The organism is Acinetobacter sp. G18, assembly GCF_052660225.1.
This window is the reverse complement of record NZ_CP109658.1, coordinates 2,306,863-2,364,533: the sequence shown is the minus strand read 5'-3', so window position 1 is coordinate 2,364,533 and position 57,671 is coordinate 2,306,863. Positions and strand designations below refer to the sequence as shown.

48 protein-coding genes and 2 pseudogenes (2 of these 50 only partly in view) are annotated in these 57,671 nt (G+C 39.0%); 29 read left to right on the top strand and 21 right to left on the bottom strand.

The window, feature by feature from the left end; translation table 11 throughout:
* Positions 1–665: the end of an ethanolamine permease gene (gene eat, locus NE363_RS11280; RefSeq protein ID WP_445535072.1), read on the top strand. Its footprint begins 751 nt before the window's first position; 665 of the gene's 1,416 nt are visible here — the last part of the coding sequence; the start codon falls outside the window, past its left edge; the stop codon is at positions 663–665.
* A gap of 75 nt (positions 666–740) precedes the next feature.
* Here the strand turns inward: eat and NE363_RS11275 are convergent.
* Positions 741–818, bottom strand: a pseudogene (locus NE363_RS11275) (winged helix-turn-helix transcriptional regulator); the annotation flags it as partial.
* 234 nt (positions 819–1,052) lie between these two features.
* Between NE363_RS11275 and NE363_RS11270 the strand changes: the two are divergent.
* Both NE363_RS11270 and NE363_RS11265 read left to right on the top strand, forming a co-directional pair.
* On the top strand, positions 1,053–2,117 hold the full coding sequence (locus NE363_RS11270) for a catalase family peroxidase (RefSeq protein WP_445535071.1): 1,065 nt from the start codon (positions 1,053–1,055) through the stop codon (positions 2,115–2,117).
* A gap of 12 nt (positions 2,118–2,129) precedes the next feature.
* Complete coding sequence (locus NE363_RS11265) at positions 2,130–2,702, top strand: cytochrome b (RefSeq protein WP_445535070.1); 573 nt, start codon at positions 2,130–2,132, stop codon at positions 2,700–2,702.
* A gap of 147 nt (positions 2,703–2,849) precedes the next feature.
* Here the strand turns inward: NE363_RS11265 and NE363_RS11260 are convergent, their stop codons facing one another.
* Complete coding sequence (locus NE363_RS11260) at positions 2,850–3,761, bottom strand: LysR family transcriptional regulator (RefSeq protein WP_445535069.1); 912 nt, start codon at positions 3,759–3,761, stop codon at positions 2,850–2,852.
* Positions 3,762–3,859: 98 nt separating this feature from the next.
* On the opposite strand from NE363_RS11260, the gene NE363_RS11255 reads away from it, so the two are divergent.
* Positions 3,860–4,456, top strand: coding sequence for an NAD(P)H-dependent oxidoreductase (locus NE363_RS11255; protein ID WP_343569449.1), 597 nt, complete (start codon positions 3,860–3,862; stop codon positions 4,454–4,456).
* Positions 4,457–4,512: 56 nt separating this feature from the next.
* Here NE363_RS11255 and pobR read toward each other — a convergent pair whose 3' ends face one another.
* Positions 4,513–5,328: an IclR family transcriptional regulator PobR gene (gene pobR / locus NE363_RS11250; protein ID WP_445535068.1), complete on the bottom strand. Its 816-nt coding sequence runs from the start codon at positions 5,326–5,328 to the stop codon at positions 4,513–4,515.
* A gap of 141 nt (positions 5,329–5,469) precedes the next feature.
* Here pobR and pobA point away from each other — a divergent pair, with 141 nt between their 5' ends.
* Complete coding sequence (gene pobA, locus NE363_RS11245; protein ID WP_445535067.1) at positions 5,470–6,684, top strand: 4-hydroxybenzoate 3-monooxygenase; 1,215 nt, start codon at positions 5,470–5,472, stop codon at positions 6,682–6,684.
* A gap of 148 nt (positions 6,685–6,832) precedes the next feature.
* Here the strand turns inward: pobA and alr are convergent, their stop codons facing one another.
* Complete coding sequence (gene alr / locus NE363_RS11240; protein WP_445535066.1) at positions 6,833–8,125, bottom strand: alanine racemase; 1,293 nt, start codon at positions 8,123–8,125, stop codon at positions 6,833–6,835.
* Positions 8,126–9,368: 1,243 nt separating this feature from the next.
* Between alr and NE363_RS11235 the strand changes: the two genes are divergently transcribed.
* The 7 genes from NE363_RS11235 to phnX all read left to right on the top strand — a co-directional run bounded on the left by NE363_RS11235 (position 9,369) and on the right by phnX (position 17,470).
* Positions 9,369–10,091 carry a UTRA domain-containing protein gene (locus NE363_RS11235; protein WP_272198050.1) on the top strand — a complete coding sequence of 241 codons (723 nt, stop codon included), beginning with the start codon at positions 9,369–9,371 and terminating at the stop codon, positions 10,089–10,091.
* Positions 10,092–10,182: 91 nt separating this feature from the next.
* Positions 10,183–11,220 carry a putative 2-aminoethylphosphonate ABC transporter substrate-binding protein gene (locus tag NE363_RS11230; RefSeq protein ID WP_445535065.1) on the top strand — a complete coding sequence of 346 codons (1,038 nt, stop codon included), beginning with the start codon at positions 10,183–10,185 and terminating at the stop codon, positions 11,218–11,220.
* Positions 11,221–11,242: 22 nt separating this feature from the next.
* The gene (locus tag NE363_RS11225) at positions 11,243–12,445 is read left to right on the top strand and encodes an ABC transporter ATP-binding protein (protein ID WP_445535064.1); all 1,203 of its coding nucleotides are present in this window, start codon (positions 11,243–11,245) and stop codon (positions 12,443–12,445) included.
* Positions 12,439–14,148: a putative 2-aminoethylphosphonate ABC transporter permease subunit gene (locus tag NE363_RS11220; protein WP_445535063.1), complete on the top strand. Its 1,710-nt coding sequence runs from the start codon at positions 12,439–12,441 to the stop codon at positions 14,146–14,148. Before NE363_RS11225 ends, NE363_RS11220 begins: the two co-directional genes overlap by 7 nt.
* A gap of 101 nt (positions 14,149–14,249) precedes the next feature.
* Positions 14,250–15,404 carry a TIGR03364 family FAD-dependent oxidoreductase gene (locus tag NE363_RS11215; RefSeq protein WP_445535062.1) on the top strand — a complete coding sequence of 385 codons (1,155 nt, stop codon included), beginning with the start codon at positions 14,250–14,252 and terminating at the stop codon, positions 15,402–15,404.
* A gap of 26 nt (positions 15,405–15,430) precedes the next feature.
* A complete protein-coding gene (phnW, locus tag NE363_RS11210) occupies positions 15,431–16,618 on the top strand; it encodes a 2-aminoethylphosphonate--pyruvate transaminase (protein WP_445536386.1) in 1,188 nt (395 codons plus the stop codon).
* Between the two features lie 36 nt (positions 16,619–16,654).
* Positions 16,655–17,470, top strand: coding sequence for a phosphonoacetaldehyde hydrolase (gene phnX / locus NE363_RS11205; protein WP_343569464.1), 816 nt, complete (start codon positions 16,655–16,657; stop codon positions 17,468–17,470).
* 228 nt (positions 17,471–17,698) lie between these two features.
* Here the strand turns inward: phnX and NE363_RS11200 are convergent, their stop codons facing one another.
* Positions 17,699–18,325 carry a LysE family translocator gene (locus NE363_RS11200; RefSeq protein WP_445535061.1) on the bottom strand — a complete coding sequence of 209 codons (627 nt, stop codon included), beginning with the start codon at positions 18,323–18,325 and terminating at the stop codon, positions 17,699–17,701.
* A gap of 534 nt (positions 18,326–18,859) precedes the next feature.
* Here NE363_RS11200 and NE363_RS11195 point away from each other — a divergent pair.
* A complete protein-coding gene (locus tag NE363_RS11195) occupies positions 18,860–19,663 on the top strand; it encodes a thioesterase family protein (protein WP_445535060.1) in 804 nt (267 codons plus the stop codon).
* A 60-nt stretch (positions 19,664–19,723) separates the two neighbouring features.
* Here the strand turns inward: NE363_RS11195 and NE363_RS11190 are convergent, their stop codons facing one another.
* On the bottom strand, positions 19,724–23,206 hold the full coding sequence (locus tag NE363_RS11190) for an indolepyruvate ferredoxin oxidoreductase family protein (RefSeq protein ID WP_445535059.1): 3,483 nt from the start codon (positions 23,204–23,206) through the stop codon (positions 19,724–19,726).
* Between the two features lie 204 nt (positions 23,207–23,410).
* Here NE363_RS11190 and NE363_RS11185 point away from each other — a divergent pair, with 204 nt between their 5' ends.
* A complete protein-coding gene (locus NE363_RS11185) occupies positions 23,411–24,352 on the top strand; it encodes a LysR family transcriptional regulator (protein WP_005304208.1) in 942 nt (313 codons plus the stop codon).
* A gap of 251 nt (positions 24,353–24,603) precedes the next feature.
* Here NE363_RS11185 and NE363_RS11180 read toward each other — a convergent pair whose 3' ends face one another.
* Genes NE363_RS11180 through NE363_RS11160 form a run of 5 tightly spaced genes read right to left on the bottom strand, consistent with a single transcriptional unit; the run spans position 24,604 to position 31,117 of the window.
* The gene (locus NE363_RS11180; protein WP_445535058.1) at positions 24,604–25,506 is read right to left on the bottom strand and encodes a hydroxymethylglutaryl-CoA lyase; all 903 of its coding nucleotides are present in this window, start codon (positions 25,504–25,506) and stop codon (positions 24,604–24,606) included.
* On the bottom strand, positions 25,503–27,494 hold the full coding sequence (locus tag NE363_RS11175; protein ID WP_445535057.1) for an acetyl/propionyl/methylcrotonyl-CoA carboxylase subunit alpha: 1,992 nt from the start codon (positions 27,492–27,494) through the stop codon (positions 25,503–25,505). The genes NE363_RS11180 and NE363_RS11175 overlap by 4 nt, the downstream gene beginning before the upstream one ends.
* An 11-nt stretch (positions 27,495–27,505) precedes the next feature.
* Positions 27,506–28,309, bottom strand: a complete 804-nt coding sequence (locus NE363_RS11170) for an enoyl-CoA hydratase/isomerase family protein (RefSeq protein ID WP_445535056.1) — start codon at positions 28,307–28,309, stop codon at positions 27,506–27,508.
* Between the two features lie 9 nt (positions 28,310–28,318).
* Entirely contained in the window at positions 28,319–29,920 is a 1,602-nt protein-coding gene (locus tag NE363_RS11165; protein ID WP_009390945.1) for a carboxyl transferase domain-containing protein, read from the bottom strand.
* Between the two features lie 24 nt (positions 29,921–29,944).
* Positions 29,945–31,117 (bottom strand): isovaleryl-CoA dehydrogenase, encoded by a 1,173-nt coding sequence (locus NE363_RS11160; protein ID WP_445535055.1) that lies wholly within the window; start codon positions 31,115–31,117, stop codon positions 29,945–29,947.
* A gap of 144 nt (positions 31,118–31,261) precedes the next feature.
* On the opposite strand from NE363_RS11160, the gene NE363_RS11155 reads away from it, so the two are divergent.
* From NE363_RS11155 to NE363_RS11135, 5 genes are all read left to right on the top strand, one after another.
* On the top strand, positions 31,262–31,879 hold the full coding sequence (locus NE363_RS11155; protein ID WP_000120687.1) for a TetR/AcrR family transcriptional regulator: 618 nt from the start codon (positions 31,262–31,264) through the stop codon (positions 31,877–31,879).
* A 110-nt stretch (positions 31,880–31,989) separates the two neighbouring features.
* On the top strand, positions 31,990–33,684 hold the full coding sequence (locus NE363_RS11150; RefSeq protein ID WP_445535054.1) for an AMP-binding protein: 1,695 nt from the start codon (positions 31,990–31,992) through the stop codon (positions 33,682–33,684).
* A gap of 71 nt (positions 33,685–33,755) precedes the next feature.
* Entirely contained in the window at positions 33,756–34,427 is a 672-nt protein-coding gene (locus NE363_RS11145; protein ID WP_445535053.1) for a class I SAM-dependent methyltransferase, read from the top strand.
* Positions 34,428–34,704: 277 nt separating this feature from the next.
* A complete protein-coding gene (locus tag NE363_RS11140) occupies positions 34,705–35,988 on the top strand; it encodes a DcaP family trimeric outer membrane transporter (protein ID WP_445536385.1) in 1,284 nt (427 codons plus the stop codon).
* A gap of 100 nt (positions 35,989–36,088) precedes the next feature.
* The gene (locus NE363_RS11135; protein WP_445535052.1) at positions 36,089–37,444 is read left to right on the top strand and encodes an MFS transporter; all 1,356 of its coding nucleotides are present in this window, start codon (positions 36,089–36,091) and stop codon (positions 37,442–37,444) included.
* A 49-nt stretch (positions 37,445–37,493) separates the two neighbouring features.
* On the opposite strand, the gene NE363_RS11130 is transcribed toward NE363_RS11135, so the two are convergent.
* The gene (locus tag NE363_RS11130) at positions 37,494–38,732 is read right to left on the bottom strand and encodes an SGNH/GDSL hydrolase family protein (protein ID WP_445535051.1); all 1,239 of its coding nucleotides are present in this window, start codon (positions 38,730–38,732) and stop codon (positions 37,494–37,496) included.
* A 111-nt stretch (positions 38,733–38,843) separates the two neighbouring features.
* Here NE363_RS11130 and NE363_RS11125 point away from each other — a divergent pair, with 111 nt between their 5' ends.
* Positions 38,844–39,749: a LysR family transcriptional regulator gene (locus tag NE363_RS11125; protein WP_445535050.1), complete on the top strand. Its 906-nt coding sequence runs from the start codon at positions 38,844–38,846 to the stop codon at positions 39,747–39,749.
* 3 nt (positions 39,750–39,752) lie between these two features.
* Here NE363_RS11125 and NE363_RS11120 read toward each other — a convergent pair whose 3' ends face one another.
* The gene (locus tag NE363_RS11120) at positions 39,753–40,040 is read right to left on the bottom strand and encodes a hypothetical protein (protein WP_445535049.1); all 288 of its coding nucleotides are present in this window, start codon (positions 40,038–40,040) and stop codon (positions 39,753–39,755) included.
* Between the two features lie 967 nt (positions 40,041–41,007).
* Here NE363_RS11120 and NE363_RS11115 point away from each other — a divergent pair.
* From NE363_RS11115 to NE363_RS11105, 3 genes and pseudogenes are all read left to right on the top strand, one after another.
* Positions 41,008–41,154, top strand: a complete 147-nt coding sequence (locus tag NE363_RS11115) for a hypothetical protein (RefSeq protein ID WP_049064917.1) — start codon at positions 41,008–41,010, stop codon at positions 41,152–41,154.
* A 266-nt stretch (positions 41,155–41,420) separates the two neighbouring features.
* Entirely contained in the window at positions 41,421–41,849 is a 429-nt protein-coding gene (locus tag NE363_RS11110) for a hypothetical protein (RefSeq protein ID WP_445535048.1), read from the top strand.
* Positions 41,850–41,933: 84 nt separating this feature from the next.
* Positions 41,934–42,014: pseudogene (locus tag NE363_RS11105) on the top strand (hypothetical protein); the annotation flags it as partial.
* Between the two features lie 67 nt (positions 42,015–42,081).
* Here the strand turns inward: NE363_RS11105 and surA1 are convergent.
* The 3 genes from surA1 to NE363_RS11090 form a co-directional block, all read right to left on the bottom strand.
* Positions 42,082–42,399 (bottom strand): surface antigen protein 1, encoded by a 318-nt coding sequence (gene surA1, locus NE363_RS11100; protein ID WP_000132044.1) that lies wholly within the window; start codon positions 42,397–42,399, stop codon positions 42,082–42,084.
* 104 nt (positions 42,400–42,503) lie between these two features.
* Positions 42,504–42,719: a hypothetical protein gene (locus NE363_RS11095; protein ID WP_004702330.1), complete on the bottom strand. Its 216-nt coding sequence runs from the start codon at positions 42,717–42,719 to the stop codon at positions 42,504–42,506.
* 285 nt (positions 42,720–43,004) lie between these two features.
* Positions 43,005–43,484, bottom strand: a complete 480-nt coding sequence (locus NE363_RS11090; RefSeq protein ID WP_445535047.1) for a CinA family protein — start codon at positions 43,482–43,484, stop codon at positions 43,005–43,007.
* Positions 43,485–43,796: 312 nt separating this feature from the next.
* Here NE363_RS11090 and NE363_RS11085 point away from each other — a divergent pair, with 312 nt between their 5' ends.
* Both NE363_RS11085 and katE read left to right on the top strand, forming a co-directional pair.
* On the top strand, positions 43,797–45,206 hold the full coding sequence (locus NE363_RS11085) for an iron-containing redox enzyme family protein (protein ID WP_445535046.1): 1,410 nt from the start codon (positions 43,797–43,799) through the stop codon (positions 45,204–45,206).
* Between the two features lie 53 nt (positions 45,207–45,259).
* Entirely contained in the window at positions 45,260–47,410 is a 2,151-nt protein-coding gene (katE, locus tag NE363_RS11080; protein ID WP_445535045.1) for a catalase HPII, read from the top strand.
* A 55-nt stretch (positions 47,411–47,465) separates the two neighbouring features.
* Here katE and NE363_RS11075 read toward each other — a convergent pair whose 3' ends face one another.
* Positions 47,466–48,344, bottom strand: coding sequence for an SDR family oxidoreductase (locus NE363_RS11075; RefSeq protein WP_445535044.1), 879 nt, complete (start codon positions 48,342–48,344; stop codon positions 47,466–47,468).
* Positions 48,345–48,484: 140 nt separating this feature from the next.
* Positions 48,485–48,898, bottom strand: a complete 414-nt coding sequence (locus NE363_RS11070; protein ID WP_445536384.1) for a DUF6367 family protein — start codon at positions 48,896–48,898, stop codon at positions 48,485–48,487.
* Between the two features lie 483 nt (positions 48,899–49,381).
* Here NE363_RS11070 and NE363_RS11065 point away from each other — a divergent pair, with 483 nt between their 5' ends.
* Complete coding sequence (locus NE363_RS11065; protein WP_445535043.1) at positions 49,382–50,650, top strand: KGG domain-containing protein; 1,269 nt, start codon at positions 49,382–49,384, stop codon at positions 50,648–50,650.
* Between the two features lie 63 nt (positions 50,651–50,713).
* On the opposite strand, the gene NE363_RS11060 is transcribed toward NE363_RS11065, so the two are convergent.
* The gene (locus NE363_RS11060) at positions 50,714–50,950 is read right to left on the bottom strand and encodes a hypothetical protein (RefSeq protein WP_004702323.1); all 237 of its coding nucleotides are present in this window, start codon (positions 50,948–50,950) and stop codon (positions 50,714–50,716) included.
* 283 nt (positions 50,951–51,233) lie between these two features.
* On the opposite strand from NE363_RS11060, the gene NE363_RS11055 reads away from it, so the two are divergent.
* Positions 51,234–51,845, top strand: coding sequence for a LexA family protein (locus NE363_RS11055; RefSeq protein ID WP_445535042.1), 612 nt, complete (start codon positions 51,234–51,236; stop codon positions 51,843–51,845).
* A gap of 72 nt (positions 51,846–51,917) precedes the next feature.
* Here NE363_RS11055 and NE363_RS11050 read toward each other — a convergent pair whose 3' ends face one another.
* Positions 51,918–52,529 carry a LysE family translocator gene (locus NE363_RS11050; RefSeq protein ID WP_445535041.1) on the bottom strand — a complete coding sequence of 204 codons (612 nt, stop codon included), beginning with the start codon at positions 52,527–52,529 and terminating at the stop codon, positions 51,918–51,920.
* 156 nt (positions 52,530–52,685) lie between these two features.
* On the opposite strand from NE363_RS11050, the gene NE363_RS11045 reads away from it, so the two are divergent.
* Complete coding sequence (locus tag NE363_RS11045) at positions 52,686–53,141, top strand: Lrp/AsnC family transcriptional regulator (RefSeq protein ID WP_000376211.1); 456 nt, start codon at positions 52,686–52,688, stop codon at positions 53,139–53,141.
* Positions 53,142–53,198: 57 nt separating this feature from the next.
* Here the strand turns inward: NE363_RS11045 and NE363_RS11040 are convergent, their stop codons facing one another.
* On the bottom strand, positions 53,199–54,815 hold the full coding sequence (locus tag NE363_RS11040) for a purine-cytosine permease family protein (protein ID WP_004702319.1): 1,617 nt from the start codon (positions 54,813–54,815) through the stop codon (positions 53,199–53,201).
* A gap of 195 nt (positions 54,816–55,010) precedes the next feature.
* Between NE363_RS11040 and NE363_RS11035 the strand changes: the two genes are divergently transcribed.
* On the top strand, positions 55,011–57,671 hold the 5' portion of the coding sequence (locus NE363_RS11035) for a hybrid sensor histidine kinase/response regulator (protein ID WP_445536383.1). Its footprint extends 804 nt past the window's final position; only the first 2,661 of its 3,465 coding nucleotides appear in the window; it begins with the start codon at positions 55,011–55,013; the stop codon falls past the right edge of the window.

Sequence of the window (57,671 nt, the reverse complement as noted above, 5' to 3'; positions counted from 1 at the left end):
TGATTGGTTCAATGTTGATATTGGCATCATTTGCACTTTTAATTTTATTTTTGGGAGCAGGCGCAGCAGGTTCAAATGCTTTAAAAAATTCAGGGGCACCTTTAGTTGATGCGCTTATTGCGGTATATGGTCAGCACACATGGTTGGCAAGCTTTGTTAACTTTGTGGGTCTTGCTGGACTTGTCGCAAGTTTCTTCTCAATTATTTATGCCTATTCACGTCAGATTTTTGCATTGTCGCGTGCAGGATATTTACCAAAAAACTTATCGTTAACGAATGAAAATAAAGCGCCATATTGGGCCATTATCATTCCGGGCATTATTGGTTTCTTACTTTCTTTAACAGGTGAGGGTGACTTACTCATTTTAATGGCAGTATTCGGTGCAACCATTTCTTATGTGTTGATGATGCTCTCACATATTAAATTACGTTTATCTCGCCCTGAATTACCTCGCCCTTATAAAACCCCTGGTGGAATGTGGACGTCTTGCATTGCTTTAATTCTTGCTGCTGTTGCTGTAGTGGCAGGGTTAATGGTAAATCCAAAAGTTTGGTTACTAGCCGCGCTGATTTATGTCGGATTTATACTCTATTACTTGTTATATAGCCGTCATCATTTGGTGAAAGGTACGCCTGAACAAGAATTCGCCATGATTGATGACTAATTTTAAGTGGGTTAAAAATAAAGAGGCTTCGGCCTCTTTTAAGTTTTTATAAGTTATATCTGGTTCATGGAATCAATTATTCTCACTAGTAAAAAGATCAGCTCTTCGGACTTTCTCTGTCAATGTGGGGGCTTTTACATTTTTTGTTCCCATGCCTTATTTATATGCATTCAAATGTTAATAAACTTAATACTAACCTCACGGTACGTAACTTATATGGCCCAGAAATAAATATTATATTAAGGCTTATCACTATTAGATCCAGAAATTTTGGGATTTTATTTACTCAGCTAATTTTGAACATAATTTCATCAAATTAAGTAATACTCTTTTTATAGGATCAAACTTTTTTATAAATGCAGCTATATAATTTACACAGGATGAAGAATGAATAATTTGAATTTTAAAACTCTAAAGAAGTACTGGCTGCGATTCGTGGGTATTGCTGTAATCGCAGGTTTTTTAGTATTGGCATTTGCTTGGACTGCTGGTCTATTTGGACATCGAACAACATCCAAAACTTTTTTGGGTGACACAATAAACAACTTTGATCCAGGATATCGACGTGCACACGGTAAAGGGATTTGCTTTGATGGCACTTACCATAGTAATGGTGCGGCAGCAGCACTCTCTAAAGCTACTGTATTTGCTAAGTCTGATATACCAGCAATTGGCCGATTTTCTATTGGAAGCGGCAATCCGCATGCGGCAGATAATTCTACCGCAACAGTGAGTATGGCTTTATTACTTTCTGCCGCCGATCATTCGCAGTGGCGCATGAAATTAAACAACTTTCCTTATTTCCCGACGCGAAATGCTGAAGGTTTTTTGGCGCAGCAAAAAGCATTTAAACCGGTTCCATCTACTGGTAAACCTGACCCAGCCCTTGTTGAAGCGTTTTTAAAAGAATATCCCGAAGCGCGTAAGTCTATTGAGCAAAAGGCCAAGATGCCATTAACCGGTAGTTTTAGCGGCGCAGAATTTTATGTCGTAAATGCCTTTATATTGCGAGCCACCAATGGACAAGAACAGCCAGTCCGTTGGTCTATGCGTCCTCATTCAAAATTTATTAGTCTGACCAAAGAACAACGTGATCAAGCTGACCATGATTTCTTATTTAAAGACATCAAAAAACGTTTGGCTGAAGGGCCGCTCTATTGGGACTTAGTTTTGCAACTTGCCGAGCCAGGGGACCCAGTGAATGACCCATCTCAGCCTTGGCCAAAAGACCGTAAAGAAGTTATAGCCGGAACATTAGAAGTCAAAAATGTAACTGATCAGGTAAATGGCGCATGTCGTGATATTAACTTTGACCCAACTTTGGTGCCACCCGGAATTGAGTTATCAGATGATCCCGTACTCGCAGCACGAGCGGCGATATATTCACAGTCTTACAATGCTCGATTACGTGAAATTGGATTTGGCAAAGCAACCGATGCTGTGGGCAAATAGGAGAGCTGAACAATGCAAAACAAATCTAACGATAATGCTCCACGTCATTTTAATTTGACTGCTCGAATACTGCATTGGCTTATGGCAGTAGCAATTTTAGCTATGCTATTTATTGGGGTAGGAATGACCACCTCAATTACGTGGCGTCCGTGGTTAATCGATATTCACCGTCCTTTAGGGATCGCAATCTTACTATTGGTCATCATCAGATTAATAAATCGACTCTGTTATCCAATTCCACCTTTGCCGCCGACTGTACCGCGCTGGCAGGCGTTTCTTGCTCATGCATCACATTGGCTACTTTATATTTTGATGTTTAGTTTGCCATTGCTCGGATGGGCAACGCTATCGGCAGGTAATTGGCCTGTCACTATATTTCCGGGTTGGGACCTTCCGCCTATAGCACCCACCAACTCGACACTTTACGCTTGGTTCCGTACATTACATGGAATTTTGGCTTGGCTATTATTTGCTGTCGTTATTGGTCATCTATCTGCTGCGTTATTACATGCATGGATTTATCGCGATGGAGTATTTTCGAGTATGGCTTTGGGGCCTTCTTCTAAAAAAGAGGACGCTGACTAGTTTGCTTGAAAGTTTTTGATTGAAATACGAGTAAATTCTATTGAGCCACATCTATGCATGTGGCTTTTTTCTAAAAAATATTAAGTTTGATCTATATACATTATGACATTCGCAAAGCAAGCATGACTGCAAAAGGCCTTGTTTATTTTAAACTTGTCTGTTTAGTTCAGGGGGTAAATGCTGCGCCAAATAATCAATTGCAAGACGGGTTTTTAGGGGCATAAAAGGCAGTGTAGGCCATACCAAATGAATCGGAAAAGCAATGCTCGACATGGTTTCTAATACTTGTACGAGCGTACCATCCTGTAATTCATTTTGAATGAGCCAATCGGGTAGCCAAGCGATACCTGCTCCAGCAAGCGCTGCATTTTTAATGGCTTGTAAGTCATTTAAAAGAAGTTTTGCTTTGGGCTTGATAAATAAAGGCTCGCTATTTTCCTTTTGGAGTTGCCACTTTTTTATTTGACCAAAATGCGGATCGGCAATCGTGGCGTGGTGCTCTAAGTCCTCAATATGTTCTAGGGGACCTGCTTCATTTAAATAGTCAGGTGAGGCACAAAGTAGCATTCGATGCTCACCAATCAGTTTGGCAACGAGCTGAGTGGTGTCAGGTAGTGTTCCAATTCTTATACATAAATCAAAACCTTCTTCGACCAAGTCTACAGTTCGATCATTAAATGAAATTTCTAGCTGTAAGTCCGCATGTTGCTGAGCAAATTTAACCATGAGCGGAGCAGCAAAGAGTTGCCCGAACAGCACTGGCACAGACATCCGTAAACGGCCTGTTGCGTTAATTTTGCCTTGGTCTAATAAAGCCGCCGCATTTTGTATTTCACTTAACGCTCGGCGGCTATGTTCATAAAACAAAGCGCCTTCATCAGTCATGCTGAGCGAACGTGTTGTTCTTTTGAATAAAGCCACGCCAAGCTGATCTTCAAGACGAGCAATATTTTTACTTATGGCTGAGCGAGTTAAATGCAATTGTTCGGCAGCTTTTACAAAACTTCCAGCTTCAACTACAGTCACAAATATAGATATTGCACTTAGTTCATGTTGCATGATTGTTGCCTAAAAGGAACCAATAATAAGAAATAATATCACCACTGTTGAATTTATTGTGGAGTTATTATGGCTTCATCAAAAATGTGGAGACAGTCATGGCTAAAATATTGGTATTAAAATCCAGCATTATGGGTGAGGGTTCACAGACCAATCGCTTAATTGATGTAATGCTTGAGCACCGTAAAGACCAAGGTTTGCAAGATGACATTACCATACGCAATTTAGCTGAAATGAACCTGCCTGTATTAGATCTGGAAATTTTTCAGGCGCTTCGTGGTGCTGAAAATAATAATCAAGACATTCAGCAGATCGTTGCTTTGTCTGATGAATTAATTGCTGAATTAAAAAGTGCCGATTTATTGGTCATTGGCGCACCGATGTACAACTTAAATGTCCCGACTCAGCTCAAAAACTGGTTTGATTTGGTGGCGCGAGCAAGACAAACATTCCGTTACACCGAAACTTATCCTCAAGGTTTGGTTGAAGGGGTCAAAGCGGTGGTGGTAAGTAGTCGTGGTGGTATTCATGTCGGCCAAGAAACTGAGGCAGTCACGCCTTATCTCAAAGCTGTGTTAGGGCTAATGGGCATTCATGAGGTTGAATTTATCTATGCAGAAGGCTTAGACATGCAGGCTTATCGCAGCAATGCATTGGATCTGGCAAGCCAGCAAGTCAAAGAATTCGCTCTTTAAAATTATGAGTTGAAACTCTTGCAGCTCTAACTGATCACAAGAGTTTCTAAGTCCATTTAAATCACATTTCTGAGTTCATTTGCCGTGTTGCGTAGCAATGGCAAAATTTGCTGAACCAAATAATCTTCTTGTACGCGGTTGGTTTGAGACATGCAGTTAAGCGCAGCAACGGCTTGACCTTGGGCGTTAAATACGGGCACGGCAATCGCAATTACGCCAAGTTCATGTTCTTCTTTGGAAAGACAATAATCCGATAACGAAATATCCTTAAGTACTTCAAAAAACTTTGACTCATCTACAATGGTAAAAGGGGTTAAGCGCTTTAAACCATAAGTTTTTACCCATACATGCTGAGCTTCTTCAGACAATGCTGCCAGCAATACTTTACCCGTAGACGTTGCATGGGCAGGGAGTCGGTTTCCTAAATGCATGCCATAAGGACTAACGCGTAAGTTATCTTGCTGTGGTAAATAACTACGGGCAATCGGCACCACTTCGTTATCGTCCAGAACCACAATTGAAAAAGTAAGAGATGTCTGCGCGCATAAAAGATTTAAAAATGATTGAGCAACTTTAGGCAGATGGGCCGAGCTTAAATAAGAACTCGAAAAGCGCAGCACACGATGAGTGAGCCAAAAGTAATGTTCATCGGTTTCTAAATAGCCTAAGTATTTTAAAGTTTTTAGATAACGCCTTGCCGCGGTACGACTAATGCCAGTTCGTTCGGCCACTTGAGTGACATTGAGCCGCTGGCGATCTGTTCCAAAAGCTTCCAGTAAAGCCAAGCCTTTTGCTAGACCTGCAATGTAGTCATCTTGACGAATTTTCTCATGCGAGTTCGGGTGCTCTAAAAAAGCATCGAGAGAAGGCATCCATTCATTCCTGTTATTTTGATTGTTTCTGTCCGCTATTCGGACAAACTAGATGATAAACGGTTATTTTCGTCTTGCATACATAGTGAACAAAACTTAAAGCCAGTAATTTTAAAGTCAGGATAAAACAAGGATGAAGTTATGGATATTTTAAAGACACAGGTTGCAATTATTGGTTCTGGACCAGCAGGATTATTGCTTGGGCAACTTCTATATAAAGCTGGAATCGATCATATTATTGTTGAGCAACGTAGTGCTGAATATGTGGCTTCACGGATTCGTGCAGGAATTTTAGAGCAAGTTTCGGTCGACTTACTCAAACAAGCAGGCGTTGATCAAAACTTAAAAGAAAAAGGATTACCGCATTCGGGCATTGAAATCTTAACCAATGGTGAATTGCATCGAGTTGATTTAGCCGCACTCACAGGTGGTAAACAAGTGACCGTATATGGTCAGACCGAAGTGACCAAAGATTTAATGACTGCGCGTGAAGCGGAGCAGCTCAAGTCATTTTATGAAGCTCAAAATGTACAAGTGAAAGATTTTTACACTTCACCAAAAGTTGAGTTTGAGTACCAAGGTAAAGATTTTCAAATTCAGTGTGACTTTATTGCTGGTTGTGATGGCTACCATGGTGTCTGCCGTGCCAGCGTACCAGAAGACAAAATTAAAACCTTTGAAAAAGTTTATCCGTTTGGCTGGTTAGGGGTGTTGGCAGATGTCCCACCTGTAGCCGATGAACTCATTTACGTACAATCAGAACGTGGATTTGCTTTATGCAGTATGCGTTCAGAGACACGTAGCCGTTATTATTTACAAGTCCCTTTAACAGATCACGTCGAAGACTGGTCGGATGAAAAGTTCTGGGATGAGCTAAAAAACCGCCTAGACCCTGAAAGCCGTGAAAAGTTAGTGACGGGACCTTCTATTGAAAAAAGTATCGCGCCGTTACGTAGCTTTGTGACTGAACCAATGCGTTTCGGAAAACTATTTTTAGCAGGTGATGCTGCGCATATTGTTCCACCGACTGGAGCAAAAGGCTTAAATCTCGCGGCTTCTGATATTGCTTATTTATCAAGTGCACTCATTGAATACTATGCCGAAGGTTCAGAGCAAGGTATAAATGAATACTCTGAAAAATGCCTGCAACGTGTATGGAAAGCAGAGCGTTTTTCTTGGTGGATGACTCATTTGTTACATCGCTTTGAAACTGAAAGTGAGTTTGATCACAAGATTAAACAAGCTGAGTTAAGTTATGTACTGGGTTCAATTGCAGGTAAAACCACATTGGCTGAAAACTATGTCGGTTTACCTTATGAGATCAAGCAAATTGATAGTTTTAAGCACGCAAGCTAAAGGCTAAATAAAAAGTAAAAAGGGCATGAAAATGCTCTTTTTTTATATAAAAATTAGATGGGAACAAATAGTTTAAGAAATGTCGTCATACAAAAAGTAGCCCTGATATTTTTTGAAATATAGGGCTACTTATCAATTAACTTAACGTTTACTCAGCGGTTGCTGCAACTTGATGATTACTGATTTGCGTTGATTGCTGAGATTGAATAGGTTTAATCACTTGTGGATTAGAGTTACTCCATGGAGTATAGGCCTCTGTCAAAATATGGCCTGTAAGACTCGTTAAATCACTAGATTGAACCTCAGCATTGCCTTGACGTCCAAATAATACAACTTCATCACCCGCTTTGGCTTCTGGAATATCTGTTACATCAACCATAACAGTATTCATGGATACTCGACCAACCACTGGTGCTTTTTGTCCATTGACTAAGACAAAAGCTTTATTACTAAAACTACGACGGTAGCCATCCGAATAACCTACAGGCAAGTTTGCGAGTTTGGAGTCACGTGTCAACGTATAAGTTTGGTCATAACCTACAGTTGAACCTTTAAGGTAATTATTAATTGCAGCAATTTGTGTTTTAAATGCCATCATGCGTTTAAATTCAGGGTGATTAGGAAAATCTCCATAAATAATTGCGCCTGCACGGACCATATCTAAATGTGATTCAGGAACATTTACAGTAGCAAATGAATTTGCTGTATGTAATGTTAATTCTTTACGATTCAGTTTGGCTTTTTTAATCAACCATGCTGTTTGTTCATTAAATTGAGCTAGGCGCTCACGAACATATTTTTCATCTTCTACAGCATAATGGGTCATAATGCCGTCAATTTTAAGATTTGGAAGCTTAGTGATTGCAACAGCTTGTTCTTTACCTTGAGCTGTAGACATTTCAAGACCATTACGATCCATACCACCCGAATTTAAAGCCAAGCTATAATGAACAGTTGTATTGTTCGCTTCTGCCCATTTAGAGATACGGGCAGCCTGATCATAATTACCCAAAAGCTCTTCGATATTTAACGCATGTGCATTGATGATTTCACTATCAGTTGCTGTACGTAAACGTGTAATTTTGCCTTTATAGCCATGCTTACGCACCATCGCCGCTTCTGCATTACTGGTGATGCCAATACAAGACACATTTAATTTCATAACACTCGGCATAAGTAGGTCAATACTATGCCCATACGCATTTGCTTTCATGACTACACAAAGTTGTGTTTTGCCATTAAGTAATTGATTTGTCCTTTTAATATTATCTTCAAAAGCTTGAGTATCAACTTCAATCCATGCATTAGCTGTAGGTGCAGGGCTGACTTCATTTGTGATATGAGACGTGAGTAAAGGTGCAGCATGGGCAAATTGTATGGAACCGAATAATACCAATGTACAGCTATAAGCGAGATGCGAAAAATTTGTTTTAAGTTTCATGAGTTTTTTAATCTTTCCTGGCTGAATATGATTTAACGCTGGGTGGATTTTTATGGTTAAGTACAGAGATATAATTAATTTAAAATGTCACACGATTTGGTCGTAATAATACTTTCTCCTTAAAATATTATAGTCAGTGTTAAGTAAAATTTAATTTTGCTTAAACTGTATTCATGAAATACAAATGTGATTTTAAATAATCTTAATTAAATCTAAATATACATTTGTGAAAAAACAAGAAGAAAAATCATTATATTTTTTGAATGTTATTTTTTTAATCTAATTATTGGTGATATTTTTAATAACAATTTTTAAAATATAACATTTGGTAAATAATTAACTTTATTATTAAAAGGGGTTTTTTATTTTTATTATTTATTAATTATGATTTTTTTATCATTCGGTAAAATATAAAAAATATATGGAGGTAAACATCCGAAACTTTGTTTTAGGGCATATGAAATATTAAAATTATTATATTTATCATATATTTATATTTTTTATTAAAATTATTTAGAAATTTTTGGTTATACCGTGACAAATTTTTATGCATCAAATGTCATATTTAATAGTTTTTAATTAATTAATTTAAATTTTATAAATGAAATATTAATTAGATTGAATAAATAGTTGAGTATTATTTAACCTTGGAGGTGTAGTTATGGTTTTGTGTAATAAATCGACGAGTTGGCCTTATCTTGTTTTTTTGATTAAATTTGTTGTTTGAAATTTTGATTAAATTAAAATTTTATGTTTATTTTTAAATTAGGAAATTTTCTTAATATTTTAGTTTTTATTAAGTAGGTGGTTTTATATTGAGAGTTTTTAAATATAAGATGGTGTGTTTATTTTTTAAATTACTCAAGAAGTTTTGGGTTTTTATTGACCATACTATTCTAATTCTACAAGGCAGTAATATAGCAGAGCGGATATTGAGTGTTAGGGCAAATCCTCAATTCCTGTAAGAGTCAGTACAAAATATGAATTTTTATCTTAAATAAGTGTCTCAATAAATATGATGTAATGGTTACGCTATGCCGTTTTCCTTGATAAACAGATGAGTCAAGGAAAGTTTTCCAAAGCCAGAGTACGCGTGCACACACGATTTTTTATGGAAAAGCTGAATTGAAGAAAAGGGGGGATAGGACGCATTTTGCTTAAAAGATCAGCATTAATAAAAGCTTTTGTCACATTTTTTCAGTATATTGCTATTAATTTCTTTATTTATAAATTCTAAGTTTGTATGGAACAGGACCAAGCTCGCATACCTAAATATATTCCTATTCGCGATGCGATTGCCCATGATATTGAATCGGGTGTATTAGAAGCCCACGCAAAACTCCCATCAGAAAGAGTGCTGTCTGAACAGTTCCAAACCACTCGTGTGGCTGCACGTGAAGCTTTACTGGCTTTGGAAACTGATGGCTTGATTTATCGCTTAGACCGCCGTGGTTGGTATGTTCGTTCTCCTCGCATTATTTATCACCCGCAATTGACAAAAAACTTTAACCAGTTTGTGATTGAACAAGGCTATGAACCTTCTACAGAAGTAATTTCGAGTGAACTTACGCAAGCTACTTCTTGGGATGCCAAGCATTTAAAAGTTGAAAAAGGGCATCCGATTTATTCAGTTTGGCGACGTCGTTGTATTAATGGACGACCTGTTTTGGTTGAGCATTTACGGGTGAATGCCGAACTTTTCCCTGAGTTTTTAACTCATGATCTCAAGCAATCCATTACTTTACTGATGGCAAATCAATATAACTGCCATATCACCAGAGCTGACATTAACCTCTATCCAACCGCTTTATCGGAACAACAGGCTAAAGCACTGCATGTGAATGTTGGCGCACTGGGTTTATATATTTGCCGTAGCAACAGAAATGAAGAAGGCGTAATTACCGATGTTGACCAAGAATATTGGCTACATGATGTTTTAGATTTGCACTTCGAAGCGCGAGCATAAAAATGAAATCTGGTTTAAACCAGATTAATTAAACTGTCATATAAAGCTGTTGAAATACCATCATCAAATAATTGCATTCGATGGTTTGCAGATGAAACAGTATGTTCAACAGACAATTAAACTCGGTACTGCATCAGTTTTAGGTGTAGTGGTCGCTATTCAAATGGGATGTTCATCAGCAACATCAAAACAATCAGAAGAAATTACAGTCTATACGGCGGTGGAAGCCGACCAACTTAAGCAATACCAAGAAGAATTACACAAAGCCTATCCTAAACTCAAAGTAAAATGGGTACGTGATTCAACAGGTGTAATCACCGCTAAACTTTTGGCAGAGCAGAAAAACCCACAAGCGGATGTGGTTTTTGGTGTGGCTTTAACCAGTTTGCTGGTCATGGAAAAGAAAGACATGCTTGAGCCTTTTAAACCAGAAGGCATCCAAAATTTAAAACCGGAATTTGTAAGTCAAAAATCTGTACCAACGTGGACGGGTATGGATGCATGGGAATCTGCAATTTGTGTCAATAAAGTCGAATTAGAAAATCGTAAGTTACCTATTCCAAAAACTTGGAAAGATTTAACCAACCCGATTTATAAAAACCTGATCGTGATGCCAAATCCGGCTTCAAGTGGCACAGGCTATTTAGATGTCACAGCTTGGATGCAAATTTTGGGTGAAAAGCAGGCATGGGACTATATGCAGGCTTTAGACAAAAACATTTCACAATATCCGCATTCGGGTTCAAAACCTTGCAAGATGGCAGCACAAGGTGAAATCCCAATAGGAGTTTCTTTCGGTTATCCAGCATTTAAATTAAAAGCAGAGGGTGCACCTTTAGAAGTGGTTTATCCAACAGAAGGTTTAGGCTGGGAAATGGAAGCCTCAGCAATTGTGAAAGGAACCAAGAAATTAAGTAGCGCACAAAAATTTATAAATTGGTCGGTAAGCAAAGCGGCAAACGAAGCTTATGCACATAACTTTTCAATGGTGGCTTATAAAGGCATTGAAAATACCACCATGGACTTCCCGAAAAATCTTCCTCAAATGCTCGTAAAAAATGATTTTTATTGGGCGGCCGAGCAGCGTGAACGTATTTTGGCTGAATGGTCAAAGCGTTTTGAAAAGTGATCTTTGGGATAAGGGCCTCATTATGCAAATTCCTTCTTCATTGCAATCATCGCTGCTGGGTCAAAACCAAAAGGGCGAGTTAGCAGGGCATTTATTGTCGACATTAACGACCTATAAATATCCTGAACATGGTCCTTCAGTTTTAGAAGTGGTGGATATTCAAAAAAAGTTCCAACACTTTCAGGCTCTAACACATATTAATTTAGACCTTAAAGCAGGTGAGTTCGTAAGCTTTTTGGGACCTTCTGGATGCGGTAAAACCACATTGCTACGCATTATTGCGGGTCTAGAAAAACCTGATTATGGAAAAGTCATAAAAAAGGGCACGGACATTACGTTGCTCAGTGCTGAAAAGCGTCACTGTGGTATTGTGTTTCAGAACTATGCGTTATTTCCAAACTTAAATGTAGAAGAAAATATTGCTTTCGGCTTAGACAAAAAAAAGTGGGATAAGGCACAACGTAGCCAACGGGTTCAACAGTTATTAGAACTAATTGAGTTACCTGATATTGCTAAAAAGTATCCCAACCAATTATCAGGCGGGCAGCAGCAACGTGTTGCGCTTGCTCGGGCAATTGCACCGAAGCCTGATATTTTACTGCTCGATGAACCGCTTTCTGCACTTGATGCTCAGGTGCGTTTGAACTTAAGACAAAAGATCCGTTCGATTCAATCACAGCTTAATTTGCCCACTATTATGGTCACGCACGACCAAGAAGAAGCATTAAGTATTTCTGACCGTGTTGTGGTGATGAATCATGGCGTTATTGAACAAATTGATACACCGCACAATATTTATTACAAGCCACAAACCCAATTCGTTGCAAAGTTTATTGGCACCATGAACTTTTTGGCAGCCGCTTGTTCGGTTGTTAATCAGCTTGAGGTTTTAGGTTTTATTCCTCTAAATTTAGAACAGCAAAAACTTAAAGCAGGGCAAAGCTACAACATTGGTTTTAGGCCGGAAGCCGTCGAGTTGGTTGATGATTTTGGCAGTGATAAAGAGTCGTTGTATTTGCCGGTTAAAGTATTAAGCACTGAATTTTTAGGCGCTAAACGTCGTTTGTTTTGCACTATTCATATCGATGGAATTGAGCAGGCAAAACACTTTTTGCAAATTGAAATTGAAAATACCAAGTTCAAATCTTTGCAAGAACTCATGTTTATAAAAGTGCCTAATCAGCTCATTCATGTCTTTGACGAACAAGGGTACGCACTATGTTAAATGAAACTGCTTCAGCGGTTTTAAAAACACAGCCGCGTCGAAAAACTGAATATTCATTAAGATCAAATATTGCTTTAGCAAGCGTTGCAATTGCTTTGACTTTAGTGATTATTGCTCCATTAATCATGCTGTTTGAAACTGCATTTTTTGATGAAAATCAAAATTTTGTTGGTCTTGAAAATTTTTATCATTATTTTGGCAGTCCAGCTTTACTCAGCTCTGTATTTAACTCAGTGTGGGTTGCTTGTACTGCTACTGTCATTACAGTATTGCTTGCCAGTATTTATGCTTTTGCACTCACCAATGTGAATATAAAAGGCAAAGGCTTCTTTAAACTGGTGGCTTTTTTACCCATTTTAGCGCCGTCACTTTTGCCTTCTTTGGCATTGGTTTATTTGTTTGGTAAGCAAGGCGTATTAAAGCCTTTACTCGGCGATATGCAAATTTATGGGCCAATCGGTATTTTAATCAGTTACTGTTTTTGGCTATTTCCAGCAATTTTGATGTTGATGATGGTGTCTTTTCGCAGTGTCGATCAGCGTTTAATTGAAGCCTCTTTGTCGCTCGGCAAAAATATTTGGAAGACGCATTACCACGTCACATTACCTGCAATTCGGTATGGACTCATCAGCGCAAGCCTAGTGGCTTTTATTTATGTACTCACCGATTTTGGGATTCCAAAAGTCATTGGCGGTTCATTTAACATGATGGCACTTGATGTCTATAAACAGATTATTGGTCAGCAAAACATGAGCATGGGTGCGGTAATTTCCATCTTATTGTTGTTACCGGCAGTTTTTGTGTTCATTTTCGACCGAATACAAAGCAAGCGGCATGCACGGTTTCAAGCTTTTCAGGCTAAACCTTATGTCTCTGCACCGAATAAAAAACTTGAAGTCGTTCTGAGCTTATTTTGTGGCTTAGTTTCAGGTTCGATTTTACTGATTATCTTTACGGCAGTGCTAGCATCATTCATTCAGTCTTGGCCTTATGATTTGTCTTTGACCTTAGCACATTATAGTTTTGAGTATGTCGATGGTGGTGGTTGGGCGGCGTATTTTAACTCGATTCGCATGGCACTCTTTAGTACGGTTGTGGGCACGGCACTGATTTTTATTGTGGCACTGTTAACCGAACGTTTTAAAGCACATCCACTGATTAAAAATTATGTGCAAGCTTTAGTTTTATTACCTCTTGCTGTACCGGGGCTAGTTCTAGGTATTGCCTACATTTTGTTTTTTAACCAGCAAAGCAACCCGTTAAATGTGCTGTATGGAACCATGACCATTTTGGTGATTTCAACCATTGTGCATTATTACACCGTGCCACATCTTACTTTAACCAATGCTATTAAACAGATTCCGCTACAACTCGATCAGGTAGCACAAACTCTAGGAACATCAAAATGGAAAACCTTTTGGAAAGTGTATTTGCCTATGTGTTTTCCAGCGCTGTGCGATGTATCGGTCTATATTTTTGTGAATGCCATGACCACTGTGTCGGCTGCCATTTTCCTCTATTCACCAGACACAAGTTTAGCTGCGGTGGCGGTTTTAAATATGGATGATGCGGGAGACACGGTTGCTGCTGTTGCCATGAGTATTTTGATTTTGACCACTTCATGTGTTGTAAAACTCATTCACTGGTTATTTACCCGAAAAATTATGGCAAGAAGTCAGCAATGGCGTGAAAGTTCTCATTAAGTTTTAGCTAAACACAATTTTTATTTAACCGACTGAAACGAAATGCTTTGTTCAACAAGGCAAGGGTTTGTTCATCCTAAATTTCGCAAATTGGAAGTCTTATGAATAACACACAGTTTGATTTAATTGTTGTCGGAGCCGGTATTTTAGGTTTGTCCGCTGCCATACAAGCGCAAGAACAAGGCTTAAAAGTTTGTATCTTCGAGAAAAATGCTCAACCAGTGGGGGCAACTCGTCTTAATTTCGGCATGGTTGGAACATCAACCTTAACCCATCCTGAACAGCAGTGGCGAAAATACGCTCTTGAAACGCGTTCTTTTTATCAGCGTATTCAGGCTGAAACCGATATTTCGTTTGCTCAACGCCAAGGTATTTATCTCGCAAACACTGCACTTGAATGGCGAGTTTTAAATGAGTTTGTCGAGCGTGCAAATCATTACCAAATTCCAGTTCATTTGCTAAAGCATGATGAACTGGTCACCCAATTTTCTTATTTAAATCCCGAACAGCAGTTTCAAGGCGGCTTGGTTTTTGAAGAAGATTATTCAGTCGAACCACATGTGATTGGGCAGCGACTATTGGCATATGCCGAAAGAAACGGTGTAGAGATTTATACCAATGCCTGTGTTGTTCAAACCCAATATCAACATAGAAGCTGTCACGTTCGTTTGGCAAATGGCGAGGCATATCGGGCAAATAAAGTTTTGATCTGCCACGGTGAAGTCATCAATGTTTTATATCCAGATCTCTTACAAAGTTTGAACTTGAAACGTTGTGGCTTACAAATGGCCATGACTCAACGGTTTCACCAAAAATTAAATGCTTCTCTTTATTCAGGCTTATCTATCTCTCGTTATCCAGCTTTTGAAATTTGCCCAAGTCATACTGAGCTAGTTAAAGCGTCACAACAAGGCTTCATTAAAGAATTCGGTATTCATATTCTGATTAAACAAAACGAATTTGGCGAACTGATTGTAGGCGATAGTCACGAATATCATTCGATTAATGAAGCGCCTCAGTTCGAGCAGCGTGAAGAGATTAATGAGTTTATTCAAGCTTACTGTTACGAAAAACTAGGGCTGACTTTACCTCCAATTCAAAGACGTTGGAATGGTTATTACCTGACCCATGAACATGAGTTGGCCTGTGTCACTGAAGCCGAAAAAAATATCTTTCTGGTGAGTGCGATTGCTGGCAAAGGCATGACTACAGGGGCCGGATTTATGAAAGAAGTTTTAACACAAAATATTTATTAACTTGTAATCTGGTTTAAACCAGATTGATGTATATTGAAATGAACGCGAAAGAAATGAGTACCATTATGAACATGCAACCCCAACTCGATATGGATTTAGAAAACAAATATTTGCTTCTTACTCCAGGACCATTATCAACTTCTGCGACAGTCCGCCGCGCCATGCAAAAAGACTGGTGTACTTGGGACCAAGAATACAACTCGCTGGTACAAGATATCCGCTCTCGTCTAGTCAACTTGGCAACCAGCCAACCTGAAAAATATACGGCTGTGTTGATGCAAGGCAGTGGTAGTTTTGCTGTGGAGTCTGTGCTTGGTTCAGCTATTCCGCGTGATGGCAAAATCTTGATTATTAATAATGGCGCATACGGTGCACGTATGGTGCAAATGGCACGCTGCCTAAATATTGAAGTGATCGAGCTGAACTATTTAGAAACCCAAACACCAGATCTACAAGAGATTGAGCGTGTTTTACAAGATAAAACCATTAGTCACGTTGCCTGTGTGCACTGCGAAACCACCACAGGAATTTTAAACCCGATTCAAAACATTGGCCGTTTGGTGAAAGCAGCAGGAAAAATCTGGATTGTGGATGCCATGAGTTCATTTGGCGGTGTGCCAATGGATATGGCTGAGCTTGAAATTGATTTTCTAATTTCAAGTGCGAATAAATGTATTCAAGGTGTTCCGGGCTTTGGTTTCATTTTGGCGAAACGGGATTGCCTAGATGCGTGTAAAGGTTTGGCACGTTCGGTTAGCCTCGATTTATATGACCAGTGGAACACAATGGAGCAGCATAACGGTAAATGGCGTTTTACCTCGCCAACCCATGTGGTACGTGCATTTTATCAAGCATTGCTTGAGCTTGAGGCAGAAGGCGGAGTTGCTGCACGTTATCAACGTTATTTACAAAACCAACAAACCTTATCTAAAGGTATGCAACAACTGGGTTTTGAGTTGGTACTCGGTAAAGAGTGCCCACAATCGCCCATCATTACCACTTTTCTTTACCCAACAGCCGAGACATTTAGTTTCCAATCATTTTATGAAACGCTAAAAAAATCAGGCTATGTAATTTATCCAGGCAAAGTCACAGATCTCAACTGCTTTCGTATTGGCAATATTGGCGAAGTTTATATACATGATATTGAAGGGCTTCTTGATGCGATTGAGAGTTACTACAAAAGCCATCTAAATCAAGCTGTAACAGCATAGTTTTTATTAAAATATTTGAATTAAAGGAAATACACCATGACGACCAACAATACTCAAATTCAGGCTGTTGTTTTTGACTGGGCTGGTACAACTGTAGATTTCGGATCACGCGCACCAATTTTGGCTTTTATGGCTTTATTTAAAGACAATAAAGTTGAAATTACGGTTGAAGAAGCTCGTGCACCAATGGGATTAGAGAAACGTGATCATATTGCTGCTGTTTTAAAAATGCCACGCGTAGCAGCTGCATGGCAGGAAGTTTATGGTCAAGCGGCAACAGAAGCAGATATTGACCGTTTATATAAGGACTTTATTCCTTATCAATTAAAATCGATTCCAACATGCTCGGCTTTAATTCCGGGTGCATTGGCGACTTTTGAAAATATTAAAGGCCGCGGCGCAAAAATTGGCAGTAACACAGGCTATGCATCCATGATGATTGGAGAATTGGTCAAAGATGCTGCCAATCAGGGTTACCATCCAGACTGTATCGTTACTGCCAGTGACGTGAAATATGGCCGTCCATATCCTGAAATGCTATGGAAGAACTTAATTCAACTCGATGTATCTGACATTAAAACAGTTGTAAAAGTGGATGATACCGTGGTGGGGATTGATGAAGGTTTAAATGCCGGATGCTGGACAGTAGGACTTGCGATTAGTGGTAACGAAGTTGGTTTAAGCTATGAAGAGTGGAGTGCATTATCGGCTGATGAACAGATTGTGCTAAAAGATAAGGCCTATCAAAAAATGAATGCGTCGGGTGCTCACTATGTAATTGATAGTGTCGCTGATTTGCCCAATGTTTTAGATGATATTGAACGCCGCTTAGGGCAAGGGGAGCGACCTTAAACAAATGCTTGCGTAAAAAAACCTGCTATAAAGCAGGTTTTTTTGAAAACTGGAAATATCTATATTAGTGAGATTTAAAATAAGAATATGTACATTATGAAGTCTTTTATAATTATTCATAAACTTCATAATATATTTTTTAGGCATTAATGAATCTTCTGGAGTATCTAATAAAATCTTAGTAATTAGTTTTAGTACTCACTATTTTAATTGGTTGATTTTAATGTTTTAGCTAGACAACGTATCTCGTCCTATAGTTAAAATCGCAATCGTTAAGAATAGAAGTGATGGAACATAATCAAACCATGATGTTTTTTGTATAATAGATTTTAATTTGCAAGCCATTACACCTACAGTCATATTTACACAGATCCCACCAAAGTTAAATATTAAGCCATATAATAGGAAATATAGCCAAGCTGGATGAGAAACCGAAGATATAAATTGTGGTAACAAGCTAACAAAGAAGAGACCAATCTTTGGATTAGACAAGTTAATTAACATACCTTTGCTAAATGAATAACGAGCTGATTCTGTAGAATTTTGTGAGGGAACATTCGAGCTCTCTATTGATTTACGTTTGGGCCAAGCTACATAAGCAAGATATAGTAAATATAAAGCGCCAGTGAATTGAAGAATTTTATATAATAGAGGAATTTGTTGAAATACAAACATTAATCCAAATGCTGATAACAAGACATAGAAAAATACGCCAAATTCAACTCCTGCTGCTGCTTTTAGTCCCGCTTTTATTCCATATTTTAATGATTGATTCATTACATAAAACATAGCAGGGCCAGGTGCTAAATTAATCACTAGCGCCGTTAGAACAAAAGATAAAAAACTATAATTCATTACTTGTTATTTCCATCAAGGTGTTTTTTAGAGTGCAGATTGGGAAATGGTTTATAATGCTTTAAAATATAATTTATTTCTATATGTTTTTGATTGATTAATTGGTATGTAGATTTTGAGTGGTTATGGAATTTTATTTTATTGTTGATACTAATTTAAATTTATCTTAACTTTATTTTAAATAATATTAATAAATTTAAATATTTTAAATTGAGAATAATAAAATAGTGGAATAAGTAATATCTAGCATTTTGCAAAATTAGCTATAACAGAAAAACGATTCCAAATTTGAATTTGTTCAGTAAGTTCTATTGATTACTATTTATAGTAAAAAAATTTATGCCATATTTTTCTACAACTACGGGTGAAATTGACATGCGAAATTTTACCTAGTGATTAAATTTGTAATTTTAGACTCATCAGTTTTTGGTAGGAAAAACCAGTTGAGCCAAAGAAATAGAGGGTTAACATAAGCATTAAAACGTGAATTTTCATCAAATATAGATGTTGGAAAAGGACTACGGAAAGAAAATCATGAATGCTTATTATCAATTACTGAATAGAACCATTGGTCCTCAAGGTGAAGTTATTGCTCATTATTGCTCAACTGTTCATGCACAAGGGGCTTGGAATCCTCATGAACAGCACATGGCACCTGCAAGTGGTGTCATCGCAGCTGAGCTAGAACAATTTTCACCACGACAAGATATGCGAATTGGTCGAATTAGTTTTGATATTTTTGGATTGATTGCATTTGGTGAATTTACGATTAAGACACATGTGATTCGTGCCGGTAAAACCATTGAATTGATTGAAGCCGAAATGCAAGCACAAGGTAAAACTTGTATTGTGGCTAGAGCATGGCGCATGTGCACTCAAGACAGTTCCGAGATTGCGGGGCTTGAAGATCAACCAATTCATCATCCCGATACCTTTACCGAATGGACGGGCATGAAAAGATGGCCGGGTGGTTTTATCCAGACATTAGTCACTAAAACTAATGATCAACATCGTGCGGGAAAAGGTATTGTTTGGCTCAATAATGATATTGAAATCGTGGAAGGGCAACCGACCACAGATTTTGCGCATTTAATTGGTATGATCGATGCCGCAAACGGCATTGTACCAAGACAAGAAGGTGAATTTACGTGGGGCTTTCCAAATCTTGATTTACAAATCCACATGCACCGCTATCCGCAAGGGAAATGGCTAGGTTTGGAAACCGTTCAGCAATATGGTTCGGATGGCATTGGTTTAACCAGTGCAGTTTTACATGACGTGTATGGTCCATTTGGACGAAGCGAGCAGATTTTGACTTTACGTAAAATGGCTAAATAAATTTTTGAGCCAATAAAAAAGTCATCCCTCAGGATGACTTTTTATTTTGATATTTAATTTTTAGTTACGGACTTTGAGCAGTGTTGGTGTAAGGTCATCCCAACGTTGTTTTGCAGCATCCATTGCTTTCATTTTAATATGACCATAGCCGCGGACTTCTGCCGGTAATTTTGCAATTTGCTCAGCAACTGCCAAGTTATGATTGTCTGGTGCTTCAACAAGTGCTTCAACAAATGCGATGTAACGGTCACGCCAAGCTTGTTCGTGTTGACGTTCTTCTTGACGTGCAAATGGGTCAAGGAAAGTTTCACGAAGCCATTGTAAGCGAGCAAGCATCATCATTGGGAAGCGCATCCAGTAACCAAACGCACGTTTACGGACATTCTTCAGCCCACCAAGTAACGCTGGCGGAGCAAGGTGATACGTTAAACGTAGGCCTTTACCGAACTGTGTTTCAATCGATTCTTTGAAGCTTTTACCTGTTAAAAGACGTGCAACTTCATATTCATCTTTATACGCCATGACTCTATAAAGCTGAGTTGCAATCGTACCTGTTAACTCTTCTGGTAACTTTTTAGCAGCTAATTCTACAAGCGTACGGTATTTAGCTGCATAAGCTTCATTCCAATAGTCTGTTAGACGAGCAGAACGGTCTTCAACAAGTTCAGCTAAAGTTTGCGGAGTTTTGGTTTTTGGCATTGCCGCAACTAAGCGTGCAGCTAAAGTTGGGTCACTTGCAAGATGACAACCCACACGGAAAGCTTCGAGGTTCTTTTCAACAGCCGTACCATTTAAACGAATTGCTTTTTCAATACTTTCACGCAGTAATGGAATACGACCAGATTGCCATGCCATACCGAGTAATAACTGGTTGGTATAGATCGAATCACCTAAGAGTTGTGTTGCAATGCGAGCGGCTGGCAGAGAAACCAGTTGACCTTGGCGAACACGACCACGGAGACGATCAATTAAATCGCTAATAGGCGCATACCAGTCACGAGATTTAATAAACTCAGAAGTAGGAGTACTGTCTTCATTCACAATAACTAAAGCATCATCTTTTAAGCGAGATAGAGCAGCGCTACCACCAGCGACTACAGCATCTGCACCGATGAGTAATTCACATTGTCCTGCCGGAATTTTAGTAGAAGAAATTTGCTCATCACTTGCTGCAAGTTGAACGTATGAATAAACCGTACCACCTTTTTGAGCAAGACCTGCCATGTCCATAACACGTGTAGCTTTACCTTCTAGGTGAGCTGCCATACCAAGGAGTGCACCAATAGTCACAACACCTGTACCACCAATACCACCAACCATAATACGACTTGGAACGTCATATAACTGAGGAATAACTGGTGATGTTGGCCAGCCTGCACCAATACCTTCAAATTTAGCCGGTCGTTTCATGTCACGTGTATGAACAGTCACAAAACTTGGGCAGAAACCTTCGGCACAAGTGAAGTCTTTATTACAGCTACTTTGGTTAATTTGACGTTTAGTACCTAAAGCAGTCTCTACTGGCTCAATAGATAAACAGTTTGATTTTTTCGAACAGTCGCCACAGCCCTCGCAAATATCACTATTAATGTATAAACGCTCAGCTGGGTCAGGGTAGGCATCACGTTTGCGACGACGGCGTTTTTCGCTGGCACATGTTTGTACATAAATTAAAGCGGTGACACCTGTAACTTCACGAAGCTCACGTTGAACTGTATCGAGTTCATTACGGTGGCGAATTTCGACACCCGGTGCAATGCCATCTTCTTCGTTTAATAGTTTAACTTCATCAGTAACAATAACTTGTTTTTTAATGCCTTCGGCAGCAAGCTGACGAGTTAACTGCGCAACGCTCAAATGACCATCTACATGCTGACCACCTGTCATAGCGACCGCATCGTTGTAGAGGATTTTATAGGTAATATTAGTTTTTGCAGCGATAGACTGACGGATTGCTAAGTAACCTGAGTGGAAGTAAGTTCCGTCACCAAGGTTAGCAAAAATGTGTTTTTCATTGGTAAATGGTGATGCACCCACCCAGCTTACACCTTCACCGCCCATTTGAGAGAACGTTTCTGTACCACGGTCAAGTGAAACGGCAATATAGTGACAACCAATACCACCAAGTGCACGGCTACCTTCAGGGACGACTGTTGAAGAGTTATGTGGGCAACCACTACAGAAATACGGTTTACGTTCAGCAAGATCAATAACACGTTTTGATTCTTGCTCTGCTTTTAGCAGTAAGTCGATTCTGCTTTGGATTTGTGTTTTTAGGCTTTCTGGAATATCGAGTTTTAAGAAGCGAGCAGCCAGCATTTTTGCAATCGGTTCAGGCTGATACTCATAGTGACCGATAAGCGGTGCTTCTTCAATAGAGGTACTCCATTCACCTTTGCCATCAGTTGCTTTACCAATCACATGTGGACGTTTGCCATCAGGCAGTGAATACAGCTCATCTTTAATTTGTGTTTCAATAATTGGACGTTTTTCTTCAATAACGATCAGTTCTTGTAAACCTTCGGCAAACTCACGAACACCTTGTGGTTCTAAAGGCCAAATCAGACCAACTTGATAAACACGTAGCCCAAGTTGTTGGGCAGTTTCATCTTCAATACCTAAAATGCGTAAAGCTTCAATCGTATCTAAATAACCTTTACCACTTGCAGCAATACCGATACGGGCATTTTCACAAGGCCATGTAACGGTGTTGATTTTATTCGCGCGGGCATAGGCCAAAACAGCAGGTAAGCGATATTTATAAAGACGTTCTTCTTGCTGAATGCCATGATCTGGCCAACGAATATTGACGCCGCCCTCTGGGAAGTTAACATCTTCTGGTATAACCGGAGTAACACGGTCTAGGTCGACATGAACTGAAGCAGAAGTTTCTACAATTTCACTGACGAGCTTCATTGAAGACCAAAGGCCAGAAAAACGTGAAACTGCAATGGCGTGAACACCAAAGTCTAAAATTTGTTGAACGGATGTTGGATAGAAAATTGGAATACCGCAACCAATCATGACATGTTCAGACTGGTGAGGAATTGTAGAAGATTTACATGAGTGGTCATCACCAAATAAAGCAACGACACCACCACGTTCAGAGGTACCAGCTAAGTTAGCATGGCGGAGTACATCGCCTGAACGGTCAACACCCGGGCCTTTACCATACCACCATGAAGACACTCCATCATATTTGCCTTGGCCTGAAAGGTTAACTTGTTGCGTACCCCAAATTGCGGTAGCAGCTAAGTCTTCGTTTACACCAGGTTGAAATACAACATTATGGGATTTAAGTAATCCTTGAACTTGCCAAAGGAAACTATCATAGTTACCAACAGGAGAACCGCGATAACCAGAAATAAAACCAGCAGTATGATAACCATTGATCGCGTCACGGCGAGTTTGGGCAAGAGGCAACCGAACAAGTGCCTGAATGCCAGTCATATATGCTGTACCGTTATCACTTACATATTTATCTTCAAGTGACACATCCTTTGTTGCAATAATATTTGGAGTGACTTTTGTAGCTATATTCATTTATATCTCCTTAGAATTTTTAGTAGCTCGGACTACTTTCTTTTTTCAACATCCAGTTGAATATTTGGAGCAAGTGACATACGAAATAAAAAAAGATCGGTTCCTCTTCTTAAAAAGAATTAGTGCCAATGTATGTACATTTAGTCATTGTGGTTGAACTAAACTGGTGCAACAATCCGTAATTTAGGAAAACATATTTACGTTATGCGCAAAAATCTCGATGGTGGACTATTGCATGCAATGCATGCATTCCTGAAAGTGATTGATAGCGGGAGTTTCACAGCAGCAGCTGAGCAGATGGATCTGACCACAGCACAGGTTTCACGTCTTATCAGCGAGCTAGAAACACGCTTAGGTACAAAATTAATACAACGCTCAACGCGCCAGCAGGCACTGACCGATATTGGTGCGACTTATGCCGAGCGCTGTCGCCAAGTCATTTCAATGGTGGATGAAGCAGAATCAGAAGTAACAGGAACGGCATCTAAACCGAAAGGACGTTTACGTGTATTAAGTATGGGCAGCTTTGGGCATCATTATGTTTTTCCAGTGATGGCCGAGTTTTGTAAGCATTATCCCGAATTAACTGTGGAATATACGACCTCACAGTACGTTCCAGATTTGTTGGCAAAAGGGGTCGATGTCAGTCTTTATCTGACTGAATCATTAACAGACTCTCGGTTTGTTGCACGCAGAATAGGCACTATTTTTTCTGTTTTATGTGCATCACCTGCATATTTAGAAAAACATGGTGTGCCGAAGTCCCCAGAAGACTTAAAAAACCATGCCTGTTTACGCTTAGTAAACCCATCTATTACACCAGATTGGCACTTGTTAAATGCAAAGGGTGAGTCTTACCAAATTGATACTGGCGGGCAACTCATTGCAGATAACCCTGAGTTATTGTTGGATGTGGTGCAACAAGATATGGGCGTGGCGTTATTGCCGATGTTTTCGGCTTTAGATGCAGTTCAGAATGGAAGATTATGTCATATCTTGCCAGAGTGGCGTTCGCCTGATATAGGAGTTTATACCTTATTGCCTTCACGCCATTTTATTGATGCTAAAACGCGTGCATGGTTAGATTGGGTGGAAGAATATATTTCCCCAAGAATTGAAATGGATGCATCTTATTTTTATAAATAATGAGATAAATTTTTTAAGGACTAAGATAGAAAAGGATGAACAATAATACGGATTTAGAATAAAAATAGGATAGAAAATGCTTCTGTTGAGAGAGGCATTTAATACAGAGATGAATGATAAATTTTAAAAAAATTACATGAGGGATTTAGTCCCAATTCCTGAACGAAATGAGATAAAGATTAGACGTGATAATCTGGTACTCGGCCTAATATTAAGCCTTATACCAGATGCTGAGCTACTTTAATTGATGACTAGGCACACTTGGTTTGCCAATAAGCATTTGCATAATTCGACAAGCTTTTTCGGTTTAATACATTGCTAATATTTTGGCTGGCTTGCATTAGCTTTTCTAAGTCAATGCCAGTTTCAAAGCCCATGTGTGACAGCAAATAAAATAGATCTTCGGTCGATACATTGCCAGAAGCACCTTTGGCATAAGGGCAACCGCCAAGTCCTGCAAGAGACGAATCAAAAACACGAATGCCTTGTTGTAAAGACTGATAAATATTGGCAATCGCCATGCCATAGGTGTTATGGAAATGCCCAGCCAAAACCTTGCTGTCGAGTTCAGCGAGGCATGCTTGCCAAACCTTTTGAACGCGATCTGGTGTTGCGGTGCCAATGGTTTCACCTAAAGACACTTCATAGCAGCCCATGTCATAGAGCCGTTTAACAACTTTTACCACTTGTTCAGGAGCAATTGCGCCTTCATATGGACAATCGACTATACAAGAGACATAACCACGCACACGGATGTTATGTGCTTTTGCTGCGCTCAGAACATCGCTAAATTTTTCAAAGCTTTCATCGATTGAGCAGTTGATATTTTTACGGGTAAAGCTTTCAGAAGCTGCGGTAAACACCGCAACCTCTTTGCATCCTACCGCTTGAGCAGTTTCAAAACCTTTGATATTGGGAGTGAGCAGGCTAAATTGCACATCGGTTGTTTGGAGTAACAGCTTAAATAGCTCGTCACTTTGAGCCATTTGCGGCACCCATTTTGCCGAAACGCATGAACCGACTTCAATCGATTTTAGGCCAGCATTAATCAGGTCATTAATGAAGTTTAAGCGTTGTTCGACGGTTAAAGCTTGCTTTTCGTTTTGGAGGCCATCTCTGGGACCGACCTCCACGATTTTGACAAACTCACTCATGCAACTTCCTCCTGAGCAGGCTGAAATTCCACAAGCTCGTCGCCAGCTTTGACTTGATCACCGACTTGGAAATAGGAGTCTACAATCAAGCCGTCTTTAGGCGCACGGATGGTATATTCCATTTTCATCGCTTCAAGCGTCATTAAAATATCGTCTTTCTTCACGCTATGATTTGCACTTACTAGCACTTGTGTGACTACACCCGGCATTGGTGCTTTTAGGTGGCCTTCGTCAGCTTGGCTATCTGCCTGGTTAAAGTCTTGGCGAATATAAGCAAACTTATAGCTTTGACCATTTTGGAACAAGGTAATGCCTTGCTGACTTTGGTTAAAAGACAGCTTTTGCTGAGTTCCACCAATTTGAACAGAGGCAGTATGCGCATCAATTAATTGACCAGAAATAGGGTAGCTTTGTCCGTTATATTCTGCGGTGAAGCCTTGTTCACTTGAAGCAAATTTGATTTGGATATTTTGGTTTAAATAATTCAGTTTAATGCTGTGCTGATAGGCAATATTTAAACGCCAAAGTGGCTGAGCCTGCCAAAGCTGTTTTTGGCTTGAGCTGTTGTTGTTAAGTTTACTTAGAAACTCAATAAATGCTGCTGCCACTACAAGTTCTGGTTTGATATCTTCAGGGCTAAACAAGAAGTTTTGTTCGCGTTGAATCAGGTTGGTATCAAGCTTGGCTTGTTTGAATGAGTCGCTGCGAACAATCTTTTCAAGAAAGGCAATGTTGTTGCCTAAGCCATCGACATGGAATTGACTTAAAGCGTGTTGCATTTGAATAAGCGCAGCTTCACGGTTTTTACCCCATACGATCAGTTTAGCTATCATCGGGTCGTAATAAGTCGTGATTTCATCGCCTTCAACAATACCGCTGTCTACACGCACATATTGGTTTTGAGTTGGGTAGTGCAAATAGTCAATTTTACCAATCGCAGGTAAAAAGCCTTTTTCAGGTTCTTCGGCATAGATTCGTGCTTCGAGCGCATGCCCGTGAATTTGCAATTCGTTTTGTAGTTTAGGTAAAGGTTCGCCATAAGCTACACGTAGTTGCCATTCAACCAAGTCTTCACCGGTAATCATTTCAGTCACTGGGTGTTCGACTTGTAAGCGGGTATTCATTTCCATGAAATACGCCGTGCCGTCTTGTTCCACAATAAACTCGACCGTACCGGCACCGACATAGTCTACTGCACGTGCAGCATCAATTGCCGCTTGGCGCATTGCATCAAGCTTCTCGCTTGGCATTTGTGGAGCAGGGGCTTCTTCCAGTACTTTTTGGTGGCGACGTTGCACAGAGCAGTCACGTTCAAACAAATGTACATAGTTGCCATGTGTATCACCAAACACTTGGACTTCAATATGACGCGGTTGAACCACATAACGCTCAATCAAGACATCATCATTACCAAAGCTCGATTTAGCTTCACGTTTGCACGAAGCTAAGGCATGCAGAAAATCTTCACTGCGTTCAACCAGACTCATGCCTTTACCACCGCCGCCAGCACTGGCTTTAATTAAAACAGGATAACCCATTTGGTCTGCCTGTTGTTTTAAAAAGTCAGCATCTTGGTTGGTCCCGTGATAACCCGGTGTTAAAGGAACGCCTGCTTTTTCCATTAAAGCTTTAGAGGTTGCTTTTAAGCCCATCGCTAAAATGGCGTCCACTGGTGGGCCAATAAAACAAATGTTGTGTTGTTGGCAAGCGAGTGCAAACTGGTCATTTTCTGAAAGGAAGCCATAGCCCGGGTGAACCGCTTGGCTGCCTGTATCAATCGCTGCTTGAATAATACGGTCGGCTTGTAAATAACTTTGAGTTGCAGGGGACTGACCAATATAAACCGCTTCATCTGCAAGTTTGACATGTTGTGCATTTGCGTCTGCATCTGAGTAAACGGCAACCGTTGCAATACCTAATTTTTTAGCTGTACGAATTACACGGCAGGCAATTTCGCCACGGTTCGCAATTAAAATCTTTTCAAACATGATGATCGTCCTTAATTGTTGTTATTCGAGTTAGAAACCCAAGCAGGTTGCTGTTTATTTAAAAAGGCACTCAGACCTTCTTTTGCCTCACTGCCTTGACGAACTTGAGCAATATGATGTGCTGTCTGTTGTAGCAAGTCATTGCTCATGGTCTGGTTACTCACCATTTGAATGAGCTGTTTTGATGCCGCTTGAGCGTGTGGGCCACCAAGTAAGAGCGCATCAATAATGTCTTGAACTTTTTTATCTAAATCTTCTGCATCTGCCACTTCGTGTGCCAAGCCAATGTGTTTGGCTTCACGTGCTGAAATTCGCTCGGCAGTTAAGAAGTAACGAGAAGCTTGTCTTGCACCAATCGCACGAATCACATAGGGACTAATGGTAGATGGAGCAAGCCCTAAACGAACCTCAGAGGTTGCAAACTTGGCATCAGTGCTGGCAATGCAAATATCGCATGCCGATGCCAAGCCCATACCACCACCAAAGGCAATACCATGTACACGAGCAATGGTCGGTTGTTTAAGCGTTGCAAGTGCATCTAACATTTGTGCAAGTTTTAATGCATCTGCTTCATTTTCTGCTGAAGATGCCTGACCTGCCTGTTTCATCCAGTTGAGGTCGGCACCTGCCGAAAAGCTTTTGCCGCGACCTGCTAAAACCACAACACGAACATCATCACGTGTATTGATTTGTTTAAAGCAAGCATGCAGCTCTTCAATGACTGTCGTATTAAAAGTATTGTGTAATTCAGGGCGGTTCAGCCAAACATAGGCAACCTGACCTTGTTGTTCGAGTTGTAAAAATTGATAGCTCATATACACCTCTTACATGCGGAACACGCCAAATTTGGTTGGCTGGATTGGAGCATTCATAGCAGCTGCAAGACTTAAACCAAGTACCTGACGAGTTTGAGCTGGGTCAATTACACCGTCATCCCAAAGACGGGCAGAAGCATAGTACGGATGGCCTTGGCGCTCGTACTGTTCACGAATTGGTTGTTTAAACTCGTCTTCTTGTTGAGCTGACCACTCGGCACCTTTTTGCTCAATCTGATCACGTTTTAAAGTTGAGAGTACACTTGCCGCTTGTTCTCCGCCCATCACTGAAATACGAGAGTTTGGCCAAGTCCATAAAAAGCGTGGTGAATAAGCACGGCCACACATGCCGTAGTTACCCGCACCAAATGAACCGCCAATAATTAGGGTGAGTTTTGGTACATTTGCGGTTGCAACTGCCATCACCAATTTAGCGCCGTTTTTTGCAATCCCTTCATTTTCATACTGGCGACCAACCATAAAGCCCGTAATGTTTTGTAGGAATAACAAAGGAATATTGCGCTGTGTGCATAGCTCAATGAAGTGTGCGCCTTTTTGTGCAGACTCGGAAAATAAAATTCCGTTATTGGCAATAATGCCGACTGGCATGCCATAGAGTGAAGCGAAACCGGTAATCAGTGTTGAACCAAAGCGTGCTTTGAACTCATCAAAACGTGAGCCGTCTACAATACGGGCAATCACTTCACGTACATCGAAAGGCTTACGTGCATCACTTGGCACCACACCATAGAGTTCCGATGCATCAAACAATGGTTCATCAACTTGTTTATTTAAGTCATTTGGCTTTTTATTAAGGTTAGCGACAATGTTTCGTGCAATCGCAATGGCATGTTCATCATTTTCGGCTAAATGGTCAGCCACGCCTGAAAGACGTGTATGCACATCACCACCACCTAAGTCTTCACTGCTGACCACTTCGCCCGTTGCAGCCTTTACAAGAGGAGGGCCACCTAAGAAAATCGTACCTTGATTACGGACAATAATGGTTTCATCAGACATGGCAGGCACATAAGCACCACCTGCGGTACAGCTCCCCATCACCACGGCAATTTGGGCAATCCCTAGGCTCGACATACGTGCCTGATTATAGAAAATACGCCCGAAGTGATCGCGGTCTGGGAAAACCTCATCTTGCATTGGTAAATAAGCACCGCCTGAATCCACTAAATAAATACAAGGCAAGTGATTTTGTTCGGCAATTTCCTGTGCGCGTAAATGTTTTTTAACTGTAAGGGGATAATACGTTCCGCCTTTAACTGTTGCATCGTTGGCAACGATCATGCAAGTGATGCCGTTGACTTGACCAATACCTGCAATCACACCTGCGGCAGGAACATCATCTTCATAAACGTTGTACGCTGCCAACTGACCAATTTCTAAAAATGCCGTGCCGACATCAATCAGTTGATCAATACGTTCACGGGGTAAAAGTTTACCTCGAGCCAAATGTTTTTGACGGGCATTTTCACCGCCGCCTAAAGCAATACGCTGGGCAACTTGTTTGAGATCTGTGACCAATGTTTGCATGGCTTGCTGGTTTGTTTTGAAGTCTTCACTTCGAACATTAATCTTGCTTTGTAATTGGTTCATAAGATGCATCCTTATTTATAATTATTATTTGGTTTCATTGAAAAGTTCACGGCCAATCAGCATGCGGCGAATTTCAGAAGTTCCTGCACCAATTTCATAAAGTTTTGCATCGCGCCATAAACGGCCAGCAGGGAATTCATTGATATAACCGTTGCCACCTAAAGTCTGGATTGCTTCACCCGCCATCCAAGTTGCTTTTTCAGCAGCATATAAAATGGCACTTGCAGCATCTTTACGTAGACTGCGGTCATGGTCGATTTTGTCACAGGCAGCGCCAACAGCATAAACAAGTGCTTTACATGCCAACCAAGTTGAATACATATCGGCAAGCTTGCCTTGCATGAGCTGGAATTCACCTAAAGCCTGACCAAACTGTTCGCGTTGATGTAAATAAGGAATCACGACATCTAAACAGGCATCCATAATGCCTAAAGGTCCGGCACTTAAAACTGCACGCTCATAGTCCAAACCACTCATGAGTACTTTTGTGCCGTTACCAACACCACCAAGTACGTTTTCAGCAGGTACTTCTACATTGTCAAAGAACAGCGGGTAAGTGTTAGAGCCACGCATACCGAGTTTGTCTAAATGGTTACCGTGACTAAAGCCTTTCATGCCTTTTTCAATTAAGAAAGCGGTCATACCTTTCGCGCCAGCTTGTGGATCAGTTTTAGCGTAAACCACGAGTACATCTGCATCACCGCCGTTAGTGATCCACATTTTTGAACCGTTTAAAATGAAGTGATCACCTTTTTGTTCAGCACGTAATTTCATGCTGACGACATCAGAACCCGCATTCGGTTCAGACATCGCAAGGGCACCCACATATTCACCAGAAATTAATTTTGGTAAATATTTCTGTTTTTGCTGTTCGTTACCGTTACGGTTAATTTGGTTTACACATAAATTAGAATGAGCACCGTAAGACAAACCAATGGCTGCCGAAGCACGAGAAATTTCTTGCATGGCAATAATATGAGCTAAATAACCCATATTGGCACCGCCATATTCTTCAGAAACCGTCATGCCTAAAAGGCCCATATCTCCGAATTTTTTCCAGAGATGTGCAGGGAATTTGTTGTCTTGATCAACTTGTTGGGCAATTGGTGCAATTTCCTTTGCACAAAATGCGGCTACCGAATCTTGAAGTGCAATTAAAGTTTCATCTAGACCGAAATTCAAGCTGCGTAGGTTCATGATATTTTCATCCTATTGGTTATATTTGTTGTCCATAAAATATTTTGTGGGTATTTGATAAGTAACATACAATGATTTTTTAAAAAAGTGAATACAGATTCATAAAATGATTTACAATTCATTTTATTTATTAGAGAATAAATTATGAGCTATAAACGATCATCTTTAATGCAAGAGCGGATGGAGCAAAATCGTAAATCGATTTTGAATTCAGCCAGAAAAATAATTTCAGAGGGAGGATTTAAGGACGCGCAAATACAAACAATTGCAGAGCAAGCGGGCGTATCAAGTGGACTGGTTTATCGCTACTTTGATAATAAAAGCCAAGTGCTAATAGAAGTTTTGTCTGATGCCATTAATACAGAGCTATTGGTGATTGATTCGATTACCGAAAGTGATTTATCGGCAAAGCAGAAATTACACAAGGCGGTGGCAACCTTTGTAAAACGGGCACTGAATAGTCCTCAGCTTGCATATTCACTCATGTTTGAACCCGTCGATTCAACGGTTGAACATGAGCGTTTTCGTGTGAAGCAATTGATTAAACAAAGTATTAAAAAAATACTTGCGGATGGAAATGCAAGTGGTGAGTTTGTCTTGGATGATTTAAACACAGCAGCACTCTGTGTTGTCGGTGCCATGACCTATGTGGTGGTTGAACCCCTAGACCCAGCTCAAAATACAAAGTTTGATCATGCGCATAAAGACTATTTTTCAAAACAGATTGCTGACTTTTGTGTAGACGCTGTGCAGAAGAAATAGGGCATATAAAGGTTAAAACAACACAAAATAAGTAGTTTGGAAAAGTAGTTGCAGTAACAACAATTAGATCAGGTAAGAAGAGAATTAAAAGAATCAAGGAGAATGATTCAATGCAACAAGAACGGTTAAGCTACGCCTCGGGACCAAGCACACAGCCCTTATTGGGTATGACCATTGGTGAACAATTCGATCAAGCATGTCGGCAATATGCTGAAAAGGAAGCAATCGTCAGTTTCCACCAAAACAGACGATTAACTTATAAAGCTTTGCAGGATGAAGTAAACGCTTTTGCGTGTAGCCTTTTAAAATTGGGATTAAAAAAAGGAGATCGATTAGCGATCTGGTCACCTAACTGTGTGGAATGGACAGTAACCCAATTTGCAGCTTTTAAAGCAGGGATTATCTTAGTTAACCTGAATACAGCTTATAAAAGCCATGAACTTGAATATGTGTTGAATAAAGTCTCATGCAAAGGATTAATTATTGCTTCTCAATTTAAAACGACGGATTACCAAGAATTACTCACAAAAATTGCCCCTGAGTTAACCAACAGTTCAGATAAAGTGCTCAATTCAGAGCGCCTGCCACATTTAAAATTTGTCATTAAAATTGATGACCAACAGCATACGGGTATTTATCGTTTTAGTGATTTACTAACTACACCAACTTCTGAACAGCTGGAACAATTAAAACAATTAGCCAGGCAGCTCCAGTTTGATGAAACCATTAATATCCAATTTACCTCAGGTACAACAGGTAACCCTAAAGGGACCATGTTGACCCACCACAATATTTTAAATAATGGCTATTTTGTGGGTGAAGGCATTCGCCTAACACCTCAAGATAAAGTCTGTATTTCTGTGCCGTTGTTTCATTGTTTCGGTATGGTCATGGGGAATTTAGCATGCGTTACGCATGGTTCAACCATGGTCTATCCATCGGCGGTATTTAATCCTTTAGAGACTTTAAAAGCGATTCATCAAGAACGTTGTACGGCAGCTTATGGTGTACCAACCATGTTTATTGCTACCTTAGAGCATGAACAGTTTAATGAGTTTGATCTGTCGAGTTTAAGAACGGGCATTATGGCAGGTAGTCCTTGTCCACGTGAAATTATGCAGCGTGTCATAGACCGGATGCATATGTCTGAAATCACCATTTGTTATGGGATGACTGAAACCTCGCCAGTAAGTGTACAAAGTTCGGTAAATGATTCAATTGATAAACGAGTAAGCACAGTTGGGCATGTTCATCCGCATGTTGAAATTAAAATTGTCGATTTAGAAGGGCAGATTGTTCCGCAAGGGACTTTGGGTGAGCTATGCGTCCGAGGTTATTCCGTGATGGCTGGTTATTGGGGTGAAGAAGAAAAGACCAAAGAGGTCATTGATTCAGCTGGCTGGATGCATACGGGTGATATTGCCGAAATGGACCAAGACGGTTTTATTAAAATCAAAGGCCGTATTAAAGATGTCGTGATTCGTGGTGGGGAAAATCTGTTTCCAAAAGAGATTGAAGACTTTTTATATACCCATCCAGATGTAAGCGATGTTCAAGTCATTGGCTTGCCAGATGCGAGATATGGTGAAGAACTCTGTGCTTGTATTATTTTGCATGAGCATCACCAAGTCGACGAAGACAGCATTCGCCAATTCTGCAAAGAACACATTTCCCATAATAAAGTGCCGCGTTATGTCCGATTCTTTAATGAGTTTCCAATGACTGCTTCAGGCAAAGCGCAAAAGTTTAAATTGCAGGAAATTATGCGAGCTGAACTTAATTTAACGGGAAATGTCTTTGACTAAAGATGTTGAAAGCATGTTCAAAGTGCAGCAGATGATAAATCGAAAGACAGTTTTAAAAGGGATAAAACAAAATGGCAAAAGACTTTAATAGCCCTAAAGTAGTCGAAGGATATGACGAACATATTCGTAAATTAATTCCAGGTTATGAAGTCATCCATCTACAGGTGGATGCCATTTTGCAATCTGTGTTGAAACCTAATGCTCATATTTTAATTGTAGGCTGTGGCACGGGATATGAACTCGAATATTTACTTAAAAGACATCCTGACTGGAAATTTACAGCAGTTGACCCATCTTTAACCATGCTGCAAAAGGCACAGGAACAGGTTGAACTTTTAGATAAATCTTCACAAGTGACTTTTATTCATGGTGATACTTCAGCACTGCCTTTGGAAGCATGTTTCGATGCTGCATTGTCTATTCTTGTGGCGCATTTCGTTGCCGATGATATAAAGCCTACTTTCTTTAAAGATATTTATGATCGTTTAAAAGAAAAAGCAGTATTGCTTACTTATGACCTCATGACGTGTGTAAACCCACAGCAGCTTCAAGCACTACGTTATTTGTGTTTGGCACAAGGCTTAACAGAAGAACAATGTCAAAAAATGTTAGAGCGTATGGCGCAAGACTTTTTTAGCCTAACCACTGAAGGATATATAAAACTTTTAGAAAAAACTGGTTTTGAAAGTGTGCATCCTTATACGCAAATTTTGACGTATCAAGGGTTTATTGCAAAAAAATAATGGATTTGGGAAAGCATTAATACGGATATAAAACCTGCATATTCTCAATGAGGAAGAGAATATAAAAACTGAAAAAAATTAGAAGATTTAGCTTTACTTAAAACAAATTAAAAGTGGTTTTCAGGCCGCTTTAGGGAGGTTTTGTCTAAAAAAATATGATCGAAGGTCTTTCTTGTGAAAGAAAGGCAAATTTTAAGCACCTATTTTAGATAGGTACATAACAAAAAGGATGTCGAGATCTTTAAGTCTATTTAAAGATCAAAAGGAAAATTTCATGATGAAAGTTTTAAATACAACGGTTCAAAAAAGCCTGTTGGCTGTTTCTGTGACCCTGTTTATGTCTTCCGCTTTGGCAGGTCAAACAGATCCTGAAATAGCACAACTTCGCCAAGAAGTGAAAGAACTTCGGGCTATGTTACAAGCCAATATGCAGGCGCAAAAATCTTTATCGCAACAAAGAGTGGAACTAGCAAATTCAGCGACTCCTCAAGCCGTATCACCAATACAGCAAGGTTTAACCAAGTCTGGTGCAGAATTTAACTTATATGGTTATATACGGGCAGATGCTTCTTATCAAATGAAGGGCGCATCTACCATGTATAACAATATTGGCGGTGTTCCACTTGAAAACACGCCGGAAGAATCTGCACAAAAAGACCAGTTGCACAGTACGGTTAATGTGACACGTTTCGGGTTGAATTTTAAAACCCCGACGGCCGCGGGTGAGGTGGGCGGAAAGTTAGAAATGGACTTCTTTGGGGCAGCCACTCGTGATCAGTTTCGGATACGCCATGCTTATTTAACTTTTGATAAATGGCTTATCGGTCAAACGTGGTCAACATTTATCGCACCCGAATATTATCCGGAAACGATTGATGCAGGCACATTTGTAGGCAGTGCATTATTAAGATCACCGCTAGTTCGCTATAGCGATAACTTAACGGCAAATACAAGCTTTGCAATATCGGTTGAAGATCCGAAATATACTGCGACTTCAGACCCAGATAATAAAATGCGTTTACCAGCGTTGGTAGGGCGCTTAAATCATAAATTTGCCAATGGCTCGATGTTGTCGGGACGTAGTTTTGTTGCCGAAAAGAGAACTAATCATGATGAGGAAGTCGCTTGGGGCGTAGGCTTGGGCGGTAAATACCAAATTACGCCCGATACATTACTCAAAGCCGATTATTACCATGTCAAAGGAGATGGGCGTTTCCTACTATGGACTAACAGCGGCTATGCAATAGATGATCAAAACAATATGCATAGCAATGAATTTGACACCGTTTCTTTAGGTATTACTCATCAATTTACACCGCAAATTCGCTCGACTTTAGGCTACGGCTATATGAAAGTCAAAGATGATAACCGTTTTGCCGAATTACAACGTAATAGCACTACCCAAAATAAAGAGCTTTGGCAGGGCTGGGTGAATGCACTTTATAACCCATACAAACCAATTACCTTGGGCGTCGAATATGTGTATGGCGAACGAGAAACTTTTGATGGACGTAACGGAATTGATAACCGCTTCAATATGATGGCGAGTTATGACTTTTAATTTATTCAACAAAACCTTGAATAATCTGTTTTTTCTTTAGGGTGCAGTATGTCGTTTTAAAAAATTGAATATGAATTTATCTCACAAAGGAGGTGAGTAAATGACAACATCTAAATTAAATGTAAATGAAGTTATTGATCAGGCCAGATTTACCCCTTTTCACTGGAGTATTTTACTTTGGTGTTTATTAATTATTATTTTTGATGGTTACGATCTGGTGATTTATGGCGTGGTACTGCCTTTGCTAATGCAAGAGTGGTCGTTAACAGCTGTACAGGCGGGGATGTTAGCAAGTACGGCACTATGCGGAATGATGTTTGGGGCAATGTTCTTTGGAACACTGGCAGACAAAATAGGCCGTAAAAAGGTAATTTTAATCTGTGTGACTTTTTTTAGTGGTTTTACCTTTTTAGGTGCTTTTGCATCAAGCCCACTTGAGTTTGGGGTACTTCGGTTCTTGGCGGGACTAGGCATTGGTGGGGTTATGCCAAATTTAGTTGCACTTACATCAGAATATGCGCCTAAACGTATAAGAAGTACGCTGGTGGGGAGTATGTTCAGTGGTTATGCAATTGGGGGAATTCTTTCAGCATTAATCGGTAGCTATTTGGTTGAAAGTCAGGGATGGCAAATTATGTTTTTAATTGCCGGTATTCCATTATTTTTATTACCTGTCATTTGGAAGTTTTTACCTGAGTCTTTAACCTTTTTAGTTAAGACGGGTAAGACTGAGCAAGCACAGCGCATTATTCAAAAAATTTCGCCTGAACAAAACCTAACGATTAATACTCACTTAGTGCTTAATGAGGATAATGTTCCAACAGGTAGTTCTGTAAAGGGATTATTTCAACAAGGCCGTGCTTTCAATACACTCATGTTTTGGCTCGTATTCTTTATGTGCTTACTCATGGTGTATGCCTTAAGTAGCTGGTTACCAAAACTCATGCTGGCAGCAGGTTATTCACTCGGAAAGAGTATTTTGTTCTTGCTTGCTCTAAATGTTGGCGCAATGATCGGTTCAATCGGTGGCGGTATTTTGTCTGATAAATTCCACTTAAAACCTGTAATTATGGGAATGCTACTGGCAGGTGTTGTTGCTTTAGTCGGTTTAGGTTTTAAGTCACCAGCCTATGTTTTATATGGTTTGGTGACTGTGGCAGGAGCAGCAACGATTGGTACTTCAATTCTTCTTTATAGTTACGTTGCACAATATTATCCATTAAGTGTGCGTTCTACTGGAATTGGCTGTGCTTCTGGTGTTGGTCGTATTGGGGCTATTGTTGGACCTATCTTAACGGGCCTGTTATTGGCTTTAGAGTTACCACATAAGATGAATTTTGTGATGATCGCAATTCCTGCAATTTTAGCGCTTTTCGCCGTCATGGTTTTAAGACGATATGCAGCTGAAAAACAGCCTATTACACCAAAACTTAATGTCGAGTTAGAGGGTAATTAATCCATATGGATACAGGTAGGGAGCAAATTTCTACCTGTATCTGGACGTTTTATTGATTAACTAATTCGTTTAAATCAACTAGATTTGCCATTTGTTGATTACCGCGATCATTCGGATGTAAATGATCTCCTGAATCATAAATTGGATTTAACCGATCAGGATGTTTTGGATCTTTTAAGCCTTGATCAAGATCAAGCACACCATCAAAGGTATGACTGGTTCGAATCCAATGATTAATGCGCTGACGTAATTGATCTTTATTCGGTTGATAGTAATTATCTAAAGGGGTGTTAGGTAAAGCGCCTGAAAAGGGAAGTAAAGTAGAACCAATCACCTGCATACCGTGTTGGTGAGCTTCTCTCACAACACGTTTATAACCTTCGGTTAATGCTTTAAAAGAAGGTATTTGCTGTTTAGAAGCAAAGGCTGTGCCTGGCCATGAAATGTCATTGATACCAACCAAAACAATTAAAGTTTTAACGCCTGAATATTGAAATATCTCACTGTTTAAACGTTTTAAAACGCTATCGCCCATACCATCGGTAAGTAATCGATTTCCTGAAATTCCGCTATTAATCACGGCTACTTGGTGTGCTGATAAACGTTTCGCTAAAAAATCGGTCCATCTCGTATTTGCATCTAAGGTTGCAGTGGCTCCATCGGTAATTGAATCTCCAATAACAGCAACCACCTGAGCTTTCTGTTTGGGTTTTACCTCGATTGCTGATAGTAATAATCGCGCCGTTGTTGTTTTGGCATCAGTTGGCGTAGTTAAATTTGTTGTCTGATTTCCCTTAATAAGCCAACTGGTTTGTTTTGCATCCCAATGGAAAGTTTTAAACGTTGCTGGTTTTTGGATAAAGCTATTCACCACCAATTGAGTGTGGTCCGGGACAGGTAACTTAATTGGATCACTTATGAGTTGTTTGCCAGGTAAAATTTTTGCTTTAAGTTGACCAGAAAAATAAACAGGATACGTGCTCTTAGATTTCAGGCTTGCGGCGTTCGCTAAACCAATTGTTGTTTGATCTATATAAAGTGGTTGCTCGCCATATTGATTGGTAAAAACAAGCCGAACAGCTTCACCACCTAAACTAATTTGGCTTACCTGCCTAATTGTTTGGTTAGATATTTGCTCTGGAATAAGGGTTGGAAAAACGAAGTCTTTATTCCAAACTTTTTGAGGACTCGCAGACCAAGTGGTAATCCACTGATGCTTTGGTACTTCAGCTTGTGTAACGCTCGTAAATAAAGCCAAAGAAAATACGGTGGCTTGATAAAGTTTCATCTCGTGAACTCTTTAAAACGAATTAAAGTTATCTTGAAATAAATTGATAGCTTGTTATAGCGGGCTAAGCGGAATAAGATTTGTGAATACAATTCATAAATAAATTTTGTTATGTCTTATTTTGATATAAATCGATCGGGTGAGTTGGCAATCTTTATTCGGGTGGTTGAAATTGGAAGCTTCTCGGCGGTCGCTCGAGCGTGTGACATGACGCCGTCTGCGGTCAGTAAGTTAATTTCACGTTTAGAAAAAAGACTGGGTGTCCGGTTATTGAACCGTTCAACACGTCAGTTTCAGCTGACTAGTGAAGGATGTCAGTTTTATGAGCAAGGTCTTCAAATACTCAATAATTTAGATGAACTTGAGCAATCTGTTACCGCAAATCACACACCACAAGGGCGAATCAGAATTCATACCAGTCTTTCATATTGGACGCATTTTTTATTGCCTTGTATTTCTCGATTTAACGAGTGCTATCCACAAATTGAGTTAGAGGCTCATTTGAGTGACGAAGTGATTAATTTGGTTGAGCAAAGAATTGATGTTGCAATTCGGACAGGGCCATTAAAAAGTTCAAATTTGGTGGCTCGCTCACTTGGTACTACTCACAAAGCTTATGTATGTTCTCCTGCATACATTGAACAGTATGGTTGTCCCGAACATCCAGATGAACTGCATGAACATCAGCTTTTAGATGTAAGCTATCAGCGTCAGAACAAAACTTGGCTATTTAAAAAAGCAGATCAGGAAATTAACCTAGCACCCTCTAAGGTGTTAAAAGTAAATAACGGCGAAGCTATTTTACAGTTGGCCCTTGCAGATGTAGGTATTGCTCAGCTTAATGAATTTCAAATTCAAAATGCATTACAGCAAAAACAACTCGTTAAAATTCTTGAAGACTGGAATATCAAAGCTTTTGAAGAATTTCATGCTGTTTGGATTGGTCATGATAAATATGTCCCTAAACGTGTACGTGTATTTTTAGATTTTCTGGTAGAACATGCCCTTATAAGTTAATAGCTATTTTCTAGCACTAAATTGGCACTGTCGCATTGTTGTATTCATGGTGTCTACAAAGTTCATTTTGGCATCAATATTCTGCAAACTCACTTTTGGTAAGTTTTCAACAAATTGTGGTGAATAGTGTTGTTCTAAAGAGTTATAAATACAATTACACTGTGAAAGGTCATGTCCTGCCCAAACACAATGTGTATTAAATTCTTTTTTACTCATAGGTCTACAGCCCATTAGATTTAAAACACTAATTGTAAGAAGGCTCACCAAAACAAAACGATAGAGAAAAAACATTATTGTTACTCTGCATAGGTTGTTGTTATCGTTAAGTGATGTTGATAGAAGTTCTAATCTTTATGATGTGGTTTTTGAATACATAAAACTTTTGATCCCAACTTATATAGATGGGTAGGCAAAAGGATTAAGTAAACAACTTTTGAACTCTATATAAGGTTTTTATTTTAGAGAGGTGAGTAGAGCGATCTCTAAAAAATGCCTGAATAAATAAAAGACGTCGAATGTAAGTAAGATCAATAAGAGAATGTAAAAAATATAGAATAATAGTCATGAGTGACTCCTTGATTAAAAGAAGTTACGCCCACTCATTGCTAATCATTATGGTGGTGAAACGAAAGAGGGTTAGCAGACTGATACCTAAGAAACCAGCACACCCGAAGGTGTCCCACTCTCGTTCCTCCATCAAAGGCACGAGGGGCTTCACACCAAAAAACGTGTTTTTAGTGCACTTAGGTAGACGGTCTGCTAAAACCGACTGACAAAATTGGTCAGCGCGAGCATCATAAGCTGAGCATTAGAGTGGGTCAATTGCAAAAATAAAAGATTGATTTATATAATTTGATATAAATATTTGCCTGTTTTTATTTAGAAAATAGAAAAACTAAAACGCATAACATTAATATAACTCTTTTTTATTTTACTTGCGGTGTTGTTTTTTAATCATATATATCAATTATTTATTAATTGTTTATTTATATAGTATATCAATGTCATTAATTGGATGTATCGTTTTGCTAAACTATTTAATAATTCTATTTTTATAAGTTGGACTATGGAGTGTATACACTGCATGCCAAAAAATAACCAGAATTTCAATTGCAATAAATATAATTTTACTCATCCTATTTTAGGTTTTTACATAAGCTTGCATAATCTACAAAAGTTAAGAGAACCACAGCAGTAGGCCAACATAAGATAATGCTATTCATAAACCTACATTTTAATATTTATAAAGGTGATTTAAATGGTTAGAATCTTTTGTGCAGTGAGTATGGTACTTGTAATAGCTATGGGCGTGAGCGCATGCCAAGACCGCAATTCAAGAAATGATGGAATGCATGGAGCAAGTGATCCAGCAGCACCTCATGATATGAATAGAAATTCACAATAATTAGTTTTCCTTAAAAAAGCCTACTTATTAAGTGGGCTTTTTTTATTGTTATTTTATCTAAAAAATATAGCATAATAAAAATTAAATATATTAAAATATAATATTTATCAATTATTTATTATCTTTTTACTGCTTGGGAATCTAAGTGTTACTGAATTGTTGTAAAATGAATATATCTTTTCAAAAAGTTAATAAAACAAACACAATAGCTTACTTATATTCATCCAAAATTCATTTTAGTAATAATGAACTATAAAGGTAAGGATATGCCCCAATATTTAAAAATAGCTGAGAAAATATATCAAAATGTCAAAGAAAAAAAAGGGTTTACGGATGAGCCGATGGAAGATCTTAACAATTTGATGATTGAGCTCAGACATGAAATTAAGGGGACACAGCTAAAGCTTTTATATAATTATATTGATTTTGCCGAAATACTTATTAAGCCTTTACAAGAGTCAAAAATTAAATTGGATTTAAGTCTTATTCCTAAAAGTAAGAATACACAGGAGTTTGTACTTTGGCTTGCTGGTTTTATTGAACGGATTACAACAGGTGGGCAAGAGAAATTACCTTCAATTCAGGCCAAAATTACTTTACCAGCTTATGCATATGAGGAAACTTATCCTTCACAGAAAAAGCCGGTAAATAATGGTGAAGAAATAATTGAATATTTTAAGAAAAATCAAAATTGATTTTTAACGAAAACCTGACTTGATTATCTAAGTCAGGTTTTTATTTTGATAAGCCATTAATTATAGATATTCAAGTTGACATGTATGTTTGTACATTTTACAGAAGGAACTTGCATTAACGATTCGGAAATTTATGGTGTAAAAGCAAAAGTGAGCAAAACAAAACAATAAAAAAGCCTATTTCCCAGGGCCAATAGGAAATAAGCTTATAGCTTTGGACCGTTTGAGGACGTTAAATATCATCCCATGCATCTTTAATGGCTTGTTTCGCGTGTTCCCATTTAAGGCGGGACTCGGCTTTTAGCTCTTCCCATTTTTGCTGCAAACTACCTTCCATGTCTTCAAACTGAGTTCCTTCCTTAGATTCAGAACGAGCCCGATGACCAAGTTCATAAGCAGCAGAAAAATCACGATCATAATCTAGATCTGGTGTTGTTAATTGTGCTTCTTGGTAATAAGGACGGGTAAGATAGCTTTCACGCCAGCGAGAGTCAGAATAGTTATGATCGCCAGCTACTAATTGAGCATGATCTGTATTTTGATCTGTCATCAGAATTCCCTCATATTTTATTGAATTTTATGCTTATATTAAATTTAGGAAGGTGAGTTCACCTTCCTAAATGATTGACCGCATCAAAGAACAACTACAAACGATTAACGTTGTTGGTTGTTATTTGAATTTTGTTGGCCAGAATCTTTTTGGTTAGATCCTTGTTGTTGGCCACGGTTATCATTTTGCTGTTGCTGCTGATTATTGCGTTGTTGATCGTTTTGCTGTTGGTTACCGTGTTGTTGATTACGGTTGTCATTTTGCTGTTGTTGCTGTTGCTGATTATTGCGTTGATTTGCTTGATTATTAGTAGTGCTCATTTTTTTATACCTCATATCAATTATGACGATGTGTTTTATCTGAGAGCTTCAGATAGGGTTATTAAAACATGTAGCTTTAAAATGTGTAGGGTAGGGGTGTTACCCCATATTTAAATGTAAATTTAAAAACTATTAATTTTAAATAACTTGCTGATTTTTAGTGAATATGATTTTTAGTCATAAACATTATTAATATGAATGTTTAAAAAATTACATTTCAGAACATAATATTTAAGAAAGATAATAAATATTTCCAAATGTATATTTGTTAACTTTTTATATAATCTAAGAGGCTTTTTCATCTAATATAATAAGTTTTATATCTTGAGTAATATAGTGCGTCAAATTTCTAAGTTTTAAAAAGGCTGGTCCTTTTAAAACACGTCTAAAATTATAAAAATTATTTTTATAATATATTGAATAAAAGAATGTTCCTACAGGTTTTTCCTCTGTTTCAGAACCTCCTTTTTTTAGGAGACCTGTGCAGGCAACATACAGGTCAGCATGCAAAAGTTCCTTTCCTTTATTAATCATTTCAACAGTCACTTGCATTGATTCTGCAGTATATTTTTCAATAAGTTGCTCTGAAATATGCAGAGTGTTTTCCTTTACTCGAAGATCATAACTTACAAGACTACCTATAAGGATATCTCCTGAATAAGGACTCAAAGAAAAGCGATAAACAAGATAGCCAGCAGAAGCGCTTTCAAAAAAAGCAATTTTGATTTTCTTATCTGCTAATAATTTACAACATGAATTAAACATTCTAATTCTCCCTTTAATTATTTTTTAAATGTTATAGAACTATTTTAAACTTTGATTCGTTATTTTTTTACGTTTTACTTTTGATGGTTAAATTAATGTAAATTTAGATTAATTTTTGCAAATTTTATATAAAAACAGTGGCTTAAATAATTCTAAAAGTTTAAATGTAATTTTACGTGAATTTGTATATCTTTGAATTTTTTGATTTATGTGGTTTATCTTAATTTTTAATAACGCAAAATAACAAACTTAAAACTTGATTATAATTCGGGTGACGTATGGTAATTGATATCTCACAAACGGAGAATGAAAATGCCTGTTGTAGTGAAAGAAAGATTATTAGACTTATTACAAGATAATCAAAAAAATTATTATGAATTGTTTGTTTTTTTCCTTGATTCTGATGTTTCAAGTTTTGAGAAAGAGAAAAAGGCAAGAGATTTTCTGATTAAAGAGATTGAAAAATTAGAGATAGAGGAAATAGATTTTCCTTCAGATATCAATTCGATTAAAACATGGTGTGAGAACGATAATAAAAAAAATTGTCAGGAATTTCAGGCATATTTAAACCGTAGACAAGCTGGTCAAGATAGAGAGTATTTTCAGAGTGTTGCTCAAGCATTTGAATTTTTAATTAAAGTCTCTCCTACAAAAAAAGTGGATGGTGCATGGCTGTATAGTTGTGTTCACTATTGGAATGATCCAGTTTTTCATGAACTAATTATTACGTATTTGGAAGAACTCGGGTTAGGTGAACCGAAAGCAAACCACGTATGTATTTATGATGATTTACTGCGTAGTTTGGGAATCGATAGTTTTGATCTGCTTTTAGAAGATGAATACTATCATCATGCCGTGGTTCAGTTGGCTCTGGGTTATGCTCCAGCTGAGTTTATTCCCGAGATTATTGGTTTTAATCTGGGCTATGAACAGCTGCCTCTTCATCTATTGATTACCAATTACGAACTAGTTGAACTGGGCATCGATTCTAAGTATTTCAATCTGCACATCACCATTGATAACATTGATAATGGGCATGCAAATAAAGCAATCAAAGTTATCGAAAATATTTTTGATAAATACAAAGATAAAGAACTTTTTCTTACTAAATTAAAACGTGGTTTTGCGCTAAACAATCATGGCGTGGGCTCTTCGAAAATTATAAAAAATTTAAATGTTGAAGATTTTGTTCTTAAAATTTTAAAAAGAAAGGCGCTCGTAGGGCAATTAATTCATAACGAAACCAGAGAATTTGGGTGCAAAACGATTAATCAATGGTTATCTAACCCACACGATGTTGAAGGGCTGGTATCGCATTTAATCGACCATAAATGGATTAAATTTAATAGCAATCCTGAACAAAGTATTTTTTGGAGATTAATTAATGATGAGAATGGAAAAATGTTTGGAGTGTTTACTCCTGTAGAGCGCCAGATCATTCATGATTGGATTGCAGGAGATGACCATTCTTCTAATTTCTTGACTTACAGTAAGGAACTTAACAGCAACCAGCGTATTCAAGACTATCTATTTAGCTATATCTCTGATGGCGAACTTGATGCACTGCAAGAGCGCGTGCTGCAATCAAGCGATCTTGCAATAAAAATATGCAAACTTACCCCATTTCTAGCCCCTGATTCTCATCATAAAAGTATTGGTCTTTGGAGTACTCGTAAATACGTAGAACTTCTTTTTCCTTATTTAGGTACGTTTAAAAACTAGTTTGATAAATGTTTTCAACTTCAACCCCAAGTTTAACTTTCAAAACATAGGTAATGGACATGAACGACAAAACTAAATTAACTAATAAAACAAGTGAAATGGCTGGCGCCGATGCAGCAAATAAAGCCAATACTACCCAGAAAACTGAACAGTTAGACACCGTAAGAGATGATGCAACCAATGAGGCATTAACCACCAATCAGGGAGTTAAAATAGCGGATAACCAAAATAGCTTAAGAGCGGGTATTCGTGGCTCAACTTTATTGGAAGATTTTATTTTAAGAGAAAAAATCACCCACTTTGACCATGAGCGTATACCTGAGCGTATTGTGCATGCGCGTGGTGTAGGGGCTCATGGTTATTTTCAGGCTTATGAAGGAAATGAACGTTTAACCAAAGCTGGGTTTTTAACAGACCCAACTATTCAGACCCCAATTTTTGTACGTTTTTCAACAGTACAAGGACCACGTGGTTCAGCCGACACTGTTCGTGATATCCGCGGTTTTGCTATTAAGTTTTATACCCAAGAAGGTAACTTCGACTTGGTAGGAAATAACGCACCTGTCTTTTTTGTGCAAGACGGGATTAAATTTCCAGACTTTGTACATGCGGTAAAACCTGAACCCGATACAGAAATCCCGACGGGTGCAACTGCACATGATACTTTCTGGGATTTTGTGTCTTTAGTTCCTGAGTCTGCACATGCAGTAATTTGGGCAATGTCAGACCGTGCAATTCCACGTAACTTACGTTCAATCCAAGGTTTTGGTGTGCATACGTTCCGTTTAATTAATGCAGAAGGTAAATCACATTTCGTGAAATTTCACTGGACACCAAAACAAGGTTTGAGTGCATTGGTATGGGATGAAGCTCAAAAACTTGCAGGTAAAGACCCTGATTTCCATCGTCGTGATCTTTATGAAGCAATTGAGCAAGGTTTTTATCCAGAATGGGAACTCGGCGTGCAGATTGTCGAAGAAGAAGATGAAATGAACTTTGACTTCGATTTCGACTTATTGGACCCAACCAAAATTATTCCTGAAGAATTAGTTCCTGTTACGCCAATTGGCCGATTTGTTTTAAATAGAAATGTCGATAACTTCTTTGCTGAAACAGAGCAGGTGGCTTTCTGTCCAGGTCATCTAGTACCTGGTATCGATTTTACAGATGACCCACTTTTACAAGCACGTTTATTTTCATACACAGATACCCAATTGAGCCGTTTAGGTGGACCAAACTTCCACCAAATTCCGATTAACAAACCAGTGTGTCCATTCCATAACAATCAACGTGATGGCATTCATCAACATACTATTCATAAAGGCCAAGCCTCATATCAACCAAACTCAATTGATGGAAATTGGCCAGTTGAGACACCGCCAGCAGCATCAAATGGTGGTTTTGAAAGTTATCCTGAAAAAATCAGCGGACATAAACTTCGTCAAAGAAGTGAGACATTCTCTGATTATTTCTCACAGCCTCGACTTTATTACAAAAGCCTTGCGCCGCATGAGCAAAAACATGTGGTCGATGCCTATACTTTTGAGTTAAGTAAAGTTCAAAGAAAACATATTCGTGAGCGCCAAGTTCAACAAATTTTGGCAAATATCGATCTCGATCTGGCACGTCAAGTCGGTGCGAACCTCGGTATTGAAGTGCCTGACTTAACCTTAGATTATAAGAAAACAGCAATTGAAAAATCCGCCAAGTTATCTCTTTTAGCTTTCCCACCTGAGGATATTCAAGGTAGAAAAGTTGCTGTACTTATTCATAATCTTGTGAAGTCAGATACACTTGAAGCTATTAAAAATTGGGCGATTAAAGAAGGTGTGGTTGTTCATTTACTAGCGCCGAGCTTGGCTCCAGTAAAAGACCATAAAGACAACATTATTGTGGCTGATGGCATGCAAATGGCTGAACCTTCAATTGCTTATGATGCGGTGATTGTTCCAGATGGCGATAATTTAAATGCAGTGATGCAAGATGGGGTAGCACGCCATTATGTACTCGAAGCTTATAAGCATTTAAAACCAATTGCATTTTTAGGTAATAAATCTGATTTGCTTGAGCCGCTTGGTTTAGTTGCCGATGAAGGTACTTTAGTTGAAGATGAGTTCCAGCATATTGCGGAAAAATTTAAAAATCTGATTAAAGCTCATCGTGTTTGGTCACGAGAACAAATAGCCGCACACGTACCGGCTTAAATAAAGAAGCCCTGAAAGTTGAAGCTTTCAGGGCTTTTTCAAATCATGTTGGTGCTTAGCCATTAACGATTTGGCCGCCATTTACATGAATAACCTGACCCGTAATATAACTTGCATCGTCTGAGGCAAGGAAAAGGTAAGCAGGGGCGACTTCACTTGGCTGACCCATGCGACCCATTGGGGTATCTTTACCAAATTTTTCGACGGTTTCTGCATCGAAACTACTTGGAATGAGAGGAGTCCAAATTGGCCCTGGCGCAACACCATTTACACGAATACCTTTTTTCTGTTTCATTAAATTGTTCGACAAGCTACGAGTAAAAGAGGTGATTGCACCTTTAGTACTTGCATAATCAATGAGCTCATCATGACCTTGATAGCTGGTAATACTAGTGGTGTTAATAATAGTATCGCCTTCTTCCATATAAGGAATCGCTTCTTTGGTTAAATAAAACATGGCAAAAATATTTGTTTTAAATGTCTTTTCTAATTGCTCATTACTAATGCTTTCAATTTCTTTTTGCTGATATTGAACACCAGCATTATTTACTAAGATATTAAGTTTACCGAAGTGCTGTAAAACCTTATCAATATTCTGTTTGGCAAGCTCTGCATCGGAAATATCACCTTTTAATAAAAGACAATGTTGTCCTTCTTTTTCAACGAGCTGTTTGGTGATTTCGGCATCTTGGTCTTCTTCAAGATACAGTACAGCAACATCGGCACCTTCACGAGCAAACAACACGGCAACGGAACGACCTATACCACTATCGCCACCACTAATGACGGCAATCTTACCTTTTAGTTTCTCACTACCTTTATGCGATGCTTTAATAATTTCTGGTTCAGGATGCATCTTCTCCTGATCACCTGGTTGATGAGGTTGAACTTGTGCAGGAACTGCTGATGGATACTCATTTGTTGTATTTTCCATGTCTAGACTACCTCTATTTAATTTTCAGTCCCTTTATATTGGTTAATCTGCACGTGAATATGAGTAAATAGTCTTTTTTAAAAAGTTGTCTTTGTTATTTTATATATAAGGATGTAAAAAAATATAACATTGAGAGTTTGTTAAGTAATATCTAATAATTTAACCTTATTTTTATCAATCATACTTTCAATAATAGATCGATTGCCTGTGTCATTTAACCAATTCTCTATAGGTATATAATTAGATAAATCTAAAATTTCTTTTATTAAGGTTTCTGCTTCTACTATTGTCTTTAAGTTATATTTATTTTTATTATTTTTGGAAGCTACTTTATCTACTAGCTCTTTTATATCCTCTTTTTCAATATCTTTTGATTTAATAATATATAAGTCTCTTTGGAAAGGGTGACTTGCATGAGGCGGGTCTAATCTGTAGCTCCATTCTTGATTATAATTCTGCCAAGAGTTTTTAAGCTGTATATTACTCAGTAAAATTTCAGGTACAGAAATATGAATATATTGTAGCATTGGCTGTGTTTGAGTTAATTGCATGATTCATTTTCCATAAATATTATATGTTAATTTTAAATCTTGATTTTGTTCACTCAAGTGAATTGTTTTTAGAAAAGTAATTATTTATGTTATTGTTTTTAAATAATTTTAATTGTATTTTTGATTTGTTTCTTCAAGTAGGAAGATGTTTTTGTTTTTTATTGATTTGTACATTCTGAAAGTTTATGTTATCTAAAATGGATTTTTAAATGCATTTGTAAAAATATATTGTTATGTAGGTTTGAGTAATAATAAGTATGATGAGTATTTAAAAGGTAAAAGTGCATAATAATTTATAAATTTTTTAATTGATAAAATCTTTATTTAAATAATCATCTTAGTATATTTATCCCTATTTTAACTTATATACATTTAAAAAGATTGAAACATAGCATTGGTATAAAAATATTCTAAATCTCTTATCTTAAATTTATCCGTTAAGTAAAAGCGGTAGCGACTATAATTTTAATATAGGAAGATATAACTATGGCTAATACTAGATATGAAGATCAAGATAATAATAGTTCAGGTACTTCAAATCGTGGATTTGCAAGCATGGATCCTGAAAGAGTCAGAGAAATAGCCAGTAAAGGTGGGCGTGCCGCGCATGCAAGTGGCAATGCACATGAATTTACTTCAGAAGAAGCTCGTGAAGCTGGACGAGCTGCACATGCCAGTGGTAACGCACATGAATTTACCTCAGAAGAGGCTCGTGAAGCTGGTGCTTTAAGTCATAAAAATGATGATCGTAATGGTCGTGGTCGCAGCCGTTATGACGACGACGAAGATGATGATCGCGGCGGCCGTTCAGGTGGCCGAGGACGTGGTCGCAGTCGTGATGACGACGATGAAGATGATGATCGCGGTCGTTCAAGTGGCCGAGGACGTGGTCGCAGCCGTTATGACGACGACGAAGATGATGATCGTGGCGGCCGTTCAAGTGGCCGAGGACGTGGTCGCAGCCGCGATGACGACGATGAAGATGATGATCGCGGTCGTTCAGGTGGTCGAGGCCGTGGCCGTAGCCGCTATGATGACGATGAAGATGATGATCGTGGTCGTTCAGGTGGCCGAGGACGTAGTCGCGATGACGACGATGAAGATGATGATCGCGGTCGTTCAGGTGGTCGAGGCCGTGGCCGTAGCCGTTATGATGATGACGAAGATGATGATCGCGGTGGCCGTTCAGGTGGTCGAGGCCGTGGTCGCAGTCGTGATGACGACGATGAAGATGATGATCGTGGTCGTTCAGGTGGCCGAGGCCGTGGCCGCAGTCGTTATGATGATGACGAAGATGATGATCGTGGCCGTTCAGGTGGCCGAGGTCGTGGTCGCAGCCGTTATGATGACGACGAAGATGATGATCGTGGTGGCCGTTCAAGTGGCCGAGGACGTGGTCGCAGCCGCGATAACGACGATGAAGATGATGATCGCGGTCGTTCAGGTGGTCGAGGCCGTGGCCGTAGCCGTCATGATGACGACGATGAAGATGATGATCGCGGCCGTTCAGGTGGCCGAGGACGTGGCCGCAGTCGTCGTGATGACGATGATGAAGATGATGATCGTGGCCGTTCAAGTGGCCGAGGTCGTGGTCGCAGTCGTGATGACGACGATGAAGATGATGATCGCGGTCGTTCAAGTGGCCGTGGCCGCAGTCGTTATGATGATGACGATGATCGCCGTGGTCGTTCAGATGGCCGTGGACAAAACTCTCGTAATCAAAAACGCGATGCCTCTGGACGTTTTACGTCTTAAGCAGACAGTTTTTGAGAATAAAGGAGGCATTATGCCTCCTTTATTTTTATAATTTTTATAAACTTATGAGTGAGTAAGAGGGTGTAGGCCTTTTACAATATCTGTAAATTCTGAGCCATTTAACCAAAAAGATTTCTTTAAAAATAGTGTCGTCATAATACTTTCGGCTGCTTCACTTTCCGGATTTTCACAGAAAATTCCATAGCTTTCACCTAATACCGCATCATTTTCAATAAGACGGATAAAGTAAGCATGTTGCTCATTTGCATAACCTAAAACTGCATCACGTTGATTTTTCATTTCGCATGTCTCCATACCAAAAACTGAATCTAACTCATATTTAAGTGTCCAGAATTTCATTTGATAAAAATCAAAACAGTCAGTAATAAGGACTATTTCACAATGGGTTTTGATTCTCTTCAAATTGCCATTTTCGTTTTAGCATCCCTGTTAAAAGTAAAATGGATTAAAATCTGATCATGAGATTTATTGTTATGCAAAAAAAATATTTCGTCAACTTGAAAGTGTAACTTTTTCAAGTTACATTGTTTGTGTAGGATTTGAACGGTGAGATGGAGGCGGTATGCCAAAGAAAAAAGAATTCGAGCATGGCGGTGCACGGGAAAATGCTGGTCGTAAAGCACAGTTTAATGAACCCACTAAAGTGATTCGTGTTCCTGAATCTCAAGTCAAATTTATCAAAAATTGGTTACTGAATAATGTCAAAACCGATAACCAGAAAGATTTCACCTCAAAACTAAAAATACAGCAGGTGCATCCAAACAACGATAAAATTTATCAGATTCCTTTAGCAACAGAACGTGTGGCTGCAGGTTTTCCTTCGCCTGCGCAAGATGATATTGAGCAAGCACTCGATTTAAATGAATATTTAATTAGAAATGAAAATGCCACCTTTATTGTCAAAGCCAATTCTTTATCCATGCTAGATGCTGGAATTGATATTAATGATCCGCTTATTGTGGACCGTAGTATTCCTGCTAAATCGGGTGATATTGTGATTGCGCTCATCGACAATGATTTCACTGTGAAGCGCTTAATGATTGATAGTCAATTTAAGCCGCCTAAAGTTTGGCTAAAAGCAGAAAACTCTGATTATCAGAATATTTATATTGAAGAGGGGCAAGAACTGGTTATTTGGGGAGTGGTGACTTATAACCTCAAACGAATGAGATAAATTTTTCTTATATTTTACTATTCAAGTTACTGACCTGAAATGGAGGCCAGTAACTTTTTGCTAAATGTTTTTTTAAATTTGCCCAATCAATAAGCACGTTGCGATAACAACCATCAAACCACCTGAAAAACGGCCGACTAACTGAGCTGCTTGTGGTCTGGTTTTCAAAATAGCCTCTGAACCATAACCCACCATTAAATAAATTATCGCGCAGCTAATCATGTGTACAATACCAAAGGCAAGAATTTGTGTTGTCACTGACCATGAAGCAGTAGTATCAATAAATTGAGGAAGCAGCGCTAAAAACAGCAAAAAAACTTTCGGGTTTAAGCCACTCACATAAACGCCTTTGGTTGCCCAGCTCAACCATGACTGAGCCTTTTCAGAACCAGACTGATTTGGAGTAGGAGGGGTAAGTAATAAGTTTATTCCCATCCATAACAAATAAGCAGAACCTGCAATTGTTAGGATCATGAGTGCAGTTGGATTATTTGCTACAAGCAGCCCAACACCAGCCGCTACCAATAAAATCGTAATAAAGTGCCCAAATAGCATACCTGCAACAGCTGGTACAACGACTTTGCCTTTAATGCCTGCCGAAATGGCATAGGCCCAGTCTGCCCCTGGCGTAATAATAAAAAGAATGGAGACACTCCAAAATGCAATAAAAATGTTAAAAGCCATATGCTTATCTCGGCAAACTATTTTCCAAAGGTTTCGCTCGTGGTTTAGAAAAAATCCCTATTTATTCGAGCTTGTTGAAAATAATATGCTCATGTATTTAGAATGTGCTTTTAAATGTTTGCTCATATCACACTCATTTGGGGTAAATTTTTCTAAATGGATCGCACAGATAAAAAGATTCTTGCTGAATTGCAATTAAATGGCCGATTATCTATCACCGAATTGGCAGAAAAAGTCGGTTTGAGCATTTCACCTTGTCACAGACGAGTGAAGGCTTTAGAGGAGTCGGGAGCTATTAAAGGCTATCGGGCAGAGCTCGATCCGAATTTAGTCGGTTTTGAATTTTCAGCGATTGTTTTTATTACGCTTAAAGAAGGTGATAAACAGGCCGTCGAGAAGTTTGAAAATGCTGTGATAGACATCCCGCAAATTATTCAGGCTCAGCGTTTGTTTGGTGAGCCAGATTACTTGTTGCATGTGGTGGCTAAAGATTTACCGGCTTTTCAGCGTTTGTACGATGAAAAATTATCAGCTATTCCAAGTGTGCAGCGACTCATCTCAACCATTGTGATGAAAGATGTAGTACCTGAACGTTTATTTCCGATTGGCTAAGAATCATCAGATATAAAAAAAGAAGCTTTAAAGCTTCTTTTTTAGTTTTAAGAATATTTAAGCGTCGAGTGTTTTACACAAAGAACAGATCGTGCCGTTATGTTTGTGAGAGAACATAATATCTGGACGCTCATAACCTTGCTCACATACGCGGCAGTGGTAAACCGTTGCTACAGGTGTACCTTCAGCATCGTAACGTGGTTCTTTAATACCGTCATCATGTGACTTGATGTAGTATTTTCCTTTGGTTAATAAACCCATGATTGGAGTTAAGACAAAAGCAAGTACAAGTGCGATAAGCGGTGAGTAAGGCGCCAAGAAGCTACCAAGTAAACCGAAGAATGCTGCAATTGATAAGCCTGCTGATACAAGGAATGCAACCATACCGACAGGGTTTACGTTGTAGAGCATGTCACGGCGATATTCAGGTTCTTTAGGTGAAAGTTTTAAAACATATTTGTTGATTGAAATGTCTGTTGCAACAACTACCACCCAAGCAATTGCAAAGTTTGAATAGAACCCTAAGATTTTACCTAGTACCGCAAACATATTGCCTTCCATCAAAGCAAGCGCAATTGCTAAGTTCACCATCACAAAGACAATACGACCAGGATAATGTTTGCTAATACGAGTGTAGGCACTTGTCCATGCAAGGGAACCAGAGTAAGCATTGGTCACATTAATTTTAATTTGAGAAATAACCACCAAAATCACTGCAAGTGTTAAAGCTGCCCAGCCCGGAAGCATGTCATGAAACGCTGCATTAAACTGTTGAACAGGTTCAGTGCTGTTTACGCCCGGTATTTTAGTGAGTAAATAGAATCCTAAAAATGCCCCAATAATTTGTTTAATTGCCCCTAAAATCACCCAACCCGGACCCGCTGAAATAACGGCTGCCCACCATGCTTTGCTATTTTCTTTTGTTTTTGCAGGCATGAAACGTAAGTAGTCAATTTGCTCACCAATTTGCATGATTAACGATAAACAAATACCAGCACCTAACATGATTGCAGCCATGTCTACGGTTGCAAAACCTTCTTTACCTGTAAAAGTAGCAAATTGGCTGACTAAAGTAGGTTCTTGATAAATCAGGTAGGCCACAGGACCAATCATCAGAATAAGCCAAAGTGGGGTAGTCCAAACTTGTAATTTACTTAAAGCTTTCATACCGTAAATTACCAATGGAATCACCATAATGGTTGAGATGAGATAGCCAGCCCAAAGCGGAATGCCTAAACCAAGCAATAACCCTTGCGCCATGATTGAACCTTCAAGGGCAAAGAAAATAAATGTGAAACTGGCGAAAATGATACTGGTAAGAACCGAACCGATGTAACCGAAACCAGCGCCGCGGGTAATCAAGTCAAGGTCGATGTTATAGCGCGCTGCGTAGTAGGCTAAAGGAATGCCAGTTAAGAAGATAATAATCGCTGCAAATAAAATGGAGAAAACAGCATTAGTTGTTCCGTAAGACATACCAATACTGGCACCAATAGAAAAGTCAGCAAGATAGGCAATACCACCAAGTGCAGTAATAGCGACAACTTTGGGACTCCAGCGCCGAAAGCTGTGTGGAGCATAACGTAAAGTATAATCTTCTAAGGTTTCATTCACTGCTTTTTGTGAATCTGTACCTTGCACAGTGTCCAGATTTGGATGTTCAGATACACTCATAACATCAACCTCCCAATCATTTTCGGTCAATCAACACAAATATTGATCATTGTTTTTTGATGGATTTGAGTGTGTGATTTTTGGGAAAAATTGAAAATACGTTATTTTGCGTATATGTGCGTATAACAAAAAATCGCCATGATAAATGACTTTTGGCATAAGGATTGCTGGGTTTAATGCAGCCACATGCCAAACATGAGTGTTATGCCAGATTCTTCACGCCCCCAACAAGCGCCACAACGTGTGATCAAAACACGCCGTGAATATAATATTTGGGTGGCAGATGAAAGTATCGAAGATTATGCGCTTCGCTATGCACCTACCTCAGTAAGAAAATGGTCACCTTGGACGGTGACCAATACCGCAATTTCGACCGTTAGCTTTTTGGCGATGGAAGCCATTGGGGCGACCATGCTTTGGCAGTATGGCTTTAGCAATGCAGTCTGGGCAGCAATTGTTGTATGTACCATCATATTTTTAACCAGTTGGCCGATTAGTTACTACGCTGCAAAATATAATGTAGATGTTGATTTGCTTACTCGTGGTGCAGGTTTTGGCTATATTGGCTCGACCATTACATCTCTGATTTATGCCAGCTTTACCTTTATTTTGCTTGCCTTTGAAGCTGCCATTATGGCGATGGCACTTGAGCTGGCTTTAGGTATTCCGCAAGTTATTGGTTACTTAATTTCTGCCTTAGTGATCTTACCTTTAGTGGTCAAAGGTATTGGTTTTATTAATAAAGTTCAGGCAATCACACAACCAATCTGGCTTTTATTGCTGTTATTACCATGGTTTTTTGTACTTTGGAAGCAGCCACAAATTTTAAGTAGTAGCCTGCATTTTGTTGGTGCGGTTTCAAACTCGACCGATTTTAATCTGTATTACTTTGGTGCAGCGTGCACTCTTATTTTTTCATTTGTGATCCAAATTGGTGAGCAGGCCGATTATTTACGTTTCTTACCGCAAAAAGAAAAGAACAGAACTGCATGGCGTTTTGCCGTTTTTTTAGGTGGTCCATCTTGGATTATTTTCGGTTTTCTAAAAGTTTTGATGGGCATGCTGCTGATGGTGTTGGCTTTTCAGCTATTTATTCCTGTCTCTGAACTAGACAATCCGACTTATCTGTATTGGGTTGCCTATCAACAATTTATTCCAAACCCTCAGCTAGCGTTAATATTGACTCTAGCACTGGTTTGCTTGGCGCAAATTAAAATTAATATGACCAATGCCTATGCTGGCTCATTGGCATGGTCCAACTTTTTTGCCCGCTTAACTCATAGCCATCCGGGGCGAATTGTCTGGCTTCTTTTTAACGTTTTTATTGCCATTGTTTTGATGGAAATGGGCATTAGCCATGCGGTTGAACGCATTTTGGGGCTATATAGCAATATCGCTTTGGCATGGATTGGTGCCGTTGTTGCCGATTTAATTATCTGTAAACCTTTAGGTTTAAGCCCAAAGGGAATTGAATTTCGCCGTGCTTATTTATATGACATTAACCCCGTAGGTGTGGGTGCTTTACTGATTGCCTCAGTGTTATCGATGTTCAGTTATTTGGGCTTTTTCGGACTCATGGCAAAAGGATTGGCGAGTTTTATTGCTTTGGGGAGTGCGGTGTTATGTGTGCCTGTTATTGCTTACTTAACCAAAGGCAAATATTACATTGCACGCCAACCTGAAAAAATTCAGGCGACTTCGGTTGCTAACTGTGTGGTATGTGAAAGGGACTATGAACTTGCTGATATGGCTGGCTGTCCAGCATATAACGGTACGATTTGCTCTTTATGCTGTTCACTTGAAGCACGCTGTCATGACTTATGTAAACCTGATGCACGTTGGTCAGTACAACTCAAAAAAGCCATTTGGCACTATTTACCAGAACGATGGGCCAGCCGTTTAAATAGTCGGGTCAGTTTGTATTTATTACTGACTTTAGGGCTGTCGATCGTTTTGGCAGTAAGTTTGAGTCTGGTTTATATCCAAGAAAAAACCTATTTAGAAACCATTGATGCAGCAGCCGTTCCTCAACTATTTACGCTGTTTGTGAAAATTTACACCATTTTATTTTTATTAATGAGTGTTGCTGCATGGTGGTTAGTGCTAAACGATGAAAGCCGTCGTAATGCCGAAATTGAGACACACCAGCAAACAGCATTATTGATTGATGAAATTGCTGCCCATGAAGTCACTTCAAAAGACTTACAAGATGCCAGAATTTCAGCAGAACGGGCAAATGATGCAAAAAGCCGTTATGTCATTGGCATTAGCCACGAACTACGAACGCCTCTAAATAGTATTTTGGGCTATAGCCAATTACTTCAGAAACAAGAGCAGCTTTCAGAACAAGGCAAAATGGCGCTCGGGGTGATTAGCCGTAGTGGGCAGCATTTAACTTCACTGATTGACGGTTTACTAGATTTAGCACGCATTGAAACAGGCAAAATTTCTTTAAATGTGGTGGATGTTCATTTCCCTAATTTTATAGAACAGATTATTCAAATGTTTCAGCCACAGTTTGAACAGAAGAATTTGCAGTTTGTTTATGAAATTGGAGAGAACCTACCGCACTATGTCCGTACCGATAAAAAACGCTTAGAGCAAGTGCTCATCAATTTGCTGGGCAATGCTTTAAAATTTACGATGAGTGGCACAATTACTTTGAAAGTTGAGTATCGTTTCCAAACAGCTTATTTTGAAATTAGAGATACGGGCTGCGGCATTGCCGAGGCAGATTTAGAACGAATTTTTAACCCGTTTGAACGGGGCAGCAATGTCGTGCAAGGCGGATTTACCGGAACAGGACTCGGACTACCAATTGTAAAATTATTAGTCGATTTACTCGGCGGGCAGTTA

Coding starts and splice junctions, on each gene's coding strand:
- NE363_RS11230 (WP_445535065.1), top strand. CDS start 10,183: ATGAAACAGTATGTTCAACAGACAATTAAACTCGGTACTGCATCAGTT.
- surA1 (WP_000132044.1), bottom strand. CDS start 42,399: ATGACAGATCAAAATACAGATCATGCTCAATTAGTAGCTGGCGATCAT.
- NE363_RS11200 (WP_445535061.1), bottom strand. CDS start 18,325: ATGAATTATAGTTTTTTATCTTTTGTTCTAACGGCGCTAGTGATTAAT.
- NE363_RS11190 (WP_445535059.1), bottom strand. CDS start 23,206: ATGAATATAGCTACAAAAGTCACTCCAAATATTATTGCAACAAAGGAT.
- NE363_RS11175 (WP_445535057.1), bottom strand. CDS start 27,494: ATGTTTGAAAAGATTTTAATTGCGAACCGTGGCGAAATTGCCTGCCGT.
- NE363_RS11235 (WP_272198050.1), top strand. CDS start 9,369: ATGGAACAGGACCAAGCTCGCATACCTAAATATATTCCTATTCGCGAT.
- NE363_RS11040 (WP_004702319.1), bottom strand. CDS start 54,815: ATGAGTGTATCTGAACATCCAAATCTGGACACTGTGCAAGGTACAGAT.
- NE363_RS11260 (WP_445535069.1), bottom strand. CDS start 3,761: ATGCAACATGAACTAAGTGCAATATCTATATTTGTGACTGTAGTTGAA.
- NE363_RS11265 (WP_445535070.1), top strand. CDS start 2,130: ATGCAAAACAAATCTAACGATAATGCTCCACGTCATTTTAATTTGACT.
- pobA (WP_445535067.1), top strand. CDS start 5,470: ATGGATATTTTAAAGACACAGGTTGCAATTATTGGTTCTGGACCAGCA.
- NE363_RS11195 (WP_445535060.1), top strand. CDS start 18,860: ATGAATGCTTATTATCAATTACTGAATAGAACCATTGGTCCTCAAGGT.
- NE363_RS11135 (WP_445535052.1), top strand. CDS start 36,089: ATGACAACATCTAAATTAAATGTAAATGAAGTTATTGATCAGGCCAGA.
- NE363_RS11155 (WP_000120687.1), top strand. CDS start 31,262: ATGAGCTATAAACGATCATCTTTAATGCAAGAGCGGATGGAGCAAAAT.
- NE363_RS11125 (WP_445535050.1), top strand. CDS start 38,844: ATGTCTTATTTTGATATAAATCGATCGGGTGAGTTGGCAATCTTTATT.
- NE363_RS11220 (WP_445535063.1), top strand. CDS start 12,439: ATGTTAAATGAAACTGCTTCAGCGGTTTTAAAAACACAGCCGCGTCGA.
- katE (WP_445535045.1), top strand. CDS start 45,260: ATGGACATGAACGACAAAACTAAATTAACTAATAAAACAAGTGAAATG.
- NE363_RS11160 (WP_445535055.1), bottom strand. CDS start 31,117: ATGAACCTACGCAGCTTGAATTTCGGTCTAGATGAAACTTTAATTGCA.
- NE363_RS11075 (WP_445535044.1), bottom strand. CDS start 48,344: ATGGAAAATACAACAAATGAGTATCCATCAGCAGTTCCTGCACAAGTT.
- NE363_RS11045 (WP_000376211.1), top strand. CDS start 52,686: ATGGATCGCACAGATAAAAAGATTCTTGCTGAATTGCAATTAAATGGC.
- NE363_RS11150 (WP_445535054.1), top strand. CDS start 31,990: ATGCAACAAGAACGGTTAAGCTACGCCTCGGGACCAAGCACACAGCCC.
- NE363_RS11165 (WP_009390945.1), bottom strand. CDS start 29,920: ATGAACCAATTACAAAGCAAGATTAATGTTCGAAGTGAAGACTTCAAA.
- NE363_RS11110 (WP_445535048.1), top strand. CDS start 41,421: ATGCCCCAATATTTAAAAATAGCTGAGAAAATATATCAAAATGTCAAA.
- NE363_RS11130 (WP_445535051.1), bottom strand. CDS start 38,732: ATGAAACTTTATCAAGCCACCGTATTTTCTTTGGCTTTATTTACGAGC.
- phnW (WP_445536386.1), top strand. CDS start 15,431: ATGTATATTGAAATGAACGCGAAAGAAATGAGTACCATTATGAACATG.
- NE363_RS11215 (WP_445535062.1), top strand. CDS start 14,250: ATGAATAACACACAGTTTGATTTAATTGTTGTCGGAGCCGGTATTTTA.
- NE363_RS11050 (WP_445535041.1), bottom strand. CDS start 52,529: ATGGCTTTTAACATTTTTATTGCATTTTGGAGTGTCTCCATTCTTTTT.
- NE363_RS11065 (WP_445535043.1), top strand. CDS start 49,382: ATGGCTAATACTAGATATGAAGATCAAGATAATAATAGTTCAGGTACT.
- NE363_RS11095 (WP_004702330.1), bottom strand. CDS start 42,719: ATGAGCACTACTAATAATCAAGCAAATCAACGCAATAATCAGCAACAG.
- NE363_RS11180 (WP_445535058.1), bottom strand. CDS start 25,506: ATGAGTGAGTTTGTCAAAATCGTGGAGGTCGGTCCCAGAGATGGCCTC.
- alr (WP_445535066.1), bottom strand. CDS start 8,125: ATGAAACTTAAAACAAATTTTTCGCATCTCGCTTATAGCTGTACATTG.
- NE363_RS11055 (WP_445535042.1), top strand. CDS start 51,234: ATGCCAAAGAAAAAAGAATTCGAGCATGGCGGTGCACGGGAAAATGCT.
- NE363_RS11225 (WP_445535064.1), top strand. CDS start 11,243: ATGCAAATTCCTTCTTCATTGCAATCATCGCTGCTGGGTCAAAACCAA.
- NE363_RS11090 (WP_445535047.1), bottom strand. CDS start 43,484: ATGTTTAATTCATGTTGTAAATTATTAGCAGATAAGAAAATCAAAATT.
- NE363_RS11115 (WP_049064917.1), top strand. CDS start 41,008: ATGGTTAGAATCTTTTGTGCAGTGAGTATGGTACTTGTAATAGCTATG.
- NE363_RS11255 (WP_343569449.1), top strand. CDS start 3,860: ATGGCTAAAATATTGGTATTAAAATCCAGCATTATGGGTGAGGGTTCA.
- pobR (WP_445535068.1), bottom strand. CDS start 5,328: ATGCCTTCTCTCGATGCTTTTTTAGAGCACCCGAACTCGCATGAGAAA.
- NE363_RS11120 (WP_445535049.1), bottom strand. CDS start 40,040: ATGTTTTTTCTCTATCGTTTTGTTTTGGTGAGCCTTCTTACAATTAGT.
- NE363_RS11060 (WP_004702323.1), bottom strand. CDS start 50,950: ATGAAAAATCAACGTGATGCAGTTTTAGGTTATGCAAATGAGCAACAT.
- NE363_RS11270 (WP_445535071.1), top strand. CDS start 1,053: ATGAATAATTTGAATTTTAAAACTCTAAAGAAGTACTGGCTGCGATTC.
- NE363_RS11140 (WP_445536385.1), top strand. CDS start 34,705: ATGAAAGTTTTAAATACAACGGTTCAAAAAAGCCTGTTGGCTGTTTCT.
- NE363_RS11145 (WP_445535053.1), top strand. CDS start 33,756: ATGGCAAAAGACTTTAATAGCCCTAAAGTAGTCGAAGGATATGACGAA.
- phnX (WP_343569464.1), top strand. CDS start 16,655: ATGACGACCAACAATACTCAAATTCAGGCTGTTGTTTTTGACTGGGCT.
- NE363_RS11185 (WP_005304208.1), top strand. CDS start 23,411: ATGCGCAAAAATCTCGATGGTGGACTATTGCATGCAATGCATGCATTC.
- NE363_RS11170 (WP_445535056.1), bottom strand. CDS start 28,309: ATGAGCTATCAATTTTTACAACTCGAACAACAAGGTCAGGTTGCCTAT.
- NE363_RS11085 (WP_445535046.1), top strand. CDS start 43,797: ATGCCTGTTGTAGTGAAAGAAAGATTATTAGACTTATTACAAGATAAT.